The organism is Rathayibacter sp. RFBD1, from assembly GCF_002932915.1.
Classification (GTDB): domain Bacteria; phylum Actinomycetota; class Actinomycetes; order Actinomycetales; family Microbacteriaceae; genus Rathayibacter.
Genome location: NZ_PSWQ01000019.1, coordinates 109,401 through 165,690 on the forward strand (window position 1 = coordinate 109,401; position 56,290 = coordinate 165,690).

Genomic DNA, 56,290 nt, shown 5'->3' on the forward strand with positions numbered 1-56,290 from the left:
CACCGACCTCAACGCGGCGCTCCGCCGGGTGCAGCAGCAGCGGACGCTGTGGCAGCGCTACGCGGTCGCCGGCACGATCCCCGAGGTCCCGGTCGGCGTCGCCGACGTGCAGGTGGCCTACCAGCAGGTGACCGACCAGCTGAGCCGTCTCGACGAGCCGCTCGGCCGCCGCGGGACGAACCTGCAGCTCGCCTCGCTCCCTCTCGCCGAGCTGGCCTCGATGGTGTCCGGCCTCGCCGAGGACAGCGAGGTGCTGGCCAACCTCCAGGAGCGGACGACCCTCCTCGCCACCCTGCGCGACTGGGGCCTGGACCCGCTGCTCACCGACCTCTCGCGCCGCCACGTGCCGGCCGAGCTGGTCGCGGGCGAGCTGGACCTGGCCTGGTGGCGCTCGGCGCTCGAGATCATGCTGACCGACGAGCGTGCGCTGCTCGGCGGCAACACGAGCGTGCTCGACCGGCTCGAGGCCGACTTCAAGCTCGTCGACGAGGCGCACGCCGCCTCGAGCGCCGAGCTGCTGGCCTGGAAGCTCTCCGAGACCTGGAAGATCGGGCTCGTCGACTGGCCGCAGGAGCGCGACGCGCTGCGCGCGCTGCTGCGCACCGAGGCGGCGACGACCCCTCAGGAGCTGCAGAAGGCCGCTCCGCACCTCTCGCGCGTGCTCGCTCCGGCCTGGCTCGCCTCGCCGTACGAAGTGCACCGCATCGGCACCGAGACGACCTTCGACGCGGTGTTCCTCGTCGACGCCGGGGCGACCACGCTGGCCGAGAACGTCGGAGCGATCCGCCGGGCCAAGCAGGTCGTCGCGTTCGGCGACCCGGTCACGCAGACCCCCACTCCCTTCGGCCTGCGCGTCGACGAGACGCCGGAGTTCGGCTCCACCGCCTCGCGGACCGACGTGGAGGCGCTGCACGCCCAGTCGGCGCTCGCCCGACTCGGCGAGCTGCTCAACACCGTCACGCTCACCCGCAGCTACCGCGCGGGCGGCGAGGACCTGGCCGAGCTGGTCAACCGCCGCTTCTACGGCGGCCGCATCGACTCGCTGCCCTGGGCCGGCTCGTTCCTCGGACACGACTCGCTCCGCTTCCACTACATCGCGAGCGGGCACGGCATGCCCGAGAACGACTCCGGAGCCGTCGAGTCCGTCGACGCCGAGGTCGCGAAGGTGGTCGAGCTGGTGCTCGAGCACGCGGTGATCCGTCCGCGCGAGTCGCTGATGGTCATCACCGCGAGTCCTCGCCACGCCGTGCGGGTGCAGCAGGCGGTGCTGACGGCCTTCGCCAAGCGCACCGACCTGAGCGACTTCATCCTCGGCGACCGTCCCGAGCCCTTCGCCGTCGTGACGCTGGAGCAGTCGGTCGCGCAGAGCCGCGACCGCGTCATCTTCTCGATCGGCTACGGCCGGACGCCCCACGGCCGCCTGCTGTCGAACTTCGGCGCTCTCGCGGAGCCGGGCGGAGAGCGCCTGCTGGCGGTCGGGATGACCCGTGCCCGCCGCTCGATGGACATCGTCTCGTGCTTCCGCCCGGGCGACATCGACGAGTCGCGCATGCGCTACGGCATGGTCGCCCTCGCGCAGGTGCTGCAGGAGGCGGAGGACCGCGTCCAGCCGAGCGACCGCGACGACTACTCGGAGCCGATGCTGGTGGATCTCGCCGCGCGCCTCGAGCGCCGCGGACTCCGGGTCAACATCGGGCACAAGGGCAAGCTGGCCCTCGTCGCCGCGCACGGGACCCGTGCCGTGGTGGTCGAGACCGACCGCGACGTGAGCACGCAGAGCCTGCGCGTGTCGCTGCGCCTGCGTCCGGAGCTGCTGCGCCGGCTGGGCTGGCACTACCTGCGGGTGCACAACTTCGAGCTGTTCGCCGACCCCGAGGCCGTGGCCGCGCGGGTGGCCGGGCTGATCGGTGCGACCGCGGGGGAGGAGCAGACCGCTGCTCCCGCCGCCGGCGAGGCTCCTGCTCCCACCGCTGCTGCTCCCGCCGCTCCTGCTGCCGCCGCCGCTCCGGCGTCGGGGGAGACGCAGCCCGTCGAGCCGCTGCCGCGCGACTGATCGTGGCGCCGGATCCCGACGCCCCCGCGGGTGCCGACCGCCCGTTGCGGCGCACCCGCGGCGGTCGGCGGGCGACGCTCCCCGCGAAGCCGGGCACCGATCCGTCCCCGCACGACGCTCCGATCGCCGACCCCTCCGCGCCGCCCGCGCGCCCCGACACCGGCCCGAACGACGCGCGCCTGCGCCAGGACGTCCCTCCGCACTACTGACGTCAGCCGGACCGGTCGGTTATCCGCGAGTCGAGACATGTCCCGTCGGCGACCTCGGACCTCCCCCCCCGGCGCGCCCCCGCTCGACGAGCGGATGGACGCGTGGAGACAGGGCCGATCGGTCCCCGCCAGAGTCGCTCAAGGTCCCGATCGGCGACCTCCCGAAGGTGCAGGTGCCGTCCGAAACGCGTGCCGTGGTTTCGGACGCACCGTTCGCACAACGCTCTGCGACGCGTTCCCCCGTCGGGAAGCCGACCGAGGTCCTCTCCCGCCTCCAGCGGAAGACGACAGAGCGACTCAGTCGACGTGCTTGCCGGAGTTCGCGGTGGTGGCGGTGCCGTTGTTGGCGAGCAGGTCGCGGATGTCGGCGAGGAGCTCGAGCTCGGTGGGGGCCTTGTCCTCCGCGGCGGGGGCGTCGGCGGCCTTCTTGGCGAAGGCGGCGTTCTTGAGGTGGTTGATCGGCAGGACGAACGCGAAGTAGAGGACGAAGGCGACGATCACGAACTGGATCAGGGCCGAGACGACCGAGCCGTAGGCGATGACGGTCGGGTCCTCGCCGTTCTCTCCCGGCCGGATGACCCAGTTCAGGGTCTCGAGGGAGGAGGCGTCGAAGATCACGCCGATGAGCGGGTTGAAGATCCCCGTCACGATCGCGTTGACGATGGTCGTGAAGGCGGCGCCGATGACCACGGCGACAGCCAGGTCGATGACGTTGCCGCGGAGGATGAACTCCTTGAAGCCGTTGATCATGATCGTTCCGTTTCTGCCGTGGGCGGTGGGTGGCGGGTCAGCTCCCGGAGGAGGAACCCGAGGAGGAGGACCCGGAGGAGCCCGAGGACGACGAGGAGGAGGACGATCCGGAGCCCGAGGACCCCGAGTCGGACGAGGAGCCGCTCGAGCCCGATGAACCCGAGGATCCGGAGGAGGAGCCGCCTGATCCCGAGGAGCCCGACGACGAGTCGGATGAGCCGGAGCCGGATGCGCCCGAGCCGGACGAGCCGGAACCCGAGGAGGAGGAGCCGCCCTCGCTCGACTTCCCGCCGGAGCGGGAGTCGGTGCGGTAGAAGCCCGAGCCGTTGAAGGTCACGCCGACCGCGCTGAACACCTTGCGCAGCGCCCCCTGGCAGCTCGGGCACTCGGTGAGCGTGTCGTCGGTGAACTTCTGCTGGATGTCGAAGGCGTTGCCGCACTGCGTGCAGCGGTAGGAGTAGGTGGGCACAGGGGGCTCCTCGGAGGCGGGTGGGGGAGAAGGAGGACGGGGTCAGTGGCGCAGGTCGACGATGCCGGAGGGAGTGACGACTCCGTCGACGGCCTGGTCGTGGACCTCGCTGGGCACCCGGTCGACGAGCTCGCTGTCGAAGACGACGGCGTAGACCGGCGGGCACTTCTCCATCGAGCCGAGGGTCTTGTCGAAGTAGCCGCGCCCCCAGCCCATCCGCATCCCCTGCCGGTCGACGGTGGCGGCCGGGACGACGATGAGGTCGACGTCGTTGATCGCGATGGGGCCGAGCAGCTGCCCGACGGGCTCGGGCATGCCGAACAGGCCCTGGGTCTCGGTGTGGCCGTCGCCGACCGCCCAGTCGAGCAGGCCGTCCTGGCGCGAGACGGGGAAGAGGACGCGGATGCCGTGGCTCTCGGCCCAGCCCAGGAACGGCCGGGTGCTCGGCTCGTCCGGAGCGGAGAGGTAGCACGCGAGGGAGCGGGCCCCCACGCGGGTGGCGAGCTCGATCAGGTGGGCGGTGATCTGCTCCGCGGCCTGGTCGCGAGCGGTCGAGGTCTGCGTGCGGCGGCGCTCGCGCAGCTCGGCGCGCAGCGCCCGCTTCTCGTGCGTGATGTCGGCTGGCATGCGCTCAGTCTAGAACCGGGCCCCGCGCCGGCCTCCGCGCGGACGACCCTGAGGGACGCTCGTCCCGGACCGCCCCGGAACGGGGTCCGGCGCCTTCCGTCGCCGGTCCTGGCGCGAAACTCCCGCGACTTCCCCCGCCGCTAGGATGGCGCCCCATGGGCACTCGAATCCGCAAAGCAGTCATCCCCGCCGCAGGTCTCGGCACCCGCTTCCTGCCGGCGACGAAGGCCATCCCCAAGGAGATGCTGCCGGTCGTCGACAAGCCGGCGATCCAGTACGTGGTCGAGGAGGCCGCGGACGCCGGCCTCCAGGACGTGCTCGTGATCATCGGGCGCAACAAGAACGCGCTCGCCAACCACTTCGACTCGGTGCCCGAGCTCGAGCAGAACCTGTCCCAGAAGAAGGACGACAAGAAGCTCGAGCACGTCAAGTACGCCAGCGACCTCGCCGACGTGCACTTCGTCCGCCAGGGCGAGCCGAAGGGCCTCGGCCACGCGGTCTCCCGCGCGCAGCGCCACGTCGGCGACGAGCCCTTCGCCGTGCTCCTCGGCGACGACCTGATCGACGCCCGCGACCCGCTGCTCTCCCGCATGATCGACGTCGCCGAGCAGCGCGACACCACGGTGGTCGCGCTGCTCGAGGTCGACCCCGACCAGATCCACCTCTACGGCTGCGCGGCGGTCGAGGCGACCGACGAGGACGACGTGGTGCGGATCACCGGCCTGGTCGAGAAGCCCTCCAAGGAGGACGCCCCCTCGAACCTCGCGATCATCGGCCGCTACGTGCTGAAGCCCGACGTGTTCGGCGTGCTCGAGCACACCGCTCCGGGCAAGGGCGGCGAGATCCAGCTGACCGACGCGCTGGAGCGCATGGCCCAGGACCCGGCCGAGTTCGGCGGCGTCTACGGCGTCGTGTTCCGCGGCCGCCGCTACGACACCGGCGACAAGCTCGACTACATCAAGGCCATCGTGCAGCTCGCCTCCGACCGCGACGACCTCGGCAGGGACCTCAAGCCCTGGCTGAAGGACTTCGTCGCCGGCCTCTGAGCCCCGGCGAGCGCGCCTCCGGAACGGACGGGACCCCCTGCTGCGGCACGGGATCCCGTCCGTTCCTCCGTTCCCCGAGAGCACGGAACGCCGCGGAGTCCAGTCCCCCTCCCGCAGTGCGGCGGAGCAGTAGGGTCGCATCATGCCGCTCCCGATCCCGACGCTCACCGAGGGTCGTGTCACCGTCCGCCCCATCCGCGTGCGCGACGCCCGCCCTCTCGAGCGGGAGCTGATCGCGAACCGGTCGTGGCTGCGCCAGTGGGAGGCGTCCGACCCCCGGGGAGGTGCCGCGTTCGACGTGCGCGCCAGCATCCGCTCGCTGCAGCAGAACGCGCGGGCCGGCGGGGGAGTGCCGTTCCTCATCGACTGGGACGGCGAGCTCGCCGGGCAGCTCAACATCTCGAACATCGGGTACGGCTCGCTCTCCTCCGGGTCGATCGGCTACTGGGTGTCCGAGCGCTACGCCGGGCGGGGGATCACGCCGATCGCCGTGGCCCTCGCGGCCGACCACGCCTTCCTCGACCTGGGCCTGCACCGGATCGAGATCTGCATCCGCCCGGAGAACCGGCCGAGCCTGCGCGTGGTCGAGAAGCTCGGCTTCCGCTACGAGGGCCTGCGGCGGCGCTTCATCCACATCAACGGCGACTGGCGGGACCACTTCTGCTTCGCCCTCGTGGCGGAGGAGGTGCCCCGCGGCGTGCTCCGCCGCTACCTCGACGGGCAGGTCCCGTCGGAGGTCGGCCTGCCGACCGACGCGGACCTCCGCGCCTCGCGCCGCTCGGGTCTCTCCGGACCCTCCGACGGCGCCGGTGTCCCTCCGACGGGGCCCCGGCTGATCCGCGATCCGCACGGACACACCTACCCGTAATGACGGACGGGAGTGCCCGGTGCTCCTAGCGTTGTCCGCATGAGTAGCGACTGGCTGGGCGGGGGCGTCGTCTGGGCGCTCGCCGCCGTTCTGTGGGTCGCCTACCTGATCCCCACGTGGATGCGCAGGCGGTCGTACAACGCGACCGAGCGCAACGCGGTGAGGCTGCAGCAGACGCTGCGGATCCTCGCCGAGACCGCGGAAGTGCCCGAGCACGTGCGTGCGGAGGCGACGGCCCGCGAGGTGGCGCTGCAGCAGCGCCGGCTCCGGGTGACCGAGACACGACGACGAGCCGAAGAGAAGGCACAGGCGATGGAGCTGGCACAGGCGGAGAAGGCGGCGCGCGACGCGCTGCGACGGGCGACCGCGAGCGCACGGCGGAGCACGCGGTCAGGGCCCTCGGTCCTGCGCTGGCGCCAGGGCGCCGCGCTGGCCGTGCTGGTCGGCGCGGTCGCCGCGCTGGTCGGGCTCGTGATGCTGCCGTTCGGCGGCACGGGCGCGGTGCCGCTCGTCGGCCTGCTCCTCGCCGTCGCGGGGCTCGGCACGCTGATCCTGCTGGCGCCGGGTCGCCGCCGCGCCGCCGCTCCGGCCGCGACAGCGACGACGGCCGCCGCGACCGAGCGCCGGCGCGCCGAGGTCTTCGAGGCCGAGCTCGCCGAGGAGGCCGCGGACGACGCCTCCGAGGAGCTCGCCGAGGACCGTGCGAGCTGGACGCCGCAGCCGCTCCCCAAGCCGCTCTACCTGTCCCGGGGCACGGTCGCCGCCTCCGCGATGGCGTCGATCGACGCCGTGGAGCGCCTGCGCACCGCCGCGGCGGAAGCGGAGCTCGCCCAGCGCGCCGCCGCGACCGCTCCCGAGGTGGCGCCGCTGCGCGTCCCGCGTGCCGCCGCTCCCGCTCCCGAGGCCCCGCGTCCCTCCTCCCGCTTCGCCGCGATGGGCGTCGTGGACGGCGTGGACGCGATAGACCTCGACCAGGCTCTGCAGCGCCGCCGCGGGGCCTGACGCGAGTGCGAGGCGCCTGCTCGTCCGTGCTAGTGTGGACGAGTTGTTCGGGCCGGTGACGGCTCGGAAGGCACGGGTCCGTGGCGCAGTTGGTAGCGCGCTTCGTTCGCAATGAAGAGGTCAGGGGTTCGAATCCCCTCGGATCCACCACCACAGAAGGCCCGCTCGAGAGAGCGGGCCTTCTGCTTTGTGCCGGCGGCCGGATCGGGAACCTCGCCTGTTCGGCGGGTCGACCGCCTCGCGGCCTCGACGCGCTCGTCGGCGGAGGAGTGGTCCGTTCGATCGGCACTCGGTACTAGGCGTCTCCGCCGATCCTGGCTCGACCGCCGAGGACGGCGACTCCCGTCGAGACTCCGGCGACTGCGACCATCGCGACGATGCCCAGTGCACGGAGCACGAACGCCTTGTGCTCCGAATCCTTCAGCGCTTCGTCGTCGATCGCTTCTGTGAACAGCCGAAGGACCGAGTAGCGGTCCGCCGCGCTCAGGGTGTCACGATCCAGTTCGCGGTTCAGGACGGCGCGGTACTCGGCGAAGGCCCTGTGAACCTTCTTCTGACTCTTCCAGTTGGCTCGAACGGCTGAACTCGCCTGATCTCGCACTTCACTGAACGAGTCGAGGACGAGATTCTTGAAATCCGGGAACTGCTCGACGACCTTCAGGGCGAGCTCCTCGCTCATGTTCGGCAGCTCGGATGCGAACGCGATGAACTTCTCTTTCGACAGATTCCTCCAGGAGTCGATACCGATCCTCTGCTTGAGATCGTCCTCGTTCGAGTAGTCCATGCTGATCCCTCTTCCCTCCACGGCGACGGCCGATCGTCGCTTCAGAGTATCGAGGAGGAGCCGTCGGTCCACGTGCTCTCCGGGCGGGAGAGCGCGCGGGCCGGTCGTGCAGGTCCTGACGATCGGGCGCCCGAAGCTGTGGGCCGCTCGCCTCCGTGCGTCCTCCGTGTCCCCCATCCGGGCCGCGCCGGGCGGGAGCCGCCCTCCTCCGGTCCGTCGGGGGAGCCGCAGCGACGTACGCTCGCCCCTCGTGCTCTCGCAGCACGCGAGGCACTCGAGCGACGGACGACCAGGGGACGGGACGACATGGGGACCACAGCACACAGGGGACGGCGGAGAGCGGCAGGGGTCGGCGCGGGGGCGATCGCGCTCCTGGCGGGGCTCCTGGCGGCACCGCCGGCGCAGGCGTCCGGGACGCAGACGCTGCTCGCGCTCGGCGACTCGATCACGCGCGCGGCGACGACCTGCGGGGTGAACCGCGACTGCGTCGAGAACTCCTGGGCGACGGGATCGGCGCCCGCGGTCGACTCGATCGCGAGCCGGATGGCGGCGGCGGATCCGCGGACGGCGGTCCGCGCGGTGAACTACGCGAAGTCGGGCGCGGTCATCAGCGGAGTCGAGTCGCGGATCGACGCCGCGGTCGCGGCCGGGGAGGAGCCGGACGTGGTCACGCTGCTGATCGGCGGCAACGACCTCTGCTCGCTGAGCCTCTCGCCCGACTCCCGCGACGGCTACGCGATGACGCCCGCGGCCTCCTTCGCCGCGTCGGCGACCCGGATCCTGCGCTCGATCGGCGAGGAGTGGCCGGAGGCGACGGTGCTCGTCGGCTCGGTCCCGGACATCGAGTCGGAGTGGGACGCTGTGAAGTCGACGCCGGGCGCCGCGATCTGGGCCTGGGGCGGGGTCTGCCGGACCCAGCGCGGAGTCGACGCCACGACCGGAGCCCCGCTGACCGGCTCGGCCTCCACCGCCTCGCTCGCGGCGGCGGAGGACCGGGAGGCCGACTTCAACGAGGCTCTCGAATCGGCCTGCGCGTCCGCCGCGAACGACTGCGTGTGGGACGGCGGCGCCCTCACGGCGGCTCCGATCTCGCTCGACCAGCTCTCGACGGACGTCGACTACTTCCACCCGAACGTCGCCGGCCAGGCGATGATCGCGGAGGAGCTGTGGACGGCCTGGGGCCTCGGCGACGAACCGGCTCCGACTCCGACCCCGACTCCCACGTCGGCGCCCACCGCGGCTCCTGCTCCGGCGCCCACGGGCTCGCCCGCGCCGTCGCGCGACACGACGGCTCCGAAGACCGTCATCACCGCGCCGACGAGCGGATCGACGGTGCGCGGCTCTGTCACCCTGGTCGCCACCGCCAAGGACGACGTCGGCACGACGAAGTTGAGCTTCTGGAGCGGAGCCACGCGGCTGGGCGACGCGACGAGGGCGTCGGACGGCACGTGGCGCCTGACCGTCTCGGCCTCCTCCTACCCGGCCGGGCGGTACGCGATCGTCGCGCACGCCTACGACGCCGCAGGGAACCTCGGGCGGAGCGCTTCGATCACCCTCAAGCGCTGAGCGGCTGAGGGGGCCGCCACCGGCCCCCTCAGCCCCGCGCGACGAGCAGCACGTCGGGACGGTCCCAGTTCTCGACGGTCTGCAGCACCCAGAAGATCCCGAAGAGGGCGAGCGCGACGGCCTCGCCGAGCAGGAGCCACTGCTCGCCGAGAAGTTCCGCTCCCCGCCCCGTGAGAAGCAGGAGCACCAGCGCCGCATCGACCGCGGCGATCAGCACCGCGAGAACGGCGTAGCAGCGGGAGTAGAAGCGCGGCGTCCCCGGCCCGCTCGCTCCCTCCTCGCGCACCGCGACGGCGTGCAGACCCGCGGTGACGGCGATGAGCAGGAAGAAGACGCCGGCGGCGGCGTAGTGGCCGAGCCGCAGGAACGACGGGAGCGTGCTCCAGGCCGCCAGAGCGATCAGGAGGGCGGCGGCGATCGCGGTGCGGACGAGCGCCCAGCGGTCGAGGACCCGGTCGAGGGCGAGCAGGATCACGGAGGCGACGAGGACGGCCGCGGCCGTGACCAGGTAGGCGGGCAGGGAGGCGGCGACCTCACCCGCGGCCGTCGCGGGAAGGCACGACGCCCCTCCCGGCGGGCACACCGCTCCCTGGAGGCGCTGCAGCTCCTCCGAGGCGAGGGGCACCGGCACGATCGCGATGACCGGCGCCGTCATGCCCGCCAGCAGCAGGAGGAAGCGCCGCACGCTTCTCCCGGCGAGGACGACCAGCGCGACGCCGACCGCGAAGAGCGCCCCGGTGAAGAGGGAGCGGACCGGGGTGTAGTACGAGGCGCTGATCGAGCGCAGCGGGCCTCCGACGACGAGCTGGTGGACGAGGCCGGCCGTGAGGAGCACCACGGCCGCCACCAGGGAGAGGCGGACGTAGCGGTAGGTGCGGAGGGAGGAGACGGCACCGCCCCCGCCCAGCGCGTCGCCGCGGGCCACCCGGCTACTCCGCGCGCAGGCCGGAGGAGGCGAGGGCGAAGTCGACGTCGATGCGGATGGCGACGCGGAGGGGGTTCGGGCGCGGGGTGCGGTAGCGCTGGGAGTAGAGCTCGACGGCGTGCTGCACGGCGTCCGGCTCCTCCTCGATCGTCGCCGGACCGCCCAGGCTCAGCCACCGGATGCCGTCGACCTGCCCGACCGTCGCGGTGCCGCCCCGCCGGACGTTGAGCACCTTCTGGCTCTCGCGGGAGGTGATGACGCGGACGACGCCGTCCTCGTAGGTGAAGCCCACGGCGACCACGTGCAGGCGGCCCTGGCGGCCGGGGGTGGAGAGGGTGGCCAGGTGGCGCTCGGTGACGAAGGCGAGGCCGTCGGCGCTCAGGATGCTCATCCCGCGAGCGTAGCCGGAGGCGCCGACGCGCTCCTGGGGGCGGACCGCCGGTCAGCCCTCGAGGATCAGCGCCTCGCCCTGGCCGCCTCCGCCGCAGAGCGCGGCGACGCCGAGCCCGCCGCCCCGGCGCCGGAGGGCCAGCGCCAGGTGCAGGGCCAGCCGTGCTCCGGAGGCGCCCACAGGGTGGCCGAGCGCGATCGCCCCGCCGTCGGGGTTGACCGCCTCCGGCTCGACGCCGAGATCGTCCGCCGACTGGAGGACGACGGAGGCGAACGCCTCGTTGATCTCGATCAGGTCCAGGTCGGACACCGCTGCACCGCGGCGGCCGAGCGCCCGGAGGATCGCCGCCGACGGCTGTGAATGCAGGGAGTTGTCCGGTCCGGCGACCTGCCCGTGCTCGGCGACGGTCGCGAGCCAGGGCAGTCCGCGCTCGCGTGCCCAGCCGCGGGACACGACGACCAGCGCGGCGGCGCCGTCCGTGATCGGGGACGAGCTGCCCGCCGTGATCGTGCCCTCGGGCGAGAACGCGGGGGCCAGCCGGGCGAGCGTCTCGACCGTGCTGTCCTCCCGGATCCCGTCGTCGGCGGACACGACGAGGTCCGGTCCGCGCCGCTGCGGAACCGCGACCGGCACGATCTCCTCGGCGAGCACGCCGGTGGACCGTGCCGCGGCGGCCCGCTGGTGCGAGAGCGCGGCGAAGGCGTCCTGGCGCTCGCGGCGGATGCCCCGTGCGGCGTTGCCGTCGTCGGTCACCCTCCCCATCAGGCGGCGGTCGAACGGATCGAGCAGGCCGTCGTGGAGGAGTGCGTCCTCGAGCGGACGCGGACCGACACCCAGGCCCGAGCGGGATCCGAGCAGGAGGTGCGGCGCGTTGGTCATCGACTCCTGCCCTCCGGCGACGACCACCTGCGCCTCGCCGAGCCGGATCATCCGCGCCGCGTCGATCACCGCGGTGAGACCCGACAGGCAGAGCTTGTTGATCGTGACCGCCGGGACGTCCCAGCCCAGGCCCGCGAGGACCGCGGCCTGCCGGGCGGGGCCCTGACCGGCTCCGGCCTGGATCACCTGGCCGAGCACGACCGCGTCGACGTCTGCCGCGGAGGCGCCCGAGCGCTCGAGAGCCCCTCGGATGGCAGCGGCGCCGAGCTCGACGCCCGAGAGCGGCGCGAAGGCTCCGGAGAAGCGGGCGAACGGGGTGCGGGCGCCCCCCAGGATCACGGGGGTGGTGTCGTCAGTGGACACGGGGACTCCTTCTCGACGGTGAGAGCGGGGGAAGCGGTGGGGAGACGGATGCCGGATGCCGGCCCGGGTCAGGGAACGAGCAGGATCTTCCCGCGGACGTGGCCGTCCTCGCTGAGCCGATGCGCCTCGGCGGCCTGCTCGAGCGGGAGGCGCGGACCGGTCGCGACCGCGAAGCGCCCCTCGCTCGCCAGCCGGGCGGCGAGCGGCACGCCCTCGCGGCGGAGGCGCTGCTCCTTTTCGGTCAGCGGCACGGGACTGCCGCCGCTCCAGGCCCGGATGCCCAGCTCTGCCGCACGAGGGCCTGCGACCACCGTTCCGACGTGCTGCGGATCCGCCACCAGCGCGAGCGAGGCGGCGAGCGCCTCGTCCGTCCCGGCCGCGTCGAGCACGCGGTCGACGCCCTCGGGCGCTGCGGCGCGCAGCCGCTCGAGCAGCCCGGGCCCGTAGGCGACCGGCACCGCTCCGAGCGCGCGCAGCGCCTCGTGGTTCGCCGGGCTCGCCGTGGCGATCACCCGGGCTCCGCGGTCGACGGCGAACTGGATCGCCGCCCGTCCTACCGCGCCGGCGCCCGCGTGGACCACGAACGTCGATCCCTCCGCGACGCCGAGCGAGACCACCGCCTGGTAGGCGGTGGAGACCGGGATGCCGAGCGCGGCCGCCTCCTCGAAGCCGAGTCCGTCGGGGAGCGGATCGAGGGAGTCGGGGGAGACCGCGACGGCGGTCGCGTAGGTGCCGGTGGCGCCGCTGACGATCACCCGGTCTCCGACGCTCCAACCGGTCACGCCCGGACCGACGGCGGAGACCACGCCGGAGCCGTCCGACCCGAGCCTCCGCGGACCGTCGAACGGCGGGCTCGGGCGCAGGCCGGAGCGCACCTTCCACTCGATCGGGTTCACGCCGGCCGCGCGGACGGCGACCACCACGGTGCCGGGCCCCGCCTCGGGCTCCGGCGCCTCGACGGTCTCGAGCACCTCGGGCCCGCCGATCCGCTCGTACTGCACGATCCTCGCCATGTCGTCCTCCTCCTCGCGGGCCACCGCCCGCTCCGGTCGCCTCAGTCCAGCAGACTCTCGCGCACCTGGCGGCGCAGCACCTTGCCGATCAGCGAGGTCGGCAGCTCGTCCACCGGGACGATCCGCTTGGGCACCTTGTAGGGCGTCAGGTGCAGCCGGCAGAAGTCGCGCAGCGCCTCCGGATCCACGGCCGTCCCGGCCCGCAGGACCACGGCCGCCGCGACGCTCTCGCCGCCGTCCTCGCGGGGGAGTCCGACGACGGCCGCGCGCGTCACGTCCGGGTGCGACTCCAGCACTCCCTCGACCTCGGAGGGGGAGACGTTGAAGCCGCCGGTGATGATGAGCTCCTTGGCCCGGTCGACGATCGTCACGAAGCCGTCGGCCGAGACGGTCGCGATGTCGCCCGTGCGCAGCCAGCCGCCGGGGAGGAGGGCCTCGGCCGTCTCCTCCGGCCGCTTCCAGTACCCCTGGAACACCTGCGGCCCCCGGAGCAGGAGCTCGCCGGACTCGCCCGGGCCGCGGTCGACCGACGGATCGGCGGGGTCGACGAGGCGGATCGTCGTGCTGGGGAACGGCACGCCCACCGTGCCGGGCCGGCGGGTCGGGCCGACCGGGTTCCCGAGGGCGACAGGCGAGCTCTCGGTCATGCCGTAGCCCTCGACCAGGAGTCCCCGGCTCGCGCGCTCCCACCGGTCCACCGTCGCGACCGGCAGGCTCATCGCTCCCGAGATCGCGAAGCGGATGCCGCGCAGGTCGAGCTCGTGGCGCTCGGAGGCGCGGGCGAGCGCGTCGTACACGGGCGGCACCGCGGGGAGGAAGGTGGGCGGCGACGACTTCGCGGCCGCCTTCACGAGGCCGACGTCGAAGGTCGGGAACAGCACGACCTTCGCGCCGATGCTGATCGCGAAGGTCAGGCACAGCGTCAGCCCGTAGGCATGGAACAGAGGGAGCACCGCGTAGAACGTCTCGTCGCCCTCGCGCAGGCCCGGCACCCAGGCGCGGCCCTGCAGGGCGTTCGCGCGGAGGTTCGCGTGCGAGAGGATCGCGCCCTTGGGCGTGCCGGTGGTGCCGCTCGTGTACTGCAGCAGGGCCGTGTCGCCGAGGACCGGGCGGGGGTGCGAGCGCGCGATGCGGCGGTTCTTCAGCAGCGACGCGAAGGGCACCAGGGAGCGGCTGCGGGGGGTCGCGGTCAGCTTCTCGCGCGACCGGCGCACCGACGGCAGGGGGAGCCGCAGCGCCAGGCGCTTGCCGAGCGGGAAGGAGCGGGTGAGGTCGACGGAGACGACGCGCTCGATGCCCAGGTCGGCGGGCATGGTCGCGACGACGTCGGCGATCTTGTCCCAGACGACCGCGAACCGGGCGCCGTGGTCCTCGAACTGCCGCCGCAGCTCGCGCGGCGTGTAGAGCGGGTTGTGCTCGACCACGATCGCTCCGAGGCGGAGAGCGGCGTAGAACGCCACCACGTGCTCCGGGCAGTTCGGGAGCACCAGCGCGACGCGGTCGCCGGCGCGCACGCCCAGGCGCCGCAGGCCCTCCGCCGCCCGCGCGACCTGCTCGCCGAGCTCGGCGTAGCTGGTCTCGGCACCGAAGAACTCGAGCGCGGTGCCGCGGCGGTACCGCGCGACCGAGTCCTCGAGCAGGTCGACGAGGGTCTGGGTGGGAGGGTCGATCTCGGCGGGCACGCCCTCCGCGTAGGAGGTCAGCCACGGCTTCGTCGCCAGGTTCGAGGATCCGGAGGTCACGGGCCGAGTATCGGGCACCCGCCTCCGCACTTCCTCCGAGGCGCGCGGAGGGGGTGCCGCACCGGGCGCGGGAGCGGCAGGCTGGCGGCATGAGCGCAGCCATCGACCTCCTCCGCGACGCCTTCGGCCGGGTGCACGAGAACGTGCACGCCGTCCTCGACGACAGCACCCCCGATCAGCTCGCGTTCCGCGCGGACGCCCGCTCGAACTCGCCCGCCTGGCTCGTCTGGCATCTCGTCCGGGTGCAGGACGACCACCTCGCCCCGCTCGCCGGCCACGAGCAGGTGTGGACGGCCGACGGCTTCCACGGCCGGTCCGGCCTGCCCTTCGGGCCCGACGAGACCGGCTACGGGCAGGAGCCGGCCGAGGTGGCGGCGCTCGCCGCGGTGCCCGCCGCGCTGCTCGCGGAGTACGCCGACGCCGTGCACCGGCAGACGCTGGCCCTCCTCGACACGCTCGGCGACGAGGACCTCGCGCGCGTCGTCGACGAGCAGTGGGATCCGCCGGTGACCCTCGGGGTTCGGCTGGTCTCGGTGATCGACGACGACACGCAGCACGTCGGCCAGGCCGCGTACGCGAAGGGTCTCGCCGAGCGCTCGGCGCGCTGAGCCCGGCCTCTACGCTGGCGGGATGCGCGCGCTCCGGACCCTGCCCGCGAGCGCGGTCCTCGCCCTCGCCACCGCGCTGACCCTCGTCGGCTCCTGGATCCCCTCCTACTGGAACGACGAGGCCGCGACCCTCCGCCTGGCGCGGCTCCCGGTGGGGGAGCTCCTCGCCTTCGTGCAGGAGAAGGACGCGGTGCACCTGGTCTACGGCCTGCTGATGCACGGCTGGATCGCGATCGCCGGGGAGTCGGAGCTCGCGGTGCGGGCGCCGTCCGCTCTCGCCACGGGAGCGGCGGCGGCGGGCGTCGTCGTCCTGCTGCGATCGTTCGACCGGCCCCGGGCAGCACTCCTCGCCGCCGCGGTGCTCGTGCTGCTCCCGCGGTCCTCGTTCTCGGGGACCGAGGCGCGATCCTCCGCTCTGGCCACCGCGCTCGTGGTGGGAGCGGCGGTCCTCGTCGTGCGGGCGGCCCGCTCCGGAGGCGCCCTGCGCTGGACCGCGTTCGCGGCCGTCGCAGGTCTGGCGAACGCCGTGTTCCTCTACTCCGTGCTGGTGCTGCCGGCTCTCGTCGCTCTCGCCGCGGCCGCGGCGCGCCGGGGTGCCGTGCGGGCTCTCCCGGCGAGCGCCCTCTCGGCACTGGGCGCCGTGCCGGTGCTGCTCCTCGCCGCAGGGCAGAGCGGCCAGGTCGGCTGGCTCCGCTCGCAGCCCGTGACCGCGTTCACCGTCATGGTCGAGCCGTTCTTCGGATCCGCGTGGTGGCTGGCCGGGATCGCCGTCGCGCTCCTCGCGGTCGCCGCGGTGCGGGGCGGCCTGCGCGGGCCGCTCCTGCCGGCCCTCGTCCTCTGGATCGTGCTGCCGACCGCGGTGCTGGTGCTCGGGACCCTCCTCGTCGAGCCGATGTTCACCCCGCGCTACCTCGCGTCGAGCACGCCCGCTCTCGCGGTCCTCCTCGGCCTCGCGCTCGACTCGTTCAGGGCCCGGACGGGCGTCGCCCTCCTCGCCCTGATCGCGGTGGCCGCACTGCCGGTCCTCGTGCAGATGCGCACGGTCACCGGGAAGCCGGCCGGGCAGGATCTCCGCGGTCTGGCGGCCGCCGTCGAGAAGCGGGCCCGTCCGGGCGACGCCGTCCTCCTCGGCTCCTCCGGGACGGTCTCGCTCCGGCCCCGCCTGGCGCTCGCCGCCTACCCGGAGGCGTTCGCGGGCGTGGACGATGTCGCCCTCGCCGCTCCGTACGGGACGACGGGCACGTATTCGGACGTCCTGCTGGAGGGCGAGGCGCTGCACGCCGCGCTCGCCGGGGAGGACCGGGTCTGGCAGGCGCTGCCGGAGGGCGAGGCGGACACGGTGCTCGCGGAGGCGGGGTTCGTCGCGCGCGAGCGGATCCGGGTGCCGACGACGGTGCTGACGCTGTGGGAGCGCCCGGAGGGCCGCTGATCCGGAGCGCTCGGGGCGTCGCAGCCCCGGAGTGGAGAGACGCCGGAGTGCCCGGAGCCCCGCCGACGGGGAGCCGCTACCCTTGTCCCCGGCGCCGTCGCAGAGCGGTGGCGTCCGCGGAGCGAGGACCGCGCCACCGAGAGGACCCGAACGTGACGTTGCCCGAGACCACCACCACCGCCATCGCGAAGCGGAAGGGGCGCGACGTCGCCCCCGAGATCGCGCGCTCCTGGCTGCTGGTGAACGCCACCCGCACCGAGACGTTCGACGCCGCGCACGCGTCCCGCGCCGACCAGATCGTCCTCGACATCGAGGACGCGGTCGACCCCAAGGCGAAGCCCGACGCGCGGACCGACGTCGCGGAGTGGCTGACCGGCGAGAAGCGCGCCTGGGTCCGCATCAACGACCACTCCACCCCGTTCTGGTCCGACGACGTCGACGCGCTGAAGGGCCTGCCCGGCCTCGCCGGCGTCATGCTCGCCAAGACCGAGGCCGCCGAGCACGTCACCGAGACCTTCGATCGCCTCGGCGGCTCCACCCCGGTGCTCGCCCTGGTCGAGTCCGCCCTCGGCATCGAGGAGGCGGTCTCGATCGCCCGCGCCCGCGGCACCTTCCGCCTCGCGTTCGGCAGCGGCGACTACCGCCGCGACACCGGCACCAGCGCCGACGACCTCGCGATGGCCTACCCGCGCTCGCGCCTGGTCGTCGCCTCGCGCATCGGCGACCTGCCCGGCCCGATCGACGGACCGACCGTCTCGAACAGCCACCCCGTGCTGCGCGAGCAGTCCGCGCTCACGGTCTCGCTCGGCCTCACCGGGAAGCTCTGCCTCGACACCGAGCAGCTCGCCGTGATCAACGAGGTCATCAGCCCGACGCCGTCCGACGTCGCCTGGGCCCGCGACTTCCTCGACGACTTCGAGGCCCGCGGCCGCGTCATCCGCGACGGCAGCGACCTGCCCCGGCTGGGCCGCGCCAAGAAGATCGACAAGCTGGCCACGGCGTTCGGCGTCAACCCGCTGTGATCCGTCGCGGGGAGCGCGCCTCCGCGGCACACTGAGGGAGCCGCGGAGACCCTCCCGCGCAGGACGGAGACTCCGATGGGCGCGGTCAGCACCTTCCTCTGGTTCGACGACGGCGCAGGGGAGGCGGCGCGTTTCTACACGGAGCTGGTGCCGAACTCTCGGATCACCGGAAGCCAGGTGCTGCCGGAGGGCTCCCCGTCGCCCGGCGAGGTGCTGTCGGTGACGTTCGAGCTCGACGGGCAGCGGTTCCAGGCGATCAACGCCGGGCCGCGGTTCCCGTTCACCGAGGCCGTCTCGATCGTCGTGACCGTCGGCGGCCAGTCCGAGCTCGACCGGCTGTGGGACGCCCTGATCGCGGACGGCGGCGAGGAGAGCCGGTGCGGCTGGCTCCGCGACCGCTGGGGGCTGTCCTGGCAGATCGTGCCGGAGGTCCTCCCGCGTCTGCTCGGAGGTGCCGACCCCGAGGCGTCCGCGCGCGCTCTGCAGGCGATGCTCGCGATGAGCCGCCTCGACATCGCGGGGCTGGAGCGGGCCCATGCCGGCGCGTGACTCCGCCCGCCCGCGCCGCTCGACCTCGCTGCGGCGCGCGTACCTCCGCGACTACCGCTACGCCTACGGCTCGCGCTTCGTGCACCTGCGGGAGGGCTGGGACGTGTCGCGGTACGCGTCCGGCGACGGCGCTCCGGTGCTGCTCATCCCCGGGATCTACGAGACGTGGCAGTTCCTCCGGCCCATCGCCGAGAGGCTGCACGCGGCGGGCCATCCGATCCACGTGCTGCCCGCGCTCGGCTACAACACGCGGCCGATCGTCGCGTCGGCCGGACTCGGCCAGGACTACCTGCGCGAGCACGATCTGCGCGGAGTCGTCGTCGTCGCGCACAGCAAGGGCGGCCTGATCGGCAAGCACATGATGGTCGTCGACGACCGCGAGGACGGGCGGATCGAGCGGATGATCGCCGTCTCGACCCCGTTCAACGGCTCGTCGCTCGCACGGATCGCCCCGGCGCGGGCGCTCCGGGAGTTCGCACCCCACCGCCCGCTGATCCGCACCCTGCTGGCCGAGCGCGAGGCCGACGCGCGCATCACGTCGATCTACGGGATGCGCGACCAGTACATCCCCGGAGGGAGCCGCCTCGCCGGGGCGCGCGAGAACATCGCGGTCTCGGTGGTCGGCCACTTCGCGCTGCTCTCGAGCCCGAAGGTGCTCGACCTCATCGCGGCTCGGGTCTGAGGCCGGACCGGATCCGCTGGACTCGCCGCCCGCGTGAGGCGCCTGCCGTGCGGCGCGTCCTCGACCGGAGGACGGCCGCCTCAGCGACGGGCCGAGCCGCCCGCCGCGCTCAGGACCAGGGAGTGAGCAGCACGAGCGGGATCTGCCGCTCGGTCTTCGTCTGGTACTCGGCGTAGTCCGGCCACGCGGCGACCGCTCGCTCCCACCAGGCCGCGCGCAGATCGCCCTCGAGCACGCTCGCGGCGTAGTCCTTCTTCACGGGCCCGTCCTGCAGCTCGACGTGCGGCTCCTTGAGCATGTTGCCGTACCAGACGGGGTGCTCGGGCGCGCCGCCCTTGGACGCGACGACCACGTACTCGCCCTCGTGCTCGACGCGCATCAGCGCGGTCTTGCGGAGCTTCCCGCTCTTCGAGCCGACGGTGGTCAGGACGATGATGGGGCGGCCGCGGAGGAGGTTCCCCTCGGCTCCGCCGGTCCGCTCGTAGAGCTCCGCCTGCTCGCGGGCCCACTCGGACGTGCTGGGTTCGTACTCTCCGGTCAGCGGCATGCCTCGATCGTACGGCCGCGGCGGCCCCGGTGGCCGACCCGTGTGCAGGAGGATGGAGCGGTGTTCTCCGCAGACCCGTTCGACCGAGCCCGTATCGCCCTCCTGCGCGACGACCTGATCCGCGCCCGCTACGGCGTGGACGCCGTGCGGGGGCTCTGGGGCGACGAAGCGGCCGAGGCGCTGCACCGCGGCGACCGGGTCCCCGCCCGCCGCGCCCTCGAGCGCAGCGGCGACCACGACGCGCTGGCCACCCTCGCCCGCCTGTTCCTCCTGGCCGATCCCGTCTCGGCCGACGACGCGGACGAGGCGTTCGGCGCTCTCGCGCTGGAGGGGGCGGTGGAGCTCGGCCTGGTGCGCGTCGAGGCCGGAGCCGTCGTCACCGCGGCCCTCGACCTGCGCCCCTACGACGTGGTCGACCAGCGCGGCGCGGCCTCCTGGTGGATCGCCTCCGACCTCGGGGAGCTCGCCCTCGGCCGCGCGCTCGACGAGGACCACGTGCTCGGCGTCGGCGGCGCGAGCCTCACGCTGACCGGCCTGATGATCCAGCGGCCCGTCGGCCGCGTGCTCGACCTGGGGACCGGCTGCGGGATCCAGGCGCTGCACGCCTCCCGCCACGCCGAGCAGGTGGTCGCCACCGACATCTCCGAGCGCGCGCTCGCGCTCGCCTCCTTCACCGCGGCGCTCAACGGGATCGAGAACATCGAGTTCCGCCTCGGCAGCCTCTACGAGCCGGTCGCGGGGGAGCGCTTCGACCACATCGTCACGAACCCGCCGTTCGTCATCACGCCGCGAGCCGAGGGCGTCCCCTCCTACGAGTACCGCGACGGCGGGCTGGAGGGCGACGAGATCGTGCGTCGCGTGATCCTCGGAGCAGCCGAGCACCTGGTGCCCGGCGGTGTCGCGCAGCTCCTGGGGAACTGGGAGTACCGGGAGGGCGCGGACGCCTTCGACCGGATCGCGGACTGGCTCGCCGACGCCCGCAGCCCGCTGGAGCAGGCGCTCGAGGCGGGGCCCGAGGGGCTCGACGCCTGGATGGGCGGGACCGCCTCTCCGCTGGACGTCTGGGTCGTGGAGCGCGAGCGTCAGGATCCGGCGGTCTACGCCGAGACCTGGATCCGGGACGGCGGCACGACTCGCGGCCCCGCGTTCGACGCGCTGGTCGACGCCTGGCTGACCGACTTCGAGCGGCGCGGGGTGACCGGCGTCGGCTTCGGCTACGTCACGCTCCGCCTGCCCGAGCAGCCCCGCCCGCCGATCCGCCGCCTCGAGCGCATCACCACGCCGATGGCGACCGCGGGCCTGGGCGGCCACCTCGCCGCCTGCCTCGACGCGGCCGAGGCCCTCGCGTCGCTCGACGATCGCGCTCTGGCGGGTCTCGCCCTGGTCGTCGCCGGAGACGTCACGGAGGAGCGGCACTACTGGCCGGGCAACGACGATCCGACGGTGCTGCGGCTGCGGCAGGGCGGCGGGTTCGCCCGGGTCGAGGAGGTCGACACGGCGCTCGCCGCCGTGGTCGGCGCCTGCGACGGCGAGCTCTCGGTGGCGGCGATCGCGGCGGCGGTCGCCTCGCTCCTCCAGGTCGAGGAGGAGGCGGTGTCCGACTCGGTGCTGCCGCGGGTGCGCGAGCTGGTGGCGACGGGGCTGCTGCGGCTGCCCCAGGGGGAACGCGGCTAGAAGAGGGTGGCGGAGTCCTCGACGGGGGGCGCAGCGGCCGCGGCGGGCGCGGCGGCGGCCGTCGGCCATCCGGGTCCGGCGTCGACGGGCTGCCGGCGCTGGTAGGCGGTCGCGGCGCTTCGGGCGCGGACGTCGGCGGCCTCGTTCATCCGGTGGTTGGCGTGCCCCTTCACCCACTCGAAGGTGACGGCCCGGCCCTGCAGCTCCTCGTCGAGCGCCTTGATGATCTCGACGTTCATCACCGGCTTGCCGTCGGCCTTGCGCCAGCCCTTCCGCTTCCAGCCCGGCAGCCACTCGGTGCAGGCCTTGATGGCGTACTGGCTGTCGCAGAGGATGTGCAGCGGCTCCTCCTCCTGCGCGGTCGCGCGCAGCAGCTCGAGCACCGCGGTGAGCTCGCCGATGTTGTTCGTGCCGTGCGACCAGCCGCCCGCGGCCCAGCGCTCGTCGTCGACGTACCAGGCCCAGCCGGCGGGGCCGGGGTTGCCCAGTGCGGACCCGTCTGCGGCGGCGATGATGCTCACGTGCGTCTCTCCTCGTGCTCTCGGTGCTCGCGCCGGTGCGGCGCCCTCCGAGGGTAGTCGGCGGGCGGGGCGGTCCGCGGCGCGCGGCGCGGAGTCAGGCGGAGGAGGAGCGGCGCGCGATCGTCACGCGCGTCGAGTACGGCATCGCGACGGTCCCGCTCCCGCCCGACTCCTCGTCCACCACGGCGTCGACCGCCGCGAGGACCGCGGCGCGCTCCTCGTCGGGCATCGCGATGACGGAGCTGCGGGACGCGAACATGTCCCGCACCCCGGCTCGGTCCAGCTCGAAGGACCACTCGAAGGCCGCGAACGCCACCCGCTCGAGAGCGGAGCCGAGCGGCGGCCGGAGCGTCTCGAAGCGCTCGGCGGTGGAGGCTCCGGCGACCTCGCCGAGCCGGCGCACCCAGGGGACCGACTCGTCGCGGATGTTCCACACCAGCGCGAGCACGCCCTCCGGCACCAGGACGCGGGCGACTTCGGCTCCCGCGCGCTCGGCGTCGACCCAGTGCCACGACTGCGCGGCGGTGACGAGCTCCGCGGAGGCGTCCGCGGCGGGGATCGCCTCGGCCGTCCCCTCCTCGGGGCGGACCCCCGGCAGATTCGAGGCGAGCCGCGCGAGCATCTCCGCGTCGGGCTCGACCGCGGTCACGGCGAGGCCGCGGGACGCGAGCGACGCGGTGAACTTGCCCGTTCCCGCGCCGAGGTCCACGGCGCGCAGCCGATCGGAGGCGTCGGCTCCCGCCGCGCGGGCCCGCTCCGGGAGGAAGGCACCCGCCACTCGCGCGGGGGCGTGCCCCACGATCCAGTCGACGGCGTCGTCGGGGTAGCAGGGCCGCCCGCGGTCGTAGGCGTCGACCGCGCTGCCGAAGGAGCGTCCGAGGCCGCTCATCGCTTCTCCGCCGCTCGCGCGAGCACGTCCACCGCGTAGCCGTAGCCGGCGATCCCGGCGCCGACGATCACGGCGATCGCGACGTCCGAGAGGTAGGAGTGCTGCCGGAACGGCTCGCGCCGGTGCACGTTGCTCACGTGGACCTCGACCATCGGCAGCTCGGTCGCGAGGACGGCGTCGCGGATCGCGATCGACGTGTGCGTGTACGCCCCGGCGTTGAGCACCACTCCCGAGACGGAGCCGCGAGCCGCGTGCAGCCGGTCGACGATCGCGCCCTCCGAGCTGCTCTGGAAGGTCTCGACCGTGAAGCCGTGCCGCTCGGCCGCCTCCGCCGCCAGCGCCACGGCGTCGGCGAGGGTGTCCGAGCCGTAGAGCTCGGGTTCGCGGGTGCCGAGCAGGTTCAGGTTCGGGCCGTTGAGGACGAGGATCGGCAGCTTCACGCTCCGACCCTAGCGCCGGCCGTCCCCGCGAGCGGGAGCGGCGGCAGCGCCGCGCGCAGGAGGATCAGCTCGCGCGCATGGGCGTCCAGACGCCGGTCCTCCTCGGTCCGCGGCTCGAGAGGCGGGACCGGCTCGGCCGCCCCGTCGGCGCCCCGCACCACGAAGACGCTCCGGCACTGCGTGGTCAGCTCCAGCTCACCGGTCCGCGGGTCCCCGGAGCGCACGTGCACCGCCAGGTGCATGCTCCGGGCGCTCGTGTGGATGAGGCGCGCCTCCACCTCGACGAGGTGCCCGATGCGCACCGGACGGTAGAAGTGGATCCCGCCGGAGTAGACGGCCACCGCGTCGCGGCCGGTCCAGCGCTGCGCGACCGCGTCGGCCGCCTCGTCGATCCAGCGCATCACGATCCCGCCGTGGGCGTTGCCGCCCCAGTTGACGTCTCCCGGTGCCGCGAGGAAGCGGAACACGATCCGCGGACCGGTGCCCTCCTCGGTGTACTCCTGGGCGCGCATCACGTCATGCAGCCTCCGGCGGCCCTCGATGCGCGCGGCGGCGCCCTCGGCGAGGGACAGGTCCTCGATCGAGCGGGGCCGCCACTCCGGGACCGACCGCGGCCTCTTCTCGTCGTCGACGGCCACGAACACGAGGAGGCAGTGCGTGGCGTCCTCGTAGAGGCCGGTCCGCGGATCCGCCTGCGCGACCTGCACCAGCACGTGCATGCTCGTGCGCCCGGTGTGGATGACGCGGGCGGTCGCCTCGATCAGGTTGCCGACCGAGATGGGCCGGGTGAAGTGGACGTTGCCGACGTACGCCGTCACGCAGTAGCCGCCGCTCCAGCCCACGGCGCAGGCGTAGCCGGCCTTGTCGATCCATTCGAGGACGCGGCCGGCCTGGGCGCTGCGGCCGTCGGCGGTGGCGTCCTGCGGGGAGGCGAGGAAGCGGAGCGTGATGCGGTCGGTCATGGTGCCCGTCGTCGTGGGAGCGGAAGGGGGGGAGTGGACCCGCGGGGGTGCGAGGAAAGGGGGATGATCCGCCCGCGGGCCACAGGGGTGTCCGGCCGGAGCCGGCTCGGTCAGGGGGATCAGGCCGCCAGCGGCAGCTTCTCGGCGAGGAGCCGGAGCCGCAGGGCCTGGAGCTCGGCGGTCAGCTCCGGCGGCAGCCGGTCGCCGAACCGCGTGAAGAACTCCTCCGTGAGCGCGCACTCCTCCAGCCACGCCTCCACCGGGACGGAGAACAGCTCCTCCTTCTGGGCCGCGGAGAGCAGGAGCCCGTGCGTGTTGATCGCGACCGGCAGGTCGCCGAGGGGGCTCCGCCGCGCCTCCGCCAGCCCCTCCAGGCGGCGGACGAGCCACTGCAGCACCCGCGCGTTCTCGCCGAAGCCGGGCCAGAGGAACTCGCCGCCCGCGTCCTTACGGAACCAGTTGACCTGGAACACCGCCGGCGCCGCATCGCCGAGCTCAGCGCCGATCGCGAGCCAGTGCGCGAAGTAGTCGGCCATGTTGTAGCCGCAGAAGGGGAGCATCGCGAACGGATCGCGGCGCAGCTCCCCGACCGTGCCCTCCGCGGCCGCGGTCTTCTCGGAGGCGACGGTCGCACCCAGGAAGACGCCGTGCTGCCACGAGGTGGCCTGCGTGACCAGCGGGACGTTGCTCGCCCGTCGGCCCCCGAAGACGATCGCGTCCAGCGGCACGCCCTCGTGGGCGTCCCAGTCGGCGGAGAGCGACGGGCACTGCGCGGCCGGCGCGGTGAAGCGGGAGTTGGGGTGCGCGGCGGGCGTGCCGGACGCCGGCGTCCACGGCTGCCCGCGCCAGTCGGTCAGCCGCTCCGGTACCTCGTCGGTCAGGCCCTCCCACCACACGTCGCCGTCCTCGCGGAGCGCGACGTTGGTGAAGATCGTGTTGCCCCAGAGCGTCTGCACGGCGTTCGGGTTCGAGCTCTCCCCGGTGCCGGGAGCGACGCCGAAGAAGCCCGTCTCCGGGTTCATCGCCCAGAGGCGTCCGTCCTCGCCGCGGCGCATCCAGGTGATGTCGTCGCCCAGCGTCTCGACCCGCCAGCCGGGGATCGCGGGCTGCATCATCGCGAGGTTGGTCTTGCCGCACGCGCTCGGGAAGGCGGCGGCGACGTGGTAGCGCCGTCCCTCGGGCGAGACGATGCGGATCAGCAGCATGTGCTCGGCGAGCCAGCCCTCCTCGCGCCCCATCGCCGAGGCGATGCGCAGGGCGAAGCACTTCTTCGCCAGCAGGGCGTTGCCGCCGTAGCCGGAGCCGTACGAGACGATCTCGCGCGTCTCCGGGAACTGGGTGATGTACTTCACGGGGCTGCACGGCCAGGCGACGTCCTCGCGGGTGACGCCGTCCGCGTCGCGGAGGGGCAGCCCCACGGTGTGCACGCCGCGGACGAACGGGGTCTCCTCGGTGAAGGCGGCGAGCGGCTCGGAGCCCACGCGCGCCATGATCCGCAGGTTCAGCACCGCGTAGGCCGAGTCGGTGACCTGGACGCCCAGCTGCGAGAGCGGACCGCCGACGGGCCCCATCGAGAACGGGACGACGTACATCGTCCGTCCGCGCATCGCTCCGTCGAGGAGGGGAGCGAGCTCGGCTCTCATCGCGGCGGGCTCGCGCCAGTTGTTGGTCGGTCCCGCGTCGGCCTCGTCGGTCGTGCAGATGAAGGTGCGGTCCTCGACCCGGGCGACGTCGTCCGGGTCGGTGCGGGCCAGGAACGAGCCGGGCCGCCACTCCGGATTGAGCGGGAGGAGCGTGCCGGAGGCGACGAGCCGCTCGGTCAGGCGGTACCACTCCGCGGGGGAGCCGTCGCTCCACTCGATCGCGTCGGGCTGGAGGATCGCGGCGGTCTCGCGCACCCAGCGGCGGAGGGCGAGGGGCGCCGGCGGCACGACGGGCGCGGGGACGGACGTCGGCGCGGTCATGGTGCTCGGCTCGAGTCGGACGGTGTTGCTGTAGATGCTCATGCTGGCTCCGCTTTCGGTGGTCGTCGTCGACGGGGGTGGGGAGTCGCCGGCCGCAGCCGGGAAGAGGCCGGCCAGGCCGGGAGGGGCGCTCAGTGGCGCCCGAAGCCAGGATGGAGGAGGATCAGAAGGTATTCCCGGCGCTGAGGCGGTCAAGAAACCGTCTTTTTGCGCTTTCGTCACAACCGACCGCTGGAGCTCGCCGTGACCGATCCCTCGACACCCGCCCCGGGCTCCGACGCCGTGCTGCTCGGGCAGCGCCTGCGCCACTTCCGCACCCGGCGCGGACTGACCCTCGGGCAGCTCGCCGAGCGCGTCGACGTGTCGGGGAGCCAGCTCTCGCTGATCGAGACGGGCCGCCGCGAGCCGCGCCTCTCCCTCCTGCAGCGCCTCGCGGCCGCGCTCGGCGTCGAGCTGGCGGCGCTGCTCTCGGACGAGCCGCCGAGCGAGCGGGCCGCGCTGGAGATCGAGCTGGCGCGCGTGCAGAAGGGGTCGCTGTACCGCTCGCTCGGCCTGCCCGAGTTCAAGGTCAACAAGGGGCTGAGCACGCCCGTGCTGGAGGCGTTCCTCGGCGTCTACCGCGAGCTCGCCCGTCGCCGGAGCGAGGCGAGTGCCACACCGGAGGAGGCGCGCCGGGCCAATACCGCCCAGCGGCTCCAGCTGCGAGAGCGCAGCTCCTACCTGCCCGAGATCGAGGAGGTGGCGGGCGAGATGCTCCGGACCGTCGGGCACCGCGGAGGAGCACTGACCCACAGCTCCGTCTCGAAGATGGCCCGGCACCTCGGCTTCGAGATCATCCACGTCGGCGACCTGCCGCACTCCGCCCGCTCGGTGATCGACCTCGCGAACGGCAGGATCTACCTCCCGCCCGCCTCGATCCCCGGGGGTCACGGCCTGCGGGCGCTGGCGCTGCAGGCGATGGCGCACCGCCTCCTCGGGCACGAGCGGCCGGTGACCTACGCCGACTTCCTCCGCCAGCGCCTCGAGATCAACTACTTCGCCGCCGCCTGCCTGATGCCGCTGGAGCCGGCGGTCGCGTTCCTCCAGGAGGCGAAGCGCGAGCGGGACATCTCGGTGGAGGACTTCCGCGACGGCTTCGGCGTCACCCACGAGGCCGCCGCCCTGCGCTTCACGAACCTGCTCACCTCGCACCTCGACATCCGGATGCACTTCCTGCGGGTGCTGGGAGACGGCTCGATCCAGAAGGCCTACGAGAACGACGGGCTGCCGCTGCCGACCGACGTCACCGGGGCCGTCGAGGGCCAGGTGGTCTGCCGCTACTGGTCGGCGCGCTCCGCGTTCACCCGGACCAACCGGACGACGGAGTACTACCAGTACGTCGACACCCCGGCGGGCACCTTCTGGTCTGCGTCGCAGACCGGCACGACCGCCACCGAGGAGTTCTCGATCACCGTGGGCGTCCCGTTCGCCGAGGCCCGCTTCTTCCGAGGCCGCGACACCGACCGCCGCGAGCTCTCCCGCTGCCCCGACGAGTCCTGCTGCCGACGTGCCCCGTCGGAGCTCGCCGCGCGCTGGGACGGCAACGCCTGGCCGAGCGCGCGCCTGCACGCGCACGTGCTCGCGCCGCTGCCGTCGGGGACCTTCCCCGGCATCGACGACGCCGAGGTCTACGAGTTCCTCGACGCGCACGCCCGCGAGTCCTGACGCGCTCTCGCCTCACCCTTCCCCTTCCGCGAGATGCCACTTGTGACGGTCTCCTCCGGCGTGTCGCCCTCACAGGTGGCATCTCGCAGGAGGGGGTGTGGAGAACGCGAGCGGGGTGGGCGGCGGATCGGGCACCCTGCGGGGCATGAGCGAGCAGCAGCACCCCGGGGTCATGAATGCATCGACGAGCGGGCAGTCGCGACACGGTCTCGTCCGGGACTACCCGGTCGCCGTGTTCCGGGGAGCCCGTGCAGCGCTTGAGCCGGCCGATGTCGACGAGCGGATCGCCGCATTCTCCGCTGTGATGCGGCCGGGCGAGTTCTTCTCCCACGGCACGGCAGCGCATCTGCTGGGCCTGCCGGATCGGCGGATGACCGCGACGAGTCCGCTCGACGTCTCGGTCGCTCCTCCGATGCGAGCCGCCCGACGGGTGGGCGTGCGGTCACACCATCTCTGGGACGAGGCGGTCGCCGTGGTGCAAACGCGATACCCGGCAGCCGACCCCGCTTCGACCTTCTGCCACCTGGCCGACTCCCGCCGTCTCGACGAGCTCATCGTCCTCGGCGACGCGATCGTCCTCCCTGATGACGAGGGACGCAGGCGCGGCCTGCGGGTCGACCTCCCGGTCCTCACGGAGCGTGCAGCGCGGTTCCGCGGGCGTGGCGGCCGGCGAGCACGCGAAGCAGCGGGCCACCTCCGGGTCGGGGCGGAGTCGCCCCGCGAGACCCTGCTGCGGCTCCTGCTGGTCAGGGCCGGGCTTCCCGAGCCGGAGCTGCAGGTGGAGCTGTCCGATGCCGACGGGTGCTTCGTCGCTCGGGTCGACATGCTCTACCGGATCGCGCGCGTCGTCGTCGAGTACGACGGTGACCACCACCGCACCGATCGTGCACAGTACGAGCGCGACATCGCCCGGATCGAAGCGATCGAGGCCCTCGGCTACCGGGTCGTCCGAGTGCGGGCCTCGGGCATGCTCGACCCGGACGCCACCGCCGCCCGGGTCCGCCGCGCGCTCGCGCTCTGACGACCCTCGCGAGATGCCACCTGTGCTGGCGACACGCCGGACGGAAGCGTCACAAGTGGCATCTCGCGGCGGGGGAGAGGGAGGGGAGCGCGGACGTCAGTCCGAGATGAGGGCGCGGGCCGTTCCCTCGTCGAGGATGAGGTCGGTGATGAGGCCGGCCGCCAGGGCGCCGCGCAGGCCCGGCAGCTTCGAGGCGCCCGAGACGACGCAGATCCGGCGCGACGCGCGGCGCACGGTGGAGAGGTCCGGACCGCTTGCACGTTCGTTCATGGGGATGTCGTCCCAGCTGCCGTCGGACCGGTAGAACACCGTCGCGACATCGCCAACGACCCCGGAGCCGCTGAGCGAGGTGAAGTCGCTCGGCTCCAGGTAGCCGCCGATGTAGACCTTCGAGGGGACCGCCGCGAACGGCGACCCGAGCCCGAACAGCGCCACGTCCATCCGCTGCTGCAGCTCCAGGACCCGTCGGGTGGAGCGCTCGCGCCACACCGCCTGCTTGGTGGTCGGGTCGTCGAAGAACGCCGGCACCGGGAACTGCTGGACCTTCGCCGCGTAGGCGTCGCCGAAGCGGCGGAGGATCTCGCTCGAGTAGTTGATGCCCGTGGTCTCGGTGTTGCCGGCGCCGTTCAGCTGCACGATCTGCGTGTTGTGCGTCTCCTTGGCGATCAGGTGGCGGCTGATCGCGCTCATCGTGGAGCCCCAGGCGATGCCGACGATCATGTTCGAGTCGATGAACTGCCCGAGGATCCTCGCTGCGGACAGGGCGACCCGCTCGAGCCGGTCGATCTCGCTGGTGTGGTCCGGCACCGGCACGATGTGCGCCGTGATGTCGAAGTGGGACCGCACCTCGGCCGAGAGGGCGCTCGCCCGGTCGAGGGGGGAGCGGATCTGGATGTCGACCAGGCCGGTCGCCCGGGCGTGCGAGAGCAGGCGCGAGACGGAGGAGCGCGACGTGTGCAGCTCGTGCGCGATCGCGTCCATCGTCAGATCCTGCATGTAGTACAGCTGGGCCGCACGCAGCGCGTCCCGCGTCTTGTCGGGATGGGTCGCGTGGGTCGTCTCGTCGAGTTCGACGACCGGTCTCACCGGGGTCATAGCGCTCCCTGCACGGATTTCCACCCGTCTTGACCGGATGTGTTGTCGGGTCAAGGATGGCTGTATTCCTCCGCGAAATCAATCGGTCATCTCCCCGGTGCACGCTGGTGCGGAGGCCTCGACGACACCCCTACGACACGAAGGCGAGTACGAAGTGGCACAGTCCGACGGAACTCCCGGAAACTCCGCTCTGCGCGAGAGCGTCGCTGCTCTCCGCGACAACCCCCGCGCCACGGTCCTGGTCATCGGCGGTGGCATCAACGGCATCGGGACCTTCCGCGAGCTCGCGCTCAACGGCGTCGACGTCGCCCTCGTCGAGCGCGGCGACTACGTCTCCGGTGCCTCGAGCGCCTCGAGCCACATGATCCACGGCGGCATCCGCTACCTCGAGAACGGCGAGTTCCGACTCGTCAACGAGGGCGTGCACGAGCGCAACGGCCTGCTGAAGATCGCTCCCCATTACGTGAAGCCGCTGCAGACGACGATCCCGATCTACTCGACGTTCTCGGGCATCCTCGCGGCTCCGCTGCGCTTCCTGACCCACAAGTCGGGCAAGCCGCAGGAGCGCGGTGCGCTGCTGATCAAGGTCGGCCTCACGATGTACGACTTCTTCTCCCGCGACGGCGGCACGGTCCCGCGCCACCAGTTCCACGGGCGCAAGCGCTCGCTGAACGAGCTCCCCAAGCTCGACCCGAAGATCAAGTACACCGCCACCTACTTCGACGCCTCCGTGCACGAGCCCGAGCGCCTCGCGCTCGACGTGCTCCACGACGCGCTGATCGGCGGCAGGAAGGCCCGCGCGGCCAACTACGTCGAGGCCGTCGGCGCCGACGAGAAGGGCGTCGTCCTCCGCGACCGCGAGTCCGGCGAGGAGTTCACCTTCGCGGCGGACGTCGTCGTCAACGTCTCCGGACCGTGGACCGACTTCACCAACACGGCCCTCGGCACGTCCACGAAATTCATGGGCGGCACCAAGGGCTCGCACATCGTGCTCGACAACCCCGAGCTGGTCGAGGCCTGCGAGGGTCGCGAGATGTTCTTCGAGCACAGCGACGGACGCATCGTCCTCATCTACCCGCTCAAGGGCCGCGTGATGGTCGGCACGACCGACATCGACGCCGACCCCACGAAGCCGGCGGTGTGCACGGAGGAGGAGATCGACTACTTCTTCGAGCTCGTCAACCACGTCTTCCCGGCCATCCGCGTGGACCGTTCGCAGATCGTCTTCAAGTTCTCCGGCATCCGCCCGCTGCCCCGCCACGACGACGAGGCCCCGGGCTTCGTCTCCCGCGACTACCGCATCGAGCCCTCGACGCTCCCCGGCAACGGCTCGCCCGTGCTCAGCCTGGTCGGCGGCAAGTGGACGACGTTCCGCGCCCTGTCGGAGCACCTCTCGAACGAGGTCTTCAAGCGGATCGGCGTGACCCGTCGCGTCTCCACCGTGAAGACCCCCATCGGAGGCGGCAAGGGCTTCCCGCGCACCGACGCGTCCCGCGCGCAGTGGATCAGCCAGCACCGCTCCGGGCTCTCCTCGGCCCGCACGGGCCAGCTGCTCGAGCGCTACGGCACCCGCGCGCAGGAGGTCATCGAGGCCCTGGCCGACGGACACGACGAGGCGCTCGACTTCGACAAGGACTTCACCACCGGTGAGATCCGCTACCTCGCCCAGCGCGAGAGCGTGGTGCACCTCATCGACCTGGTGATGCGCCGCACCAACCACGCCTTCACGGGCGGCCTGAGCCGCGAGCTCCTCGAGGAGCTCGCCGAGCACACGGGCGCCGTGCTGGGCTGGGACGACGCCGCCCGCGCGTCGGAGGTCGACGCGACCATCGCGCACCTCAAGGAGTACAACGGCGTCGACGTCGGGGGCACCTCGGTGCAGACCCCGACGGCCGTGCCCGCCTCCTGATCGGCGATCAGGCGCGGATCGACGGAAGCCCCGGACCGAGGATCACCTCGACCGGGGCTTTCGTCGTGACAACGCACAAACGTGCACGCGCCGTTCCTTGTCGCTAGGACAGGGCGCCGATAACTTCACACCGTCGGGCATCGAAGCCCGCCGCGGACGCCTGTGCGCGTCCGTCTTACGAAAAGGAAAAGGTCAACGTGGACAATCTCGGAGTGGTCTTCCTCGCCGAAGTCGTGGGAACGGCCATGCTCGTGCTCCTCGGCTGCGGTGTCGTCGCCAACGTCGCGCTCGTGAAGAGCAAGGGTCTCAACGGCGGAACCCTCATGGTCAACATCGGCTGGGGCTTCGCGGTCTTCGCCGGTGTGATCGTCTCGTACAACTCGGGAGCGCACCTCAACCCCGCGGTCACCCTGGGCCTCGTCGCGAGTGGAGCGACCGAGTTCGGTTCCGGCGTGCCCGTCGACATCGTCTCGATCCTCGTCTACATCCTCGCCCAGATGATCGGTGCGATCCTCGGTGCCGTCTTCTGCTGGCTCGCCTACAAGCAGCACTTCGACGAGGAGCCCGACGCGGCCAACAAGCTCGGCGTCTTCTCGACCGGCCCGGCGATCCGCTCGTACGGCTGGAACTTCGTCACCGAGGTCATCGGCACCTTCGTCCTCGTCTTCGTCGTCATCGGCTTCGGCGGCGGACGTCAGGGCGACGGCGGTCTGGCCGCGCTCGGCGCGCTGCCCGTCGCCATCCTGGTGATCGCGATCGGCGCCTCCCTCGGCGGCCCGACCGGCTACGCCATCAACCCCGCCCGCGACCTCGGCCCCCGCATCGCGCACGCGCTGCTGCCGATCAAGGGCAAGGGCTCGAGCGACTGGAGCTACGCCTGGGTGCCCGTCGCCGGCCCGATCGTCGGTGGAGTGCTCGCGGGCCTCGCCTCGCTCGTGCTGCTCCCGGTCCTCTAGACCGCCGCGCTTCCTTTCACCCCCGTTACGAAGGAGTAATCATTCATGGCTGACTACGTCATCGCTATCGACCAGGGGACCACGTCGTCCCGCGCGATCATCTTCGACAAGAAGGGATCGATCGTCTCCACCGGCCAGAAGGAGCACGAGCAGATCTTCCCGCGCGCCGGCTGGGTCGAGCACGACCCGATCGAGATCTGGAACAACGTCCGCGAGGTGATCGGCCAGGCTCTCTCCCGCGCCGACCTGACCCGCCACGACATCGCCTCCGTCGGCATCACCAACCAGCGCGAGACCGCTGTCGTCTGGGACAGGACGACCGGCAAGCCGGTCTACAACGCGATCGTCTGGCAGGACACCCGCACCCAGTCGATCGTCGACCGCCTCGCGGGCGACGAGGGCGCTGACCGCTTCAAGTCGATCGTGGGCCTCCCGCTCGCGACCTACTTCTCCGGCACCAAGATCGTCTGGATCCTCGAGAACGTCGAGGGTGCTCGCGAGAAGGCCGAGGCGGGCGACCTGATCTTCGGCACGACGGACACCTGGGTCCTCTGGAACCTGACCGGCGGCATCGACGGCGGCGTCCACAAGACCGACGTCACCAACGCCTCCCGCACCCTGTTCCTCGACCTCGAGACCCTCGAGTGGCGCGACGACATCCTCGAGGCCTTCGGGGTCCCGAAGTCGATGCTCCCCGAGGTCTGCTCCTCCTCCGAGGTCTACGGCCACGTCGAGTCGTCGTCGCTGCTGCGCGAGGTCCCGATCGCCGGCATCCTCGGCGACCAGCAGGCCGCGACCTTCGGCCAGGCGGCGTTCGACCCGGGCGAGGCGAAGAACACCTACGGCACCGGCAACTTCCTGATCTTCAACACGGGCACCGAGATCGTCCACTCGAAGAACGGTCTGCTCACCACCATCGGCTACAAGCTCGGCGACGGCGAGGTGCACTACGCGCTCGAGGGCTCGATCGCGGTCTCCGGCTCGCTGATCCAGTGGCTGCGCGACAACCTGGGCCTCATCGGCTCGGCCCCCGAGGTCGAGGCGCTGGCCGCCACGGTCGAGGACAACGGAGGCGCGTACTTCGTGCCCGCCTTCTCGGGTCTGTTCGCCCCCTACTGGCGCTCCGACGCACGCGGAGCCCTCGTCGGCCTCACCCGCTACGTCAACAAGGGCCACATCGCCCGCGCCGCGCTCGAGGCGACCGCCTTCCAGACCCGCGAGGTCCTGGACGCGGTCAACGCCGACTCCGGCGTCCCCCTGCAGGAGCTCAAGGTCGATGGCGGCATGATCGCCAACAACCTGCTCATGCAGTTCCAGGCCGACATCCTCGGCGTCCCGGTCGTCCGACCGGTCGTCGCGGAGACCACCGCGCTCGGAGCGGCCTACGCGGCCGGTCTCGCGGTCGGGTTCTGGGAGAACCTCGACGACCTGCGCCAGAACTGGCAGGAGGACTCGCGCTGGACCCCGCAGATGGACCAGGACGAGGCCGCCCGCCAGTACCGCCTCTGGAAGAAGGCCGTCACCAAGACCTTCGACTGGATCGACGAGGACGTGCAGTAGTTTTCTCCGCGGCAGTCCCTGCCTGCCGCGGCGCGGTCGGCTCATCGAGGTGGTCGCGTCTCGGGGAGCGGGTTCCGTCCGGTTAGGGGACAACACTGACACGCGTTCTCCCCGTTCGCCTCGTGCGGCGAGCGGATGATGTGCGTCCGTTCACGGTGAAGCGCCCTGTCCGACCCTCGGGTCGGGTGGGGCGCTTCGTCGTTCCGATGACGGCGCAGGGGGTCTCGCAACGGGGTGGTTCGGGCATCCCCATGCTGGTCGAGTGGTCGCCGCAGCCGGCTCATCGAGACCCGGCAATTCGGACCTGCATGCTTGTCGGGTAGTCGCTGCAGGCGGCTTATCGAGACCCGAACCGGGTGAGGACTCAGTCCGCCGACAGCCCGAGCTGCGCGTCCAGCTCGTCCAGGGAAGCGATCCGGCGCACGCCCAGCTCGACCGCCTCGGGCGGCAGCTCGCGGCCGTGCTCGGGACCGCCGACGCGGTCGAGCCAGACGCCGCGCAGGCCCGCAGCGGCCGCTCCGACGGCGTCGGTGCCGAGCCGGTCGCCGACGTAGAGGGCCTCCTCCGGAGAGACCCCGAACCGCTCGCAGGCGATCGCGAAGATCCGCGCGTCCGGCTTGGTGACGCCGACGTCGCCGGAGGCGACCACGTGCTCGAAGCGACCGGAGAGGCCCGTGCCCTCGATCTTCCCCCGCTGGAAGTCGAGCACGCCGTTGGTGATGACGCCGAGGCGGACTCCGGCGGCGTCGAGCCGGTCGAGGACGGGCAGCGCGTCGTCGTGGAGGGTCCAGGCGGCGACGTAGTGCTCGAGGTACCCGCGGAACCAGGAGCTCGCCTCCTCGGGAGTCAGCCCGACTCCGGCCTCCGAGGCGAAGTCCGTGGCGCGCGCCCGGCGCTGGCCCTCGTAGTCGAGCTCGCCCGCGAGGTAGCGGTGGTAGTGCTCCTCCTCGAGCAGGTGCCAGCGGCGCTGCACGTCGGCCGGCTCGCCGGCGTAGGCGGCGCCGAGCGAGGCGGCGTACGCGACGATCCCCTCCCGCACAGCGCGGGCATGGGCGAAGAGGGTGTCGTCGAGGTCGAAGAGCGCGAGCCGCAGCACGGCCGCCTCAGCGGACGCGGCGGAGGAGGCCGACGGAGTCGTAGACGGCGGCGAGCGTGCGCTCCGCGGTCTCGGACGCGCGGTCGGCGGCGAGGGAGAGGACCCGGTCGAGCTCGGCCGGGTCGGCGAGCAGCTCCGCGGTCCGCGCTCGGATCGGGTCGAAGGTGGCGGCGACCACCTCGACGAGGCCCTTCTTGAGGTCCCCGTAGCCGCGGCCCGCGTACTCCTGCTCCAGCGACTCGACGGAGCGGTCGGCGAGGACCGAGTAGATCGTCAGCAGGTTCGAGACGCCGGGCTTCGCCGCCCGGTCGAAGCGCACCTCCGACTCGGTGTCCGTCACGGCGCGCATGATCTTCTTCGCGGTCGCCTTCGGCTCGTCGAGCACGCTGAGCAGGCCCGCATCCGACTCCGCCGACTTCGACATCTTGGCGCCCGGGTTCTGCAGGTCGAAGATCTTCGCGGTCTCGCGCACGATGTGGGGCTCCGGCACGGCGAAGGTCTCGCCGAAGCGCGAGTTGAAGCGCGCGGCGAGATCGCGGGTGAGCTCCAGGTGCTGGCGCTGGTCCTCGCCGACCGGCACCGCGTCCGTCTGGTACAGCAGGATGTCGGCCGCCATCAGGATCGGGTAGGTGAACAGGCCCACCGAGGCGGCCTCGGCGCCCTGCTTCGCCGACTTGTCCTTGAACTGCGTCATCCGGCTGGCCTCGCCGAAGCCGGTCAGGGTGTTGAGGACCCAGGCGAGCTCGGCGTGAGCGGGTACGTGGGACTGGATGAAGAGGGTCGAGCGCGCGGGGTCGATGCCCGCGGCGATGTACTGCGCGGCGGTCGCGCGGGTGCGCTCGCGGAGCTGCTGCGGGTCCTGCGGGACCGTGATCGCGTGCAGGTCGACGACGCAGAAGTAGGCGTCGAAGTCCTCCTGCATCGCGACCCACTGGGTCAGCGCGCCGATGTAGTTGCCGAGGTGCAGCGACCCGGAGGAGGGCTGCATGCCGGAGAAGATGACGGGCTTGGCGCCCGGGGTGCTGGGAGTCATGGGTGGCCTCGAGGGGTCGGTTCGCGGGGGAGAGGGTCAGAGCTCGTAGTCGACGACCACGGGGGAGTGGTCGGACCAGCGGGTGTCGTAGGAGGCGGCGCGGTCGACCTCGTAGCTGCGGGCGAGGTCGGCGAGCGCGGGCGTGGCGAGCTGGTAGTCGAGGCGCCAGCCGGTGTCGGTGTCGAAGGCCTGGCCGCGCTGGGACCACCACGTGTACGGTCCGGGCACCTCGCCCGCGAACCGGCGGCCGAGGTCGACCCAGCCCAGTCCGGCACCGGCGTTGTAGTCCGGGTCGCCCTCGGCGCCGACGAAGCGGTCGACGTAGGCGCGCTCCTCCGGGAGGAAGCCTGCCTTCTTGACGTTGCCCTTCCAGTTCTTGATGTCGAGCGTGCGGTGGCCGACGTTGAGGTCGCCCATCACCACGGCGAGCTCGCTGTGCGCCCGGATCTCGGGCAGGCGCGCTTCCATCGCGTCGAGGAAGCGGTACTTCTCGACCTGCTTGGGGGTGCCGACCTCGCCGGAGTGGACGTAGGTGGAGACGACGGTGAGCGAGCGGCCGCCGACCTCGTAGTCGGCCTCGAGCCAGCGTCCGGCCGAGTCGAAGTCGTCGGCGCCGAACGTCACGCGGTGGATCGTGGCGCGCCTGCGCGAGGCGAGAGCGACTCCGGCGCGCCCCTTGGCGGTCGCCTCGTCGTGCAGCACGTCCCACTCGTCCCCGAGGAGCCCCGTGAGGTCGTCCGTGGAGGCGCGGACCTCCTGCAGGGCCAGGACGTCGACGTCGCGAGCGGCGAGCCAGTCGCCCATCCCCTTGCGGTAGGCGGCGCGGACGCCGTTCACGTTGACGGAGGCGATGCGGAGGGTGCTGCGAGTCACCGGAGCAGTCTATTCGGAGCCGCGGAGCGGGCCGCCCGGCCGCGCTCGCACCTCGGAACGCGGAAGCCGGCGGCCGCCTCGCGCGACTCCCTCGGAGAGGGGGAGGAGCGCGGAGGCGACCGCCGGCGGGACCGCTCAGGACGGTCGGTCGGAGGGGATCAGGCGGGGACGGCCTGCGCGGTGGCGGGCTCGGGCACCTCGGCGACCACCGGGGCGCGCTTGATGCTCTTCGCGATGATCACGCAGACGGCCGTGACGACCATGCCCACCAGGATGGCGACCAGGTAGAGGATCGGCTGCCCGACGAGACCGGTGACCCAGACGCCGCCGTGCGGGGCGCGGAGGGTGGAGCCGAAGAGCGCGACGAGCGCACCCGTGACGGCCGAGCCGACCATGGCGGACGGGATCACGCGCAGCGGGTCGACCGCGGCGAACGGGATGGCTCCCTCCGAGATGAAGGACGCGCCCAGCAGGTAGGCGGCCTTGCCGTTCTGGCGCTCGGCGTCGGTGAACAGGCGCTTGCGGAGCGTCGTGGCGAGGGCCAGACCCAGCGGCGGGGTCATGCCGGCGGCCATGACGATCGCCATCACCTTGAACTGCACGGAGTTCGGGTCGCCGTCGGCGGGGACGGAGGCGAGGCCGGTGGTCGCGAAGGCGTAGGCCACCTTGTTGACCGGACCGCCCATGTCGAACGCCATCATCAGGCCGAGGATGATCCCCAGGATGATCAGGTTGCCGCCCGAGAGGCCCGAGAGCCAGGACGACAGGCCCTCGCTCAGTGCGCGGAGCGGCGCTCCGAGCACCACGAACATCAGGAAGCCGGTGATGAAGGTGGCGATCAGGGGGATGATCACGACGGGCATCAGCGACTTGAACGCCGCGGGGAGCTTGATCCGCGAGATGTAGAGGGCCGCGTAGCCGGCGATGAAGCCGGAGGCGAGGCCGCCCAGGAAGCCCGCGCCGACGGTGACCGCGACCGCGCCGCCGAGGAAGCCCGGCGCGATGCCGGGACGGTCGGCGATGCCGAAGGCGATGAAGCCCGAGAGCACCGGCACCAGGAACGCGAAGGTCGCGCTTCCGATCAGGAACATCACTCCGGCCCAGTCGGTGATGTTCGCGACGTTGAAGCCGTCGTCGATGATCTGCTGGGCCGTGAAGTCGACGATCCGGTAGCCGCCGAACAGGAACGACAGCGCGATCAGCAGACCGCCCGCCGCGACGAACGGGATCATGTAGGAGACGCCGGTCATCAGGTTCTGGCGGATGCGCGTGCCGACGCCGACCTTCTTCGGCGCGGCGGGGGCCGCGGCCGGAGTCGAGCGGGCGGGGGCGGACGCGGCGGAGCCGGAGCCGCGGAGGGCCAGAGCGCGGTCGAGGACCTCGTCCGGCTTGGACAGTGCCTCGGCGACGCCCACCTGGAGGATCGGCTTGCCGGCGAAGCGGTCCTTGCCGCGGACCTCGAGGTCGGCGGCGAGGATGACGACGTCCGCGGCGGCGATGTCGGCGGCGGTCATCTCGTCCGAGCCGGCCGCGCCCTGGGTCTCGACGTGGATCGGGTAGCCGCGCTTCTTCGCGGCCTGCTCGAGCGCCTCCGCCGCCATGTACGTGTGGGCGATGCCCGCGATGCAGCTGGTCACGGCGACGAAGCGCGGGCCGGAGGCGGGGCTCGCGGCGGGCGCGTCCTGCACCTTCGCGACGGCGCGGTCGATGACGTCGGCCGCCTTAGCGAGCGCCTCCGACGTGCCCACCTCGAGGGTGGGCTTCCCGGCGAAGCGCTCCTTGCCGCGGACCTCGAGGTCGGCGGCGAGGATCACGACGTCGGCGTCGGCGATGGTCCGGTCCGACATGGGATCGGAGCCCGCGGCGCCCTGGGTCTCGACCTGGATCTCGTACCCCTTCTTCTTCGCGGCCTGCTCGAGGGCCTCGGCCGCCATGTAGGTGTGCGCGATGCCGGCGATGCAGCTGGTGACGGCGACGATCCTCATGAGACGACGACCTCTCGGGCGATGATGTCCGCGACCTCCTGGCCGCTGGCGGCGGCGCGGAGGGAACCGGTGAAGGACTCGTGGATCAGCTTGCGGGCGAGCTGGGCGAGGATCTTGAGGTGCGCCTGGTCGGCGCCGTCCGGAGCCGCGATCAGGAAGATCAGGTCGGCCGGGCCGTCGGGGGCGCCGAAGTCGACGCCCTGCTTCGCGATGCCGACCGCCACGCTGGGCGAGACGACGTGGGAGGAGCGGGCGTGGGGGATCCCGATGCCGCCGGGCATGCCGGTCGCCATCTGCGACTCGCGGTCGCGGACGTCGGCGAGGAAGCCGTCGAGGTCGGTGACGCGGCCGGCGTCGGCGAGCGTCTTCGCGAGCTGCGCGGTGGCCTCGTCCTTCGTGGCGGCGGTGAGGTCGACGATGACCGTCGACGCCTCGGTGAGAGCAGTCATGCGCTCAGTTCTCCAATCGGGAGGGTGGGGTCGGGGTTCTCGACGACGGAGACGTCGTCGAGGCGAAGGGAGTCGGGACCCGGGGCTTCGCTGCCCGGGAGCTGGACGGCGGCGGTACCCCACGCGACTGCTGTCGCGAGGCGCTCCGCCTCCGTGGCGTCGACGGCCGAGAGGTAGCCGGCGAGCGTGCTGTCGCCGGCGCCGACGGTGCTGAGGGGCACGACGGCGGGGGCGCCCGCCCACCACGACGCGTGCGCCGTGACGAGGAGGGCGCCGTGCTCTCCGAGACTGACGAGCGCTCGCGCGTCGGGCAGCTGCAGGAGTTCACGGGCTCCGGCGACGACGTCTCCGACCGTCGTCAGGGAGCGGCCGAGGAGCTCCTCGAGCTCCTCGAGGTTGGGCTTCACCAGGGTGGCGGTGCCGGCCGCGATGATCGCGGTCAGGGGGGCTCCCGAGGTGTCGACGGCGAGGGGGACGCCGAAGTGCAGGGCGAGGCGGCCGAGGGCGGGGTAGAAGTCCGCTCCCAGTCCCGGGGGGACGCTGCCGCAGGCGACGAGCCAGCGGGGCGAGGCCGAGACGTGCTCGCCGATCAGCTGGGAGAGGGCGCGGGCCTCCTCCTCCGTGACGGCGGGGCCGGGCTCGTTGATCTTGGTGGTGCGGCCCGTCCGGTCGTCGACCACGGTGATGTTGGTGCGGATCGGGTGGGCGATCGCCGCACTGGCCGAGCGGACTCCGGCGGCCCGGAGCATCGTGGACAGGTCGAGGCCGGTGGAGGCGTCGGCCGGGTAGACCGCGGTCGCCTCGACGCCGTTGCGCGCGAGGGCACGGGCGACGTTGACGCCCTTGCCGGCCGGGTCGCGCCGCACGTCGTGCGCACGGTTGACCTCGCCGACGGCGAAGCCGCTCGTGGAGAGGGTGACGTCGATGCTCGGGTTGGCGGTGACGGTGACGATCATGCGCGGACGACCTCCGGGCCGGCCGACTCGATGTCGTCGGCGAGCTCGTCGTCGACATCGGCGTCGGTGATGACGGTGTCGACCGCGGACAGCGGAGCGACGTGCCCGAAGTCCTGACGGCCGAACTTCGAGTGGTCGGCGAGGACCACGACCCGGCGCGCGGAGGCGATGATCGCGGACTTGACGACGGCCTCGTCGAGATCGGGGGTGGTGAGCCCGCGCTCGACGCTGAGGCCGTTCGTGCCGATGAAGGCGACGTCCACCGAGACCGTGGAGAGGGCCTGGGCGGCCCACGGCCCGACGGCGGCCTGCGTGACTCCGCGCAGGTGCCCGCCGATGAGGTGGAGGTCGATGTTGGGCCGGCCGACGAGCGCCATCGCGACGGGGAGGGAGTGGGTGACGACCGTCAGCCGGCGGTCCAGGGGGAGCAGCTCCGCCAGCCGCACCGTGGTGGTGCCGGCGTCGATGGCGATCGAGCCGCCGTCGGGCACCTCGGCGAGGGCCGCGGTGGCGATGCGGTCCTTCTCGCCGGCGAGGTGTCCCTCGCGGGCGGCGACCTCGGGCTCGATGCCCAGCCGCTCGACGGGGATGGCGCCGCCGTGCGCACGGCGCAGCAGGCCCCGCTTCTCGAGGCTGGTGAGATCGCGGCGGATCGTCTCCGGCGTCACGGCGAGGGAGAGGGCGAGATCGCGGACCTCGACGCGCCCGTCGGTGCGGGCGCGGTCCAGGATCGCCTGGTGCCGCTCCGGTGCGTACATGTGGACTCCGTCGTCTCGCCGTGGGTGGTGCGCCGGATCCGCGGTGTCGTTTCCGACCTCGGATCTGCGTTTACCTCTTTTTAGACCCGTTCGGGAGGGAAGTCAACAGAAACGGACAGACTCGGCAGGCGGAATCGGGCGCGGCGACGCCGGGAGGGACGCGAAGTAGTCCGCCGGGTCAGGCGGCGAGCTGCTCGAGCTCCTCCTCGAGCTGCGCGAGCTGGCGCTCCAGGCGCCGTCGTTTGAGGAGGGACGCCTCCGGCAGCGCGGCGCGAAGCCGCTCGCGCTCGGCCTCGGCGAGAGTGCGGCGGGCGGTGCGAAGCTGCTCCTCCCGCTCCTTCTCGCGCTCCTCCGGCGTGAGCTTGCGCGCCGAGATCCCGGCGTCGCTCATCCCGACGGAGATCCACGACGCGGCGATCAGGATCACCTGGCAGACGAGGTTGAACCAGATCAGCAGACCGATGAGGACCGCGAACGAGGCGAGCAGCGGATTGCGGGAGGCGCCGCCCAGCAGCTGCGTCCCGAGGACCTTGAGCGCGCCGAGAGCGATCCCGCCGAGCAGAGAGCCCGCCCAGAGGTTCTTCCAGGGGATCGAGATGCCCGAGAGGATGCGGAAGGAGCCGGCGAGCGTGCCCGTGTCCAGGGCCAGCATGATCAGCAGGCCGACCGCGCTGCCGGCGAGTCGGGCCGGCATCGACTCGCTGCCGATCCCGAGGAAGCCGAACGCCACGTCCACCAGCGAGGTCGAGAACACGGAGAGACCGGCCGAGACCAGCAGCACCGCCCCGAAGACCAGGGCGAGCCCCGCGTCCTTGAGCTTGAGCAGGACGAAGAGGGTCGTGGGTCCGGGGAGCGAGAAGAGCAGCCGGACCGCCTGGCGCAGGCTCCCCAGGAAGTTCAGCGCCGTCCAGAGCAGGCCGGCGGCCGCGATCGCACCCGTCCAGCCGAGGATCGACGAGTCGAGCAGGTCGTCGACCGACACGAGGGCGTTCTTCCCGCCGATCAGACCGGGGACGGAGCGGGTCACCAGGTCGAGGAGGGAGTCGCGCAGCACCGAGTCGTCGCGCACCCAGAAGCCGAAGACGGCGAAGAAGACGAAGAGCGCCGCGAAGACCGCGAACAGGGCCTGGAAGGCGAGTCCGGAGGCGAAGAGGGGCCCGCCGGTCTCGGAGTAGTGGAGCATCACCCGCACCGGCCGCGTCCGCATGACCCGCTCGAACAGGCCCGGGATCCCGCGGGGAGTGTCGGCCGCCTCGGTCATTCCTCCAGCGTACTGAGGCCTCGCGGCGCTCCCGTGCACGCGCCCGCCTACACGCAGGAACGCGTCCGGCCCGCCGGATCCGAGGATCCCGGCGGGCCGGACGCGTTCGCGAGGGGGAGGATCAGGCGCGGCCGCGGATGACGGCCTGCTTCACCTCGGCGATCGCCTGCGTGATCTGGATGCCGCGCGGGCACGCCTCCGTGCAGTTGAAGGTCGTGCGGCAGCGCCACACGCCCTCCTTGTCGTTGAGGATGTCCAGGCGCGCTCCACCCGCGTCGTCGCGCGAGTCGAAGATGAAGCGGTGGGCGTTCACGATCGCCGCGGGGCCGAAGTACTGCCCGTCGGTCCAGAACACGGGGCAGGACGAGGTGCACGCGGCGCAGAGGATGCACTTCGTGGTGTCGTCGAAGCGGGCGCGGTCGGCGACCGACTGCACGCGCTCCTTGCCCTTGGGCGCCGGGGTATTGGCGACCAGGAACGGCTGCACCTCGCGGTAGGAGGCGAAGAACGGCTCCATGTCGACGACGAGGTCCTTCTCGAGGGGCAGACCCTTGATCGCCTCGATGTAGATCGGCTGCGAGATGTCGAGATCCTTGATCAGCGTCTTGCAGGCCAGGCGGTTGCGGCCGTTGATCCGCATCGCGTCGGATCCGCAGATGCCGTGCGCGCACGAGCGGCGGAAGGTCAGCGATCCGTCCTGGTCCCACTTGATGCGGTGCAGGGCGTCGAGGACGCGGTCGGTCGAGTACATCTCGACGTCGAAGTCCTGCCAGCGCGGCTCGGCGTCCACCTCGGGGTCGAAGCGGCGGATGATGAACGTGACGGTGAACGCCTCCGGGGCCGCGGGGGCGGCGGGCGGCTGCTCGAGGGTAGCGGTCGACATGGCTAGTACTTCCTCTCCATCGGCTGGTACCGGGTGATCACGACGGGCTTCCAGTCGAGCCGGATGTGGTCACCGGCGTCGGAGGAGTGGGCGTCACCGGAGAGGTACGCCATCGTGTGCTGCATGTAGTTCTCGTCGTCGCGCTTCGGGAAGTCGTCGCGCATGTGGCCGCCGCGGCTCTCCTTGCGGTTGCGCGCCGAGTAGACGACGACCTCGGCGAGGTCGAGCAGGAAGCCCAGCTCGACGGCCTCGAGGAGGTCGGTGTTGAAGCGCTTGCCCTTGTCCTGCACCGAGATGTTGCGGAACCGGTCGCGCAGGCGCTGGATGGTCCCGGTGACGGCCTCGAGGGACTCGTCGGTGCGGAACACCTGGGCGTTCTTGTCCATCTCGTCCTGCAGCTCCTTGCGGATCGAGGCGATCCGCTCGGTGCCGGTCGCGGAGCGGAGCGAGGCGAGCATGTCGCGGATCGCGCCGGCCGGGTCGGCGGGCAGGGGGGTGAAGTCGACCGTCTTGGCGTAGTCGGCGGCGTTGTTGCCGCTGCGCTTGCCGAAGACGTTGATGTCGAGGAGGGAGTTGGTGCCGAGGCGGTTGGAGCCGTGCACCGAGACGCACGCGCACTCTCCGGCGGCGTAGAGGCCGGGGACGACGGTCGTGTTGTCCGAGAGCACCTCGGCCTTGACGTTGGTCGGGATGCCGCCCATCGCGTAGTGCGCGGTCGGCATGACGGGGACCGGCTCGACGACGGGGTCGACGCCCAGGTAGGTGCGGGCGAACTCGGTGATGTCGGGGAGCTTGGTCTCGAGGACCTCGGCGCCCAGGTGGGTGCAGTCCAGCAGCACGTAGTCCTTGTGCGGTCCGGCGCCGCGGCCCTCCGCCACCTCCTGGACCATGCAGCGGGCGACGATGTCGCGCGGCGCGAGGTCCTTGATGGTGGGGGCGTAGCGCTCCATGAAGCGCTCGCCCGAGGCGTTGCGGAGGATCGCACCCTCTCCTCGCGCTCCCTCGGTGAGGAGGATGCCGAGGCCGGCGAGGCCGGTCGGGTGGAACTGGAAGAACTCCATGTCCTCCAGGGGGAGGCCCTTGCGCCAGATGATGCCGACGCCGTCGCCGGTGAGGGTGTGCGCGTTGGAGGTGGTCTTGTAGATCTTGCCGAAGCCGCCGGTCGCGAAGATGATCGCCTTCGCCTGGAAGACATGCAGCTCGCCCGTGGCCAGCTCGTAGGCGACGACGCCGGAGGGCTTGGCCACTCCGTCGACCTCGGTCATCACCAGGTCGAGGACGTAGAACTCGTTGTAGAAGTTGATGCCGAGCCGGACGCAGTTCTGGAACAGCGTCTGCAGGATCATGTGGCCGGTGCGGTCGGCCGCGTAGCAGGCGCGGCGGACGGGCGCCTTGCCGTGGTCGCGGGTGTGGCCGCCGAAGCGGCGCTGGTCGATCTTGCCCTCCTCGGTGCGGTTGAAGGGCAGGCCCATGTTCTCGAGGTCGATGACCGCGTCGATGGCCTCCTTCGCGAGGATCTCGGCCGCGTCCTGGTCGACGAGGTAGTCGCCGCCCTTGACGGTGTCGAAGGTGTGCCACTCCCAGCTGTCCTCCTCGACGTTCGCGAGGGCGGCGGCCATGCCGCCCTGCGCCGCTCCGGTGTGGGAGCGGGTCGGGTACAGCTTCGAGATCACGGCCGTCTTCGCCTTGGGGCCGGCCTCGATGGCCGCGCGCATCCCGGCACCGCCGGCGCCGACGATGACGACGTCGAACTGGTGGTAGTGGACGCCGTCGGGTCCGACGGTCTGCGCGAAGGCGCTCTGGTCGGCGCCGGTGTGGGAGTGGCCTGGTGTGCTCACGGGGTGGGTGCTCCGTCGTACGGGGATGGGAGGGGGAGGTGCCGGGACGCGGTGCCGCGGACCGGGAGGGGCGCGGGCCCCTCTCCGATCCGCGGCACCGTGGTCACGCTGCGCAGAAGGAGGGCAGCAGATCCGCGGCGGTGCCGGCGGGGCACGGGTCGAACGCGAAGACGACCCAGGTGCCGAGCGCGATCAGCGCGACGACGGCGACGAGGATGCCGCCCTTGAAGGCCTTGGCCAGCAGGGGCGAGGTCGCGTAGTCGTTGACCAGCGTGCGCATGCCGTTGCCGCCGTGGATCAGCGCGAGCCACAGCATGAGGACGTCCCACCACTGCCAGAACGGGTTCGCCAGCTTGCCGCCGACGAAGCCGAAGTCGATGGCCTTGATGCCGTCGCCCAGCAGCAGGTTGTAGATGAGGTGCCCGAAGATCAGGACGATCAGCACGACGCCGGAGGCGCGCATGTAGATCCAGCCCCACTTCTCCCAGTTGGTGCCGGAGGAGCGGGTCGGGGTGTGCGGGGTCCGCGGTGCGGCGACGGTGCTCAATGCGCACCCCCCTCGCTGAAGACGTTGATCAGGTGGCGCGGCGCGAAGCCGAGCATCAGCACGACCCAGAGGCCCATGACGACCCAGAAGAGGACGCGCTGGTTGCGGGTCGCCCAGCTCCAGAAGTCGACCAGGATGATCCGCAGGCCGTTCAGCGCGTGGAACGCGATGGCGCCCACGAGCCCGGTCTCGCCGAGTCCCATGATCGGGTTCTTGTACGTGCCGATGACCGCGTTGTACGCCTCGGGGCTCACGGCGATGAGAGCGGAGTCGAGGACGTGGACGAGGAGGAAGAAGAAGATGGCTACACCGGTGATCCGGTGGAGCACCCACGACCACATGCCTTCGCGACCGCGGTACAGGGTGCCGGCCGGACGCCGGATCTTCCCCTGCTTCCGGGGTGCGAGGGTTTGAGCAGCTTGAACTGACACGAACAACCCTCCCTGGTTGTGCTCCGACGGCCTGACCTGTTCCCACGTCGCGTGGACGGGGACGGGGCGGGGAGCGACGAGAAACTCGCCCTCCGATTCTAAGCGCGCTCGCAGGCGGGCGCGGCTTAGGCGAGCCTTAGCTGCGGGGCAGGGCGAGGGCGGGCGCCCCCGCGGTCGCGTAGTGCGCGAGGAGCTCGTCGGTGAGCGCGCTCCAGGTGCGGTGGAGCACGCGGCGGCGGCCCGCCTCGCCGAGCCGGGCGCGCAGTGCGGGATCGCGGACCAGGCGCTCCACCTGCCGGCGCAGGTCCGAGTCGCTCTCGGGCGCGTAGAGCAGGCCGTCCACGCCGTGCTCGATGAGGTCGGTGGGGCCGCCCGCGTGCGGCGCGACCACCGCGGTGCCGGACGCCTGCGCCTCCTGCACCGTCTGGCCGAACGTCTCCTCCGTTCCGGTGTGCACGAAGACGTCGAGCGCGGCGAAGACCGCCGGCAGCCGGTCGCCGTCGAGCCGGCCGAGCATCCGCGCCGCCGGGCCGAGGGCGGCGGCGACCCGGGCGGAGGAGGGGCCGTAGCCGCCCACGACCAGCTCCGTGTGCGGGAGGGAGGCGAGTGCCGCCATCCGCTCCACCCTCTTCTCGGGGGAGAGGCGCCCGATGTAGCCGACGAGCGCGTCGTCGGCGCCGAGTCCGGCTCGGACGGCCTGCGCATAGGGGGAGGAGCGGCGGCGCGGGTGGAAGCGCTCGCTCTGCACGCCGCGGCCCCACAGCGCGGTGCGCTCGATGCCGGCGGCGGCGAGGTCGTCGAGGGCGCTGGTGGAGGGGGCGAGGGTCAGGTCCGCCCCGGCGTGGATCTGGCGGATCACCCGCCAGGCGAGGGCGCGGGCGCCGCGGATGCCGTAGCGGGCCGCGAATCGCGCGACGTCCGTCTGGTAGATCGCGACACTCGGCACGCCGAGCCGGCCGGCCGAGGCGATGGCGCGGGCGCCGAGGAGGAAGGGCGAGGCGATGTGCACCACGTCGGGCTCGAAGTCGGCCAGCTCCCGGGTGAGGGCCAGCGTGGGGATCCCGACCGGGAAGTCGCGGTAGGCGATCGCCGGGTGCTCCACGACGCGGTGGCCCGCGTAGTGGCCCGGCGCCCCCGCGGCCGGACAGACGACGAGCGCCTCGATCCCGCGCTCCGCGAACTCGTCGAGCACCCGCAGGACGCTCGTGGTCACGCCGTTCAAGGACGGCAGGAAGCTCTCGGTGACGACCGCGACTCTCACGCCCCGGACGCTACGGCGGCGGGATGAACGGCGGCGCGCGCTCGGGTGAACGGACGGTCGCGCTCGGGCTCCCTTGTATCCTGCGGACATGACATCACCTGAGACCGATGGCCGCGCCCCGCTCGACCGCTTCTACAGCGTGATCCCCGCCGGCGGGATCGGCTCGAGGCTGTGGCCGCTCTCCCGGGCCGACGCCCCGAAGTTCCTGCACGATCTGACGGGATCGGGACAGACCCTCCTCCGCGACACCTGGGACCGCCTCGCGCCCATCTCGGGCGCCGACCGGATCATGGTCGTGACCGGCCGCGCGCACCGCGCCGCCGTCGAGGAGCAGCTCGAGAGCCTCGAGGACCTCAACGTCGTCCTCGAGAGCGAGCCGCGCGACTCCTCCGCCGCGATCGGCCTGGCCGCCGCCATCCTCGAGCGCCGCCAGCCGGGGGTGATCATCGGCTCGTTCGCCGCCGACCACGTCATCAGCGGTCAGCAGCTGTTCCACGACGCGGTCGCCGAGGCCGTCGTCGCGGCGGACGCGGGCTACATCGCGACCATCGGCATCACGCCGACCGAGCCTGCCGTGGGCTTCGGCTACATCCGCACCGGGAAGCACCTCGGGATCGACGGAGCGACGCACACGCTCGCCGTCGACTCCTTCGTCGAGAAGCCCGACGCCGACACCGCGCGCGCCTACCTCTCCAGTGGCCAGTACCTCTGGAACGCGGGCATGTTCATCGCCCGCGCCGACCGCCTCCTCGAGGAGCTCGGCCGCGCGAAGCCGAAGCTGCTCGCCGGACTGCTCGAGCTCGCCGCCGCGTGGGACACCCCGGAGCGCGGCGCGGTCGTCGACCGCATCTGGCCGGGCCTGGAGAAGATCGCGATCGACTACTCCGTCGCCGAGCCGGCCGCGGCCGCGGGCAAGCTGGCCGTCGTGCCGGGCCACTTCTCCTGGGACGACGTGGGCGACTTCGCGTCCATCGCGAAGCTGCACTCGAGCGGACTCCGCTCGGACCTCGCCATCCTCGGCGAGGACGCGCGTGTGCTCGCCGACTCCGCGACGGGCATCGTCGTCAGCGGCGGCAACCGCACCATCGCCCTCATCGGAGTGAAGGACATCGTCGTCGTGGACACCCCCGATGCGCTCCTGGTGACCACGACCGAGAACGCCCAGAAGGTCAAGGGCGTCGTCGACGCCCTGCGCCTCTCCGGCCGCACCGACGTCCTCTAGCACTCCGTCCCACCCGTCGAAGCGCGGCCCTCCCCTCGGAGGCGCCGCGCTTCGCCGTTCCGCCCCTCGCCGTTCCGCCCCTCGCCTCATGCGCGTGCGGCGGTCCCGATCCGCCGTTCGCGCGGCCACTCGACCACCCTCGATGAGGGCCTCGGCCGTCGCCCTGGGTGCTGGTGGCTGGGTCTCGATACGCCGCTTCCGCGGCAACTCGACCACCATGGAGGAGCATCGCGTCGAGCCCGACCGCGCGCAGCGCGGAGCTCCTCCGAACGCCTTCGACGTCCGGCAGCAGGGGAGAGGGCCGCGAGCCGGAATCGCGTGCCAAGCGATTCAGGCCAGCCCGACGCGACCCGCTCTGCGGAACGCACCCGTCGCGAAGCCGACCGCGCCGAGCCGCCCCGCGGCTCGGAATCGAGCCCAGCCGACCGCGCCGAGCCGCCCCGCGGCTCGGAATCGAGCACAGCCGCCCGCACCCCGCGACACGCTCCGCGTGTCGCGAAGATCAACACTGTGTAACTCTTCCTGACCACCACCGTCCGGGCGGCTGAGCGGCTTGTCACATTGGGTAACGTGTGGGGATCGACGCCCTGCTGCGCTCGTCGCGCGGGGCCGCATTCCTGGAGGACGACATCTTGACTATCACCTCGCGTAAGGCCGCGTTCGGCGGTCTCGCCGCCCTCGGCGTCACCGCGCTTCTCGCCGGTTGCGCCTCCGCCCCCGAGGAGAGCGGCTCCAGCGCCGCCGCCGGTGGCGACTTCCTGCCCTGCATGGTCTCCGACGCGGGCGGGTTCGACGACAAGTCGTTCAACGAGCTCGGCTACAACGGCCTCGTGAAGGCCTCGGAGGACCTCGGCGTCACGCCGAAGACCGTCACCTCGGAGTCCGAGACGGACTACGCCCCGAACCTGACCAGCCTCGTCGACCAGGGCTGCAACCTGATCATCACCGTCGGCTTCGCGCTGGCCGAGGCCACGTCGGCCGCGGCCGAGGCGAACACGGACATCGACTTCGCGATCATCGACGACGCGTCGATCGACCTGCCGAACGTCAAGCCGATCACCTTCGACACCTCGCAGGCGGCGTTCCTCGCCGGCTACACGGCCGCGTCGTACTCCAAGACCGGCGTCGTCGGCACCTACGGCGGCCAGCAGTTCCCGACCGTCACGATCTTCATGGACGGCTACGCCGACGGCGTGAAGTACTACAACGAGCAGAAGGGGAAGGACGTCAAGGTCGTCGGCTGGGACGTCGACGCGCAGACCGGCTCCTTCACCGGCGGCTTCGCGGCGGGCGTCGAGGCCAAGTCGGCCGCGCAGTCGCTGATCGACCAGAACGCGGACGTCATCCTCCCCGTCGGCGGTCCGATCTTCCAGTCGGCGATCGAGGCGATCCGCGACTCCGGCAAGGACATCGCGATGGTCGGCGTGGACGCGGACCTGTACGAGACCTACCCCGACGGCGCCGACCTGTACCTGACCTCGATCCTCAAGGGCATCGAGGCCGGCACGACCGACGTCACCAGCTCCGCCGGAGCCGACGACTTCGACCCCACTCCCTTCGTGGGCACCCTCGAGAACGACGGAGTCGGCATCGCGCCGTTCCACGACTTCGAGTCGAAGGTCTCGGGCGACCTGCAGGGCGAGCTCGACACCATCAAGGCGGGCATCATCGACGGCTCCATCACCGTCACCTCCCCGTCCGCTCCCGCGGCGTCCTAGCCGCTTCCTCGAAGAGGCCGGCGGGCCCGAGCACACCTCGGGACCGCCGGCCTCTTCGTCGGTCCGGCGGGCGGATCGGCTCCGCTGCGTCCCTCGATCCCGGCCGACGGCGCATCGTGGCGCGAACCGAAAGTTAGATTGGTCCCATGAAGCTCGAACTGCGTGGCATCACGAAGCGCTTCGGCGCGCTCGTGGCCAACGACCACATCGATCTCACCGTCGAACCCGGTGAGATCCACTGCCTCCTCGGCGAGAACGGCGCGGGCAAGTCGACGCTCATGAACGTGCTCTACGGCCTGTACCAGGCCGAGGAGGGGGAGATCCTGCTGGACGACGCGGTCCAGCACTTCTCCGGTCCGGGTGACGCCATGAAGGCGGGCATCGGGATGGTCCACCAGCACTTCATGCTCGTCCCCGTGTTCACCGTCGCCGAGAACGTCATGCTGGGCCACGAGGAGACGAAGGCCGGCGGGCGCCTGGACCTCGCTGCCGCGCGCGCCCGGGTGCGCGAGATCTCGGACCGCTTCGGCTTCGACGTGGATCCCGACGCCCTGGTCGAGGACCTCCCCGTCGGCGTGCAGCAGCGGGTCGAGATCATCAAGGCGCTCTCCCGCGACGCCCGGGTGCTCGTGTTCGACGAGCCGACCGCGGTGCTGACCCCGCAGGAGACCGACGAGCTGATCGCGATCATGCGCCAGCTGCGTGCGGCCGGGACCGCCATCGTCTTCATCACGCACAAGCTCCGCGAGGTGCGCGAGGTCGGGGACCGCATCACGGTCATCCGCCTCGGCAGAGTCGTGGGGGAGGCGTCGCCGACGGCGAGCAACGCCGAGCTCGCCTCGCTGATGGTGGGCCGCGCCGTCGAGCTGACGGTGCAGAAGGAGCAGGCGGTGCCGGGCGACGAGGCCCTCGTCGTCTCGAACCTCACCGTGCGCGACGCCAACGGCCAGGCCGTCGTCGACGACGTCTCCTTCGAGGTCCGCCGCGGCGAGATCCTCGCGATCGCGGGCGTGCAGGGCAACGGCCAGACCGAGCTCACCGAGGCGATCATGGGCCTGCAGGAGCGGGTCGAGGGCTCGGTGACCCTGGACGGGCGCCGCCTCGACGGGCTGTCCGTGCGCCGCGTCCTCGAGTCGGGGGTCGGCTTCGTCCCCGAGGACCGCACCGAGGACGGTCTGGTCGCCGAGTTCACGATCGCCGAGAACCTCATGCTCGACCGCAGCGACCGCGGTCCGTTCGTGAAGGGACTGGGCCTGCGGCTGAAGGAGCTCGAGCGCTTCGCCGAGGAGCGGGTGCGCGAGTTCGACGTGCGCGCCCAGGGGATCGGCACCCACGTCGGCCGCCTCTCCGGAGGCAACCAGCAGAAGGTGGTGCTCGCGCGCGAGCTCAGCCGGGAGCTGCGGCTGTTCATCGCGGCGCAGCCCACCCGCGGCATCGACGTCGGCTCCATCGAGTTCGTCCACAAGCGCATCGTCGAGACGCGCGACACCGGGGTCCCCGTGATCGTGGTGTCGACGGAGCTCGACGAGGTCGCGGCGCTCGCCGACCGCATCGCGGTCATGTACAAGGGCGGGATCATCGGCATCGTCCCCGCCGACACGCCCCGCGAGGTCCTGGGGCTCATGATGGCCGGGCAGGCGCCCGCCGAGAAGGGAGCGGCGGCGTGAGCGACGCGCAACTGCCCGCGGTCGATCCCGACGCGGAGACCGAGAAGGCGTCCGGGCTCGAGCCCGGCCAGAAGCCGGATCAGGAGGTGCGCCCCGGCCCGCTCGAGAGCGGTGCCTCCCGCGTCCTGCGCGAGATCCTCTCCGGCACCGCGCTGATGTCGGTGCTCGCCGTGCTGCTCTCCCTCATCGCGGGCGGCGTGCTGATCGCCGCGACCGACAAGGACGTCCAGGCGGCGTCGGGCTACTTCTTCGCCCGGCCGCTCGACACCCTGCAGGCGATCTGGCAGTCCGTCTCCGGTGCCTACTCCTCGCTCTTCCAGGGCTCGGTCTACAACTTCCGCCGCGAGGGCTTCGCCAACGGCATCAAGCCGCTGACGGACACCCTGGCCTTCGCGACCCCGCTGATCGCCGGCGGCCTCGGAGTGGCGCTGGCCTTCCGCGTCGGCCTGTTCAACATCGGCGGCCGCGGCCAGATGCTGATCGCCGCCGCCTGCGCGGGCTGGGTCGGCTTCTCCTTCGACCTCCCGTGGGGCGTGCACCTGATCGTCGCGCTCGCCGCCGGCATCCTGGGCGGCGCGCTCTGGGGCGGACTCGTGGGACTGCTCAAGGCCCGCACCGGCGCGCACGAGGTGATCCTCACGATCATGCTCAACTACGTCGCGTTCTACCTGATCTCCTACCTCCTGCGGACGCCCGGCGCGCTGCAGGCGCCCGGCTCGAACAACCCGAAGTCGCCCGGGATGAAGGAGACCGCGGTCTTCCCGGCGCTCCTCGGCCCCGGCTACTCGCTCACGCTCGGCTTCGTCTTCGCGGTCCTCGCGACCGTGTTCGTCTGGTGGCTCCTGAACCGCTCGACGATCGGCTTCAAGTTCCGCGCGGTGGGGGAGAACCCGCACGCGGCACGGGTCGCGGGCATCGACGTGAAGAACAGCTACGTGTACGCGATGCTCCTCTCCGGCGGCCTGCTCGGCCTCGCCGGCAGCGCCCAGGTGATGGGGACGGTCACGACCGGCTTCACCTCCGGGATCGACGCGGGCATCGGCTTCGACGCGATCACGGTCGCGCTGCTGGGCCGCTCCCGCCCCTGGGGCGTGTTCTTCGCCGGCATCCTCTTCGGCGCCTTCAAGGCGGGCGGCTACTCGATGCAGGCCGCCGAGGGCGTGCCGATCGACGTGGTCCTCGTCGTCCAGTCGCTGATCGTCCTCTTCATCGCCGCGCCGCCGCTGGTGCGCGCGATCTTCCGCCTCCCGACGCCCGGGGCCGCCCCGAAGCGCCGCACCCGCCGCACCTCGGAGGTGTCCGCATGAGCACCGCCGTCGCCACCGCCCCCGACCGCGTCGTGATCCGCAGCTGGAAGGCGCCGATCGCGTTCGGCGTCTTCGCGCTGCTCGCCGTCGTCCTCTTCGTGGCCCTCGGCCGCGATGGGACGAGCTCGTTCCGCCTCGCCGCGGGGACCGACTTCTTCGCGCTGCCGGACATCCCGTTCCCGACGCGGGGGACGGGCGTGGTCGTCGCGATCCTCCTGGTCGCCCTGGCCGTCGCGTCGGCCGCACTCACCCGCGCCGGCCGCCGGATCCCGCTCTGGCTCTCGGCGGTCTTCGCCCTGGTCTTCCTGATCGGGTTCCTCGTCTGGGCATCGGCCGGTGCCGCCCTGCCCGTCTCGGGACTTCTGCTCGGGACCGTCGGACTCGCCACTCCGCTGATCTTCGGCTCGCTCGGCGGCGTCATCTCGGAGCGTGTCGGAGTCGTCAACGTCGCGATCGAGGGGCAGCTGCTCGCCGGCGCCTTCACCGCGGCGATGGTCGGCTCCCTCACCCGCCAGCCAGTGCTCGGCCTGCTCGCGGCGATGGTCGCGAGCGTCCTGGTGTCGTTCGTGCTGGCCGCCTTCGCAATCAAGTACCTGGTCGACCAGGTGATCGTCGGAGTCGTGCTGAACGTGCTGGTGACCGGCCTGACGAGCTTCCTCTACTCCCAGGTCCTCTCCGCCGACGCGTCGACGTTCAACTCGCCGGTGAAGTTCGACCGCCTCCCGATCCCGGTGCTCAGCCAGGTGCCGATCGTGGGCGCCGTCCTGTTCAACCAGACGGTGATCGTCTACCTGATGTACTTCGCGATCTTCGCGGTGTGGTGGGGCCTGTTCAAGACCAAGTGGGGCCTCCGCCTGCGCGCCGTCGGCGAGCACCCGCAGGCCGCGGACACGGTGGGCATCGATGTCGCCCGCACGCGCTTCTGGAACGTCTCCCTCGCCGGGGCGATCGCCGGAGTCGGCGGCGCGTACTACACGCTCGACGCGGTCGGCGCGTTCGGCAAGGAGATGACCGCGGGCGCGGGCTTCATCGCCCTGGCCGCCGTCATCTTCGGCCGGTGGGACCCGATCAAGGCGACGCTCGCGTCGCTCCTGTTCGGCTTCGCGACCAACCTGCAGAACGTGCTCGGCGTCATCGGCTCGCCCGTGCCCAGCGAGTTCATGCTGATGCTGCCGTACGTCGTGACGATCTTCGCGGTGGCCGGTCTCGTCGGCCAGTCCCGCGGACCGGCCGCCGCCGGCAAGCCGTACCTGAAGTCCTGAGAGGAGCCGTCGTGACCGACATCGACTGGGAGGCGCTGCGCGAGGCCGCCCTCGAGGCCATGAGCCACGCCTACGTCCCGTACTCGAAGTTCCCCGTCGGGGTCGCCGCGCTCGTGGACGACGGCCGGACGATCTCGGGCTGCAACGTCGAGAACGCCTCCTACGGGCTCACGCTCTGCGCCGAGTGCGCGCTGGTGTCCTCTCTGCACATGACGGGCGGCGGCCGGCTCGTCGCCTTCACCTGCGTCGACGGGAAGGGCGGCGTCCTGATGCCCTGCGGGCGCTGCCGCCAGCTGCTCTTCGAGCACTCGGCCGAGGGCATGCTCCTCCAGACCGTGTCGGGCGTGAAGACGATCGACGAGGTCATCCCCGACGCCTTCGGCCCGCGCACGCTCGAGGCCTACGCCGCCTCCTAGGGCCGCCGTCACCGCTCCCACTCCCGAACCGAGGACTCCGCATGACCCGCACCACCCCCGTCGAGGACTTCGACGCCGTCGACATCATCCGCACCAAGCGCGACCGCGGCACGCTCTCGACCGCGCAGATCGACTGGCTGATCGACGCCTACACCCGCGGCTACGTCGCTGACGAGCAGATGGCGGCCTTCGCGATGGCGGTCCTGCTGAACGGGATGGAGCGCGACGAGATCCGCGACCTCACCCTGGCCATGATCGCCAGCGGCGAGCGCATGCGCTTCGACGGACTCGGCAAGCGCACGGTCGACAAGCACTCCACGGGCGGGGTCGGCGACAAGATCACGCTGCCGCTGATGCCGCTGGTCGCCTCCTTCGGCGTGGCGGTGCCCCAGCTCTCGGGACGCGGGCTCGGCCACACGGGCGGAACGCTCGACAAGCTGGAGTCGATCCCGGGCTGGCGGGCCGACCTCGGCAACGAGGAGATGCTGGAGCAGCTGCGGACGGTCGGCGGCGTGATCTGCGCCGCGGGCTCGGGCCTGGCCCCCGCCGACAAGAAGCTCTACGCGCTCCGGGACATCACCGGGACCGTCGAGGCGATCCCGCTGATCGCGTCCTCGATCATGTCGAAGAAGATCGCCGAGGGGACCGACGCCCTGGTGCTCGACGTGAAGTTCGGCTCCGGTGCGTTCATGGTCGACATCGAGCGCTCGCGGGAGCTGGCGCGGGCGATGGTCGACCTCGGCAACGACGCGGGGGTGCGGACCACCGCGCTGCTGACCAACATGAACGTGCCGCTCGGTCTGGCCATCGGCAACGCGAACGAGGTGCGGGAGTCGGTCGAGGTGCTCGCCGGCGGCGGCCCCTCGGACGTCCGGGAGCTGACGCTGGCCCTGGCCCGCGAGATGCTGGCCCTCGCCGGGCAGCCGGACGCGGACGTCGAGCGCGCCCTCGACGGCGGCGCGGCGATGGACACCTGGCGCGCGGTCATCCGCGCTCAGGGAGGGGATCCGGATGCGGCGCTTCCCGAGGCCCGCGAGACCCACGTCGTGGTCGCCGAGCGCGACGGCGTCCTGGTGGAGCAGCAGGCGCTGCCGTTCGGCATCGCCGC

General features: G+C 72.1%; 53 protein-coding genes and 1 tRNA gene (2 of these 54 only partly in view). 25 read left to right on the top strand and 29 right to left on the bottom strand.

Translation table 11 applies throughout. From position 1 onward, the window contains the following. Together C5D50_RS08940 and C5D50_RS08945 are read left to right on the top strand one after the other, a co-directional pair. Window positions 1–2,053: the 3' portion of a DEAD/DEAH box helicase gene (locus tag C5D50_RS08940; RefSeq protein ID WP_374954349.1), read on the top strand. 1,784 nt of this gene lie to the left of the window's left edge; only the last 2,053 of its 3,837 coding nucleotides appear in the window; its start codon lies off the left edge, out of view; its stop codon occupies window positions 2,051–2,053. Window positions 2,054–2,055: 2 nt separating this feature from the next. After that, on the top strand, window positions 2,056–2,262 hold the full coding sequence (locus C5D50_RS08945; protein ID WP_104223221.1) for a hypothetical protein: 207 nt from the start codon (window positions 2,056–2,058) through the stop codon (window positions 2,260–2,262). Window positions 2,263–2,559: 297 nt separating this feature from the next. On the opposite strand, the gene mscL is transcribed toward C5D50_RS08945, so the two are convergent. The 3 genes from mscL to C5D50_RS08960 are packed head-to-tail and all read right to left on the bottom strand — an operon-like array spanning window position 2,560 to window position 4,108. Further along, window positions 2,560–3,012 (bottom strand): large conductance mechanosensitive channel protein MscL, encoded by a 453-nt coding sequence (gene mscL / locus C5D50_RS08950; protein WP_181067745.1) that lies wholly within the window; start codon window positions 3,010–3,012, stop codon window positions 2,560–2,562. Between the two features lie 37 nt (window positions 3,013–3,049). Continuing rightward, window positions 3,050–3,481: an FmdB family zinc ribbon protein gene (locus tag C5D50_RS08955; RefSeq protein WP_104283315.1), complete on the bottom strand. Its 432-nt coding sequence runs from the start codon at window positions 3,479–3,481 to the stop codon at window positions 3,050–3,052. 42 nt (window positions 3,482–3,523) lie between these two features. Beyond that, window positions 3,524–4,108, bottom strand: a complete 585-nt coding sequence (locus tag C5D50_RS08960) for a 5-formyltetrahydrofolate cyclo-ligase (RefSeq protein WP_104223219.1) — start codon at window positions 4,106–4,108, stop codon at window positions 3,524–3,526. Window positions 4,109–4,263: 155 nt separating this feature from the next. Between C5D50_RS08960 and galU the strand changes: the two genes are divergently transcribed. The 4 genes from galU (at window position 4,264) to C5D50_RS08980 (ending at window position 7,174) form a co-directional block, all read left to right on the top strand. Further along, window positions 4,264–5,154 carry a UTP--glucose-1-phosphate uridylyltransferase GalU gene (gene galU / locus C5D50_RS08965; RefSeq protein ID WP_104283316.1) on the top strand — a complete coding sequence of 297 codons (891 nt, stop codon included), beginning with the start codon at window positions 4,264–4,266 and terminating at the stop codon, window positions 5,152–5,154. 142 nt (window positions 5,155–5,296) lie between these two features. Further along, on the top strand, window positions 5,297–6,022 hold the full coding sequence (locus tag C5D50_RS08970; RefSeq protein WP_104273095.1) for a GNAT family N-acetyltransferase: 726 nt from the start codon (window positions 5,297–5,299) through the stop codon (window positions 6,020–6,022). A 39-nt stretch (window positions 6,023–6,061) separates the two neighbouring features. Next, on the top strand, window positions 6,062–7,024 hold the full coding sequence (locus C5D50_RS08975; RefSeq protein ID WP_104223216.1) for a hypothetical protein: 963 nt from the start codon (window positions 6,062–6,064) through the stop codon (window positions 7,022–7,024). Window positions 7,025–7,098: 74 nt separating this feature from the next. Next, a tRNA-Ala gene (locus tag C5D50_RS08980) sits at window positions 7,099–7,174 on the top strand. Between the two features lie 145 nt (window positions 7,175–7,319). Here the strand turns inward: C5D50_RS08980 and C5D50_RS08985 are convergent. Beyond that, window positions 7,320–7,880: a hypothetical protein gene (locus C5D50_RS08985; protein ID WP_146086909.1), complete on the bottom strand. Its 561-nt coding sequence runs from the start codon at window positions 7,878–7,880 to the stop codon at window positions 7,320–7,322. Window positions 7,881–8,114: 234 nt separating this feature from the next. Between C5D50_RS08985 and C5D50_RS08990 the strand changes: the two genes are divergently transcribed. Then, window positions 8,115–9,374 (top strand): GDSL-type esterase/lipase family protein, encoded by a 1,260-nt coding sequence (locus C5D50_RS08990; RefSeq protein ID WP_104283318.1) that lies wholly within the window; start codon window positions 8,115–8,117, stop codon window positions 9,372–9,374. A 28-nt stretch (window positions 9,375–9,402) separates the two neighbouring features. Here the strand turns inward: C5D50_RS08990 and C5D50_RS08995 are convergent, their stop codons facing one another. From C5D50_RS08995 to C5D50_RS09015, 5 genes are all read right to left on the bottom strand, one after another. Next, window positions 9,403–10,299, bottom strand: coding sequence for a hypothetical protein (locus tag C5D50_RS08995; RefSeq protein ID WP_104283319.1), 897 nt, complete (start codon window positions 10,297–10,299; stop codon window positions 9,403–9,405). Window positions 10,300–10,303: 4 nt separating this feature from the next. Then, window positions 10,304–10,690 (bottom strand): pyridoxamine 5'-phosphate oxidase family protein, encoded by a 387-nt coding sequence (locus C5D50_RS09000; RefSeq protein ID WP_104223212.1) that lies wholly within the window; start codon window positions 10,688–10,690, stop codon window positions 10,304–10,306. A 51-nt stretch (window positions 10,691–10,741) separates the two neighbouring features. Next, window positions 10,742–11,932, bottom strand: coding sequence for an acetyl-CoA C-acyltransferase (locus C5D50_RS09005; RefSeq protein WP_104232853.1), 1,191 nt, complete (start codon window positions 11,930–11,932; stop codon window positions 10,742–10,744). Window positions 11,933–12,000: 68 nt separating this feature from the next. Beyond that, window positions 12,001–12,945 carry an NADP-dependent oxidoreductase gene (locus tag C5D50_RS09010; RefSeq protein WP_104288991.1) on the bottom strand — a complete coding sequence of 315 codons (945 nt, stop codon included), beginning with the start codon at window positions 12,943–12,945 and terminating at the stop codon, window positions 12,001–12,003. A gap of 41 nt (window positions 12,946–12,986) precedes the next feature. Beyond that, window positions 12,987–14,687, bottom strand: a complete 1,701-nt coding sequence (locus C5D50_RS09015; RefSeq protein ID WP_104246706.1) for a long-chain-fatty-acid--CoA ligase — start codon at window positions 14,685–14,687, stop codon at window positions 12,987–12,989. An 89-nt stretch (window positions 14,688–14,776) separates the two neighbouring features. Between C5D50_RS09015 and C5D50_RS09020 the strand changes: the two genes are divergently transcribed. The 5 genes from C5D50_RS09020 to C5D50_RS09040 all read left to right on the top strand — a co-directional run bounded on the left by C5D50_RS09020 (window position 14,777) and on the right by C5D50_RS09040 (window position 18,977). Beyond that, entirely contained in the window at window positions 14,777–15,295 is a 519-nt protein-coding gene (locus tag C5D50_RS09020; protein WP_104246705.1) for a DinB family protein, read from the top strand. Between the two features lie 22 nt (window positions 15,296–15,317). Continuing rightward, window positions 15,318–16,724: a glycosyltransferase family 39 protein gene (locus C5D50_RS09025; RefSeq protein ID WP_104283320.1), complete on the top strand. Its 1,407-nt coding sequence runs from the start codon at window positions 15,318–15,320 to the stop codon at window positions 16,722–16,724. 158 nt (window positions 16,725–16,882) lie between these two features. Then, a complete protein-coding gene (locus C5D50_RS09030; RefSeq protein ID WP_208543400.1) occupies window positions 16,883–17,746 on the top strand; it encodes a CoA ester lyase in 864 nt (287 codons plus the stop codon). Window positions 17,747–17,821: 75 nt separating this feature from the next. Next, window positions 17,822–18,295 (top strand): VOC family protein, encoded by a 474-nt coding sequence (locus tag C5D50_RS09035; protein ID WP_104232849.1) that lies wholly within the window; start codon window positions 17,822–17,824, stop codon window positions 18,293–18,295. Further along, complete coding sequence (locus C5D50_RS09040) at window positions 18,282–18,977, top strand: triacylglycerol lipase (RefSeq protein WP_104223206.1); 696 nt, start codon at window positions 18,282–18,284, stop codon at window positions 18,975–18,977. The genes C5D50_RS09035 and C5D50_RS09040 overlap by 14 nt, the downstream gene beginning before the upstream one ends. A gap of 109 nt (window positions 18,978–19,086) precedes the next feature. Here C5D50_RS09040 and C5D50_RS09045 read toward each other — a convergent pair whose 3' ends face one another. Then, on the bottom strand, window positions 19,087–19,524 hold the full coding sequence (locus C5D50_RS09045; protein ID WP_104223205.1) for a nitroreductase family deazaflavin-dependent oxidoreductase: 438 nt from the start codon (window positions 19,522–19,524) through the stop codon (window positions 19,087–19,089). Window positions 19,525–19,584: 60 nt separating this feature from the next. On the opposite strand from C5D50_RS09045, the gene C5D50_RS09050 reads away from it, so the two are divergent. Then, window positions 19,585–21,198, top strand: a complete 1,614-nt coding sequence (locus tag C5D50_RS09050; protein WP_104283321.1) for a methyltransferase — start codon at window positions 19,585–19,587, stop codon at window positions 21,196–21,198. On the opposite strand, the gene C5D50_RS09055 is transcribed toward C5D50_RS09050, so the two are convergent. The 5 genes from C5D50_RS09055 to C5D50_RS09075 form a co-directional block, all read right to left on the bottom strand. Continuing rightward, window positions 21,195–21,719, bottom strand: a complete 525-nt coding sequence (locus C5D50_RS09055) for a ribonuclease H (RefSeq protein ID WP_104223203.1) — start codon at window positions 21,717–21,719, stop codon at window positions 21,195–21,197. The two genes, C5D50_RS09050 and C5D50_RS09055, sit on opposite strands and share 4 nt — an antisense overlap. A 94-nt stretch (window positions 21,720–21,813) precedes the next feature. Next, the gene (locus tag C5D50_RS09060) at window positions 21,814–22,608 is read right to left on the bottom strand and encodes a class I SAM-dependent methyltransferase (protein ID WP_104283322.1); all 795 of its coding nucleotides are present in this window, start codon (window positions 22,606–22,608) and stop codon (window positions 21,814–21,816) included. Continuing rightward, window positions 22,605–23,048, bottom strand: a complete 444-nt coding sequence (gene aroQ / locus C5D50_RS09065) for a type II 3-dehydroquinate dehydratase (RefSeq protein WP_104283323.1) — start codon at window positions 23,046–23,048, stop codon at window positions 22,605–22,607. Before aroQ ends, C5D50_RS09060 begins: the two co-directional genes overlap by 4 nt. Then, entirely contained in the window at window positions 23,045–24,010 is a 966-nt protein-coding gene (locus tag C5D50_RS09070; RefSeq protein WP_104283324.1) for an acyl-CoA thioesterase, read from the bottom strand. Before C5D50_RS09070 ends, aroQ begins: the two co-directional genes overlap by 4 nt. Window positions 24,011–24,129: 119 nt before the next feature. After that, a complete protein-coding gene (locus C5D50_RS09075) occupies window positions 24,130–25,974 on the bottom strand; it encodes a phosphoenolpyruvate carboxykinase (GTP) (protein ID WP_104283327.1) in 1,845 nt (614 codons plus the stop codon). A 243-nt stretch (window positions 25,975–26,217) separates the two neighbouring features. Between C5D50_RS09075 and C5D50_RS09080 the strand changes: the two genes are divergently transcribed. Together C5D50_RS09080 and C5D50_RS09085 are read left to right on the top strand one after the other, a co-directional pair. Beyond that, window positions 26,218–27,678: a helix-turn-helix domain-containing protein gene (locus C5D50_RS09080; RefSeq protein ID WP_104223199.1), complete on the top strand. Its 1,461-nt coding sequence runs from the start codon at window positions 26,218–26,220 to the stop codon at window positions 27,676–27,678. A gap of 145 nt (window positions 27,679–27,823) precedes the next feature. Next, the gene (locus C5D50_RS09085; protein WP_219812363.1) at window positions 27,824–28,699 is read left to right on the top strand and encodes an endonuclease domain-containing protein; all 876 of its coding nucleotides are present in this window, start codon (window positions 27,824–27,826) and stop codon (window positions 28,697–28,699) included. A gap of 96 nt (window positions 28,700–28,795) precedes the next feature. On the opposite strand, the gene C5D50_RS09090 is transcribed toward C5D50_RS09085, so the two are convergent. Beyond that, window positions 28,796–29,794: a sugar-binding transcriptional regulator gene (locus C5D50_RS09090; protein WP_104223198.1), complete on the bottom strand. Its 999-nt coding sequence runs from the start codon at window positions 29,792–29,794 to the stop codon at window positions 28,796–28,798. A gap of 154 nt (window positions 29,795–29,948) precedes the next feature. On the opposite strand from C5D50_RS09090, the gene C5D50_RS09095 reads away from it, so the two are divergent. The 3 genes from C5D50_RS09095 to glpK all read left to right on the top strand — a co-directional run bounded on the left by C5D50_RS09095 (window position 29,949) and on the right by glpK (window position 34,219). Continuing rightward, window positions 29,949–31,703: a glycerol-3-phosphate dehydrogenase/oxidase gene (locus C5D50_RS09095; protein WP_258061232.1), complete on the top strand. Its 1,755-nt coding sequence runs from the start codon at window positions 29,949–29,951 to the stop codon at window positions 31,701–31,703. Window positions 31,704–31,948: 245 nt separating this feature from the next. Further along, a complete protein-coding gene (locus tag C5D50_RS09100; protein ID WP_244230707.1) occupies window positions 31,949–32,659 on the top strand; it encodes an MIP/aquaporin family protein in 711 nt (236 codons plus the stop codon). 45 nt (window positions 32,660–32,704) lie between these two features. Further along, window positions 32,705–34,219 carry a glycerol kinase GlpK gene (gene glpK, locus C5D50_RS09105; protein ID WP_104226427.1) on the top strand — a complete coding sequence of 505 codons (1,515 nt, stop codon included), beginning with the start codon at window positions 32,705–32,707 and terminating at the stop codon, window positions 34,217–34,219. 364 nt (window positions 34,220–34,583) lie between these two features. Here glpK and C5D50_RS09110 read toward each other — a convergent pair whose 3' ends face one another. The 13 genes from C5D50_RS09110 to C5D50_RS09170 all read right to left on the bottom strand — a co-directional run bounded on the left by C5D50_RS09110 (window position 34,584) and on the right by C5D50_RS09170 (window position 47,590). Next, a complete protein-coding gene (locus C5D50_RS09110; RefSeq protein ID WP_104283325.1) occupies window positions 34,584–35,315 on the bottom strand; it encodes an HAD family hydrolase in 732 nt (243 codons plus the stop codon). Between the two features lie 7 nt (window positions 35,316–35,322). Continuing rightward, window positions 35,323–36,348: a tryptophan--tRNA ligase gene (gene trpS, locus C5D50_RS09115; RefSeq protein WP_104232840.1), complete on the bottom strand. Its 1,026-nt coding sequence runs from the start codon at window positions 36,346–36,348 to the stop codon at window positions 35,323–35,325. A gap of 36 nt (window positions 36,349–36,384) precedes the next feature. Beyond that, complete coding sequence (locus tag C5D50_RS09120; RefSeq protein ID WP_104263197.1) at window positions 36,385–37,221, bottom strand: exodeoxyribonuclease III; 837 nt, start codon at window positions 37,219–37,221, stop codon at window positions 36,385–36,387. A gap of 158 nt (window positions 37,222–37,379) precedes the next feature. Then, window positions 37,380–39,206: a PTS fructose-like transporter subunit IIB gene (locus C5D50_RS09125; RefSeq protein WP_104232839.1), complete on the bottom strand. Its 1,827-nt coding sequence runs from the start codon at window positions 39,204–39,206 to the stop codon at window positions 37,380–37,382. Next, on the bottom strand, window positions 39,203–39,655 hold the full coding sequence (locus C5D50_RS09130; protein ID WP_097166616.1) for a PTS sugar transporter subunit IIA: 453 nt from the start codon (window positions 39,653–39,655) through the stop codon (window positions 39,203–39,205). Before C5D50_RS09130 ends, C5D50_RS09125 begins: the two co-directional genes overlap by 4 nt. After that, complete coding sequence (locus tag C5D50_RS09135; RefSeq protein WP_104288990.1) at window positions 39,652–40,611, bottom strand: 1-phosphofructokinase family hexose kinase; 960 nt, start codon at window positions 40,609–40,611, stop codon at window positions 39,652–39,654. Before C5D50_RS09135 ends, C5D50_RS09130 begins: the two co-directional genes overlap by 4 nt. Then, complete coding sequence (locus C5D50_RS09140; protein ID WP_104283330.1) at window positions 40,608–41,369, bottom strand: DeoR/GlpR family DNA-binding transcription regulator; 762 nt, start codon at window positions 41,367–41,369, stop codon at window positions 40,608–40,610. The genes C5D50_RS09135 and C5D50_RS09140 overlap by 4 nt, the downstream gene beginning before the upstream one ends. 178 nt (window positions 41,370–41,547) lie before the next feature. Further along, entirely contained in the window at window positions 41,548–42,630 is a 1,083-nt protein-coding gene (locus C5D50_RS09145) for a YhjD/YihY/BrkB family envelope integrity protein (protein WP_104223189.1), read from the bottom strand. A gap of 121 nt (window positions 42,631–42,751) precedes the next feature. Beyond that, a complete protein-coding gene (locus C5D50_RS09150; protein WP_068254543.1) occupies window positions 42,752–43,513 on the bottom strand; it encodes a succinate dehydrogenase iron-sulfur subunit in 762 nt (253 codons plus the stop codon). Window positions 43,514–43,515: 2 nt separating this feature from the next. Further along, entirely contained in the window at window positions 43,516–45,252 is a 1,737-nt protein-coding gene (gene sdhA, locus C5D50_RS09155; RefSeq protein ID WP_104232891.1) for a succinate dehydrogenase flavoprotein subunit, read from the bottom strand. A gap of 202 nt (window positions 45,253–45,454) precedes the next feature. Continuing rightward, on the bottom strand, window positions 45,455–45,898 hold the full coding sequence (locus C5D50_RS09160; protein WP_104223187.1) for a succinate dehydrogenase hydrophobic membrane anchor subunit: 444 nt from the start codon (window positions 45,896–45,898) through the stop codon (window positions 45,455–45,457). Continuing rightward, window positions 45,895–46,329 carry a succinate dehydrogenase, cytochrome b556 subunit gene (gene sdhC / locus C5D50_RS09165; RefSeq protein ID WP_374952907.1) on the bottom strand — a complete coding sequence of 145 codons (435 nt, stop codon included), beginning with the start codon at window positions 46,327–46,329 and terminating at the stop codon, window positions 45,895–45,897. The genes C5D50_RS09160 and sdhC overlap by 4 nt, the downstream gene beginning before the upstream one ends. 136 nt (window positions 46,330–46,465) lie before the next feature. Beyond that, entirely contained in the window at window positions 46,466–47,590 is a 1,125-nt protein-coding gene (locus tag C5D50_RS09170) for a glycosyltransferase family 1 protein (RefSeq protein ID WP_181137326.1), read from the bottom strand. A gap of 88 nt (window positions 47,591–47,678) precedes the next feature. Here C5D50_RS09170 and C5D50_RS09175 point away from each other — a divergent pair, with 88 nt between their 5' ends. The 7 genes from C5D50_RS09175 to C5D50_RS09205 all read left to right on the top strand — a co-directional run. Next, the gene (locus C5D50_RS09175) at window positions 47,679–48,812 is read left to right on the top strand and encodes a mannose-1-phosphate guanylyltransferase (RefSeq protein WP_104223184.1); all 1,134 of its coding nucleotides are present in this window, start codon (window positions 47,679–47,681) and stop codon (window positions 48,810–48,812) included. Window positions 48,813–49,444: 632 nt separating this feature from the next. Next, window positions 49,445–50,530 (top strand): BMP family protein, encoded by a 1,086-nt coding sequence (locus C5D50_RS09180; RefSeq protein WP_104232890.1) that lies wholly within the window; start codon window positions 49,445–49,447, stop codon window positions 50,528–50,530. Window positions 50,531–50,676: 146 nt separating this feature from the next. After that, window positions 50,677–52,197: an ABC transporter ATP-binding protein gene (locus C5D50_RS09185; protein WP_104226419.1), complete on the top strand. Its 1,521-nt coding sequence runs from the start codon at window positions 50,677–50,679 to the stop codon at window positions 52,195–52,197. Continuing rightward, window positions 52,194–53,504: an ABC transporter permease gene (locus C5D50_RS09190; RefSeq protein ID WP_219812597.1), complete on the top strand. Its 1,311-nt coding sequence runs from the start codon at window positions 52,194–52,196 to the stop codon at window positions 53,502–53,504. Before C5D50_RS09185 ends, C5D50_RS09190 begins: the two co-directional genes overlap by 4 nt. Then, the gene (locus C5D50_RS09195; protein ID WP_104232837.1) at window positions 53,501–54,766 is read left to right on the top strand and encodes an ABC transporter permease; all 1,266 of its coding nucleotides are present in this window, start codon (window positions 53,501–53,503) and stop codon (window positions 54,764–54,766) included. Before C5D50_RS09190 ends, C5D50_RS09195 begins: the two co-directional genes overlap by 4 nt. Window positions 54,767–54,777: 11 nt before the next feature. Further along, window positions 54,778–55,182 (top strand): cytidine deaminase, encoded by a 405-nt coding sequence (locus C5D50_RS09200; protein ID WP_104223180.1) that lies wholly within the window; start codon window positions 54,778–54,780, stop codon window positions 55,180–55,182. A 41-nt stretch (window positions 55,183–55,223) separates the two neighbouring features. Continuing rightward, window positions 55,224–56,290 carry the 5' portion of a thymidine phosphorylase gene (locus C5D50_RS09205; protein ID WP_104283332.1) on the top strand. It continues 241 nt past the right edge of the window, so 1,067 of the gene's 1,308 nt are visible here — the first part of the coding sequence; the start codon lies at window positions 55,224–55,226; its stop codon lies off the right edge, out of view.

What these genes read in the sequence shown, in the direction of transcription:
- mscL (WP_181067745.1), bottom strand. Translation starts at nt 3,012, where the DNA reads ATGATCAACGGCTTCAAGGAGTTCATCCTCCGCGGCAACGTCATCGAC.
- C5D50_RS08960 (WP_104223219.1), bottom strand. Translation starts at nt 4,108, where the DNA reads ATGCCAGCCGACATCACGCACGAGAAGCGGGCGCTGCGCGCCGAGCTG.
- galU (WP_104283316.1), top strand. Translation starts at nt 4,264, where the DNA reads ATGGGCACTCGAATCCGCAAAGCAGTCATCCCCGCCGCAGGTCTCGGC.
- C5D50_RS08970 (WP_104273095.1), top strand. Translation starts at nt 5,297, where the DNA reads ATGCCGCTCCCGATCCCGACGCTCACCGAGGGTCGTGTCACCGTCCGC.
- C5D50_RS08975 (WP_104223216.1), top strand. Translation starts at nt 6,062, where the DNA reads ATGAGTAGCGACTGGCTGGGCGGGGGCGTCGTCTGGGCGCTCGCCGCC.
- C5D50_RS08990 (WP_104283318.1), top strand. Translation starts at nt 8,115, where the DNA reads ATGGGGACCACAGCACACAGGGGACGGCGGAGAGCGGCAGGGGTCGGC.
- C5D50_RS09000 (WP_104223212.1), bottom strand. Translation starts at nt 10,690, where the DNA reads ATGAGCATCCTGAGCGCCGACGGCCTCGCCTTCGTCACCGAGCGCCAC.
- C5D50_RS09010 (WP_104288991.1), bottom strand. Translation starts at nt 12,945, where the DNA reads ATGGCGAGGATCGTGCAGTACGAGCGGATCGGCGGGCCCGAGGTGCTC.
- C5D50_RS09020 (WP_104246705.1), top strand. Translation starts at nt 14,777, where the DNA reads ATGAGCGCAGCCATCGACCTCCTCCGCGACGCCTTCGGCCGGGTGCAC.
- C5D50_RS09025 (WP_104283320.1), top strand. Translation starts at nt 15,318, where the DNA reads ATGCGCGCGCTCCGGACCCTGCCCGCGAGCGCGGTCCTCGCCCTCGCC.
- C5D50_RS09035 (WP_104232849.1), top strand. Translation starts at nt 17,822, where the DNA reads ATGGGCGCGGTCAGCACCTTCCTCTGGTTCGACGACGGCGCAGGGGAG.
- C5D50_RS09040 (WP_104223206.1), top strand. Translation starts at nt 18,282, where the DNA reads ATGCCGGCGCGTGACTCCGCCCGCCCGCGCCGCTCGACCTCGCTGCGG.
- C5D50_RS09045 (WP_104223205.1), bottom strand. Translation starts at nt 19,524, where the DNA reads ATGCCGCTGACCGGAGAGTACGAACCCAGCACGTCCGAGTGGGCCCGC.
- C5D50_RS09060 (WP_104283322.1), bottom strand. Translation starts at nt 22,608, where the DNA reads ATGAGCGGCCTCGGACGCTCCTTCGGCAGCGCGGTCGACGCCTACGAC.
- C5D50_RS09070 (WP_104283324.1), bottom strand. Translation starts at nt 24,010, where the DNA reads ATGACCGACCGCATCACGCTCCGCTTCCTCGCCTCCCCGCAGGACGCC.
- C5D50_RS09075 (WP_104283327.1), bottom strand. Translation starts at nt 25,974, where the DNA reads ATGACCGCGCCGACGTCCGTCCCCGCGCCCGTCGTGCCGCCGGCGCCC.
- C5D50_RS09085 (WP_219812363.1), top strand. Translation starts at nt 27,824, where the DNA reads ATGAGCGAGCAGCAGCACCCCGGGGTCATGAATGCATCGACGAGCGGG.
- C5D50_RS09090 (WP_104223198.1), bottom strand. Translation starts at nt 29,794, where the DNA reads ATGACCCCGGTGAGACCGGTCGTCGAACTCGACGAGACGACCCACGCG.
- C5D50_RS09100 (WP_244230707.1), top strand. Translation starts at nt 31,949, where the DNA reads ATGCTCGTGCTCCTCGGCTGCGGTGTCGTCGCCAACGTCGCGCTCGTG.
- glpK (WP_104226427.1), top strand. Translation starts at nt 32,705, where the DNA reads ATGGCTGACTACGTCATCGCTATCGACCAGGGGACCACGTCGTCCCGC.
- trpS (WP_104232840.1), bottom strand. Translation starts at nt 36,348, where the DNA reads ATGACTCCCAGCACCCCGGGCGCCAAGCCCGTCATCTTCTCCGGCATG.
- C5D50_RS09125 (WP_104232839.1), bottom strand. Translation starts at nt 39,206, where the DNA reads ATGAGGATCGTCGCCGTCACCAGCTGCATCGCCGGCATCGCGCACACC.
- C5D50_RS09130 (WP_097166616.1), bottom strand. Translation starts at nt 39,655, where the DNA reads ATGACTGCTCTCACCGAGGCGTCGACGGTCATCGTCGACCTCACCGCC.
- C5D50_RS09135 (WP_104288990.1), bottom strand. Translation starts at nt 40,611, where the DNA reads ATGATCGTCACCGTCACCGCCAACCCGAGCATCGACGTCACCCTCTCC.
- C5D50_RS09140 (WP_104283330.1), bottom strand. Translation starts at nt 41,369, where the DNA reads ATGTACGCACCGGAGCGGCACCAGGCGATCCTGGACCGCGCCCGCACC.
- C5D50_RS09145 (WP_104223189.1), bottom strand. Translation starts at nt 42,630, where the DNA reads ATGACCGAGGCGGCCGACACTCCCCGCGGGATCCCGGGCCTGTTCGAG.
- C5D50_RS09150 (WP_068254543.1), bottom strand. Translation starts at nt 43,513, where the DNA reads ATGTCGACCGCTACCCTCGAGCAGCCGCCCGCCGCCCCCGCGGCCCCG.
- C5D50_RS09175 (WP_104223184.1), top strand. Translation starts at nt 47,679, where the DNA reads ATGACATCACCTGAGACCGATGGCCGCGCCCCGCTCGACCGCTTCTAC.
- C5D50_RS09185 (WP_104226419.1), top strand. Translation starts at nt 50,677, where the DNA reads ATGAAGCTCGAACTGCGTGGCATCACGAAGCGCTTCGGCGCGCTCGTG.
- C5D50_RS09195 (WP_104232837.1), top strand. Translation starts at nt 53,501, where the DNA reads ATGAGCACCGCCGTCGCCACCGCCCCCGACCGCGTCGTGATCCGCAGC.